This is a genomic window from Streptosporangium sp. NPDC048047, from assembly GCF_040653115.1.
GTDB lineage: Bacteria > Actinomycetota > Actinomycetes > Streptosporangiales > Streptosporangiaceae > Streptosporangium.
Genome location: NZ_JBEZNH010000023.1, coordinates 1 through 54,047 on the forward strand (window position 1 = coordinate 1; position 54,047 = coordinate 54,047).

General features: G+C 73.5%; 56 protein-coding genes and 1 pseudogene (1 of these 57 running past the window's edge). 25 read left to right on the forward strand and 32 right to left on the reverse strand.

The window, feature by feature from the left end; all coding sequences use genetic code 11:
* Positions 1–50: 50 nt before the first annotated feature.
* The 5 genes and pseudogenes from AB0D67_RS20600 to AB0D67_RS20620 all read right to left on the reverse strand — a co-directional run bounded on the left by AB0D67_RS20600 (position 51) and on the right by AB0D67_RS20620 (position 4,820).
* Positions 51–818 (reverse strand): NUDIX domain-containing protein, encoded by a 768-nt coding sequence (locus AB0D67_RS20600; protein ID WP_362937746.1) that lies wholly within the window; start codon positions 816–818, stop codon positions 51–53.
* A gap of 214 nt (positions 819–1,032) precedes the next feature.
* A complete protein-coding gene (locus tag AB0D67_RS20605) occupies positions 1,033–2,391 on the reverse strand; it encodes a serine hydrolase domain-containing protein (protein ID WP_362937749.1) in 1,359 nt (452 codons plus the stop codon).
* Positions 2,392–2,505: 114 nt separating this feature from the next.
* On the reverse strand, positions 2,506–3,486 hold the full coding sequence (locus AB0D67_RS20610) for a transcriptional regulator (protein WP_362937752.1): 981 nt from the start codon (positions 3,484–3,486) through the stop codon (positions 2,506–2,508).
* A 129-nt stretch (positions 3,487–3,615) separates the two neighbouring features.
* Positions 3,616–4,080: pseudogene (locus AB0D67_RS20615) on the reverse strand (helix-turn-helix domain-containing protein); the annotation flags it as partial.
* A gap of 170 nt (positions 4,081–4,250) precedes the next feature.
* Complete coding sequence (locus tag AB0D67_RS20620) at positions 4,251–4,820, reverse strand: TetR/AcrR family transcriptional regulator (RefSeq protein ID WP_362937755.1); 570 nt, start codon at positions 4,818–4,820, stop codon at positions 4,251–4,253.
* Between the two features lie 75 nt (positions 4,821–4,895).
* On the opposite strand from AB0D67_RS20620, the gene AB0D67_RS20625 reads away from it, so the two are divergent.
* Entirely contained in the window at positions 4,896–6,332 is a 1,437-nt protein-coding gene (locus AB0D67_RS20625) for a DHA2 family efflux MFS transporter permease subunit (RefSeq protein ID WP_362937758.1), read from the forward strand.
* Positions 6,333–6,438: 106 nt separating this feature from the next.
* Here the strand turns inward: AB0D67_RS20625 and AB0D67_RS20630 are convergent, their stop codons facing one another.
* Positions 6,439–8,736, reverse strand: a complete 2,298-nt coding sequence (locus AB0D67_RS20630) for an ATP-binding domain-containing protein (protein WP_362937761.1) — start codon at positions 8,734–8,736, stop codon at positions 6,439–6,441.
* Between the two features lie 309 nt (positions 8,737–9,045).
* Between AB0D67_RS20630 and AB0D67_RS20635 the strand changes: the two genes are divergently transcribed.
* Entirely contained in the window at positions 9,046–9,453 is a 408-nt protein-coding gene (locus tag AB0D67_RS20635; RefSeq protein ID WP_362937764.1) for a PPOX class F420-dependent oxidoreductase, read from the forward strand.
* A 54-nt stretch (positions 9,454–9,507) separates the two neighbouring features.
* On the opposite strand, the gene AB0D67_RS20640 is transcribed toward AB0D67_RS20635, so the two are convergent.
* A complete protein-coding gene (locus AB0D67_RS20640) occupies positions 9,508–9,750 on the reverse strand; it encodes a hypothetical protein (RefSeq protein ID WP_362937767.1) in 243 nt (80 codons plus the stop codon).
* A gap of 320 nt (positions 9,751–10,070) precedes the next feature.
* Between AB0D67_RS20640 and AB0D67_RS20645 the strand changes: the two genes are divergently transcribed.
* Together AB0D67_RS20645 and AB0D67_RS20650 are read left to right on the forward strand one after the other, a co-directional pair.
* Positions 10,071–10,895 carry an SDR family oxidoreductase gene (locus tag AB0D67_RS20645; protein ID WP_362937770.1) on the forward strand — a complete coding sequence of 275 codons (825 nt, stop codon included), beginning with the start codon at positions 10,071–10,073 and terminating at the stop codon, positions 10,893–10,895.
* A gap of 519 nt (positions 10,896–11,414) precedes the next feature.
* Positions 11,415–12,260 (forward strand): aldo/keto reductase, encoded by an 846-nt coding sequence (locus AB0D67_RS20650; RefSeq protein ID WP_362937772.1) that lies wholly within the window; start codon positions 11,415–11,417, stop codon positions 12,258–12,260.
* Between the two features lie 194 nt (positions 12,261–12,454).
* Here the strand turns inward: AB0D67_RS20650 and AB0D67_RS20655 are convergent, their stop codons facing one another.
* The 3 genes from AB0D67_RS20655 to AB0D67_RS20665 form a co-directional block, all read right to left on the reverse strand.
* Complete coding sequence (locus AB0D67_RS20655; protein ID WP_362937774.1) at positions 12,455–13,345, reverse strand: hypothetical protein; 891 nt, start codon at positions 13,343–13,345, stop codon at positions 12,455–12,457.
* 117 nt (positions 13,346–13,462) lie between these two features.
* The gene (locus AB0D67_RS20660) at positions 13,463–14,152 is read right to left on the reverse strand and encodes an AraC family transcriptional regulator (RefSeq protein ID WP_362937777.1); all 690 of its coding nucleotides are present in this window, start codon (positions 14,150–14,152) and stop codon (positions 13,463–13,465) included.
* A gap of 249 nt (positions 14,153–14,401) precedes the next feature.
* Positions 14,402–14,656: a hypothetical protein gene (locus tag AB0D67_RS20665; RefSeq protein ID WP_362937779.1), complete on the reverse strand. Its 255-nt coding sequence runs from the start codon at positions 14,654–14,656 to the stop codon at positions 14,402–14,404.
* A 150-nt stretch (positions 14,657–14,806) separates the two neighbouring features.
* Here AB0D67_RS20665 and AB0D67_RS20670 point away from each other — a divergent pair, with 150 nt between their 5' ends.
* On the forward strand, positions 14,807–15,718 hold the full coding sequence (locus tag AB0D67_RS20670) for an aldo/keto reductase (RefSeq protein WP_362937782.1): 912 nt from the start codon (positions 14,807–14,809) through the stop codon (positions 15,716–15,718).
* 103 nt (positions 15,719–15,821) lie between these two features.
* Here the strand turns inward: AB0D67_RS20670 and AB0D67_RS20675 are convergent, their stop codons facing one another.
* From AB0D67_RS20675 to AB0D67_RS20690, 4 genes are all read right to left on the reverse strand, one after another.
* Positions 15,822–16,382, reverse strand: a complete 561-nt coding sequence (locus AB0D67_RS20675; protein ID WP_362937785.1) for a hypothetical protein — start codon at positions 16,380–16,382, stop codon at positions 15,822–15,824.
* A 2-nt stretch (positions 16,383–16,384) separates the two neighbouring features.
* Positions 16,385–18,184, reverse strand: coding sequence for a DEAD/DEAH box helicase (locus AB0D67_RS20680; protein WP_362937788.1), 1,800 nt, complete (start codon positions 18,182–18,184; stop codon positions 16,385–16,387).
* Positions 18,185–18,188: 4 nt separating this feature from the next.
* Complete coding sequence (locus tag AB0D67_RS20685; RefSeq protein ID WP_362937791.1) at positions 18,189–18,350, reverse strand: hypothetical protein; 162 nt, start codon at positions 18,348–18,350, stop codon at positions 18,189–18,191.
* Positions 18,351–18,975: 625 nt separating this feature from the next.
* On the reverse strand, positions 18,976–19,269 hold the full coding sequence (locus AB0D67_RS20690; protein WP_362937794.1) for a DUF1330 domain-containing protein: 294 nt from the start codon (positions 19,267–19,269) through the stop codon (positions 18,976–18,978).
* A 188-nt stretch (positions 19,270–19,457) separates the two neighbouring features.
* Here AB0D67_RS20690 and AB0D67_RS20695 point away from each other — a divergent pair, with 188 nt between their 5' ends.
* Both AB0D67_RS20695 and AB0D67_RS20700 read left to right on the forward strand, forming a co-directional pair.
* Positions 19,458–20,360: a LysR family transcriptional regulator gene (locus AB0D67_RS20695; protein WP_362937797.1), complete on the forward strand. Its 903-nt coding sequence runs from the start codon at positions 19,458–19,460 to the stop codon at positions 20,358–20,360.
* Between the two features lie 545 nt (positions 20,361–20,905).
* Positions 20,906–21,340: a hypothetical protein gene (locus AB0D67_RS20700; RefSeq protein ID WP_362937800.1), complete on the forward strand. Its 435-nt coding sequence runs from the start codon at positions 20,906–20,908 to the stop codon at positions 21,338–21,340.
* Between the two features lie 241 nt (positions 21,341–21,581).
* Here the strand turns inward: AB0D67_RS20700 and AB0D67_RS20705 are convergent, their stop codons facing one another.
* Entirely contained in the window at positions 21,582–22,121 is a 540-nt protein-coding gene (locus AB0D67_RS20705) for a DUF1062 domain-containing protein (RefSeq protein WP_362937803.1), read from the reverse strand.
* A 307-nt stretch (positions 22,122–22,428) separates the two neighbouring features.
* Complete coding sequence (locus AB0D67_RS20710; protein WP_362937806.1) at positions 22,429–23,439, reverse strand: metalloregulator ArsR/SmtB family transcription factor; 1,011 nt, start codon at positions 23,437–23,439, stop codon at positions 22,429–22,431.
* 148 nt (positions 23,440–23,587) lie between these two features.
* Between AB0D67_RS20710 and AB0D67_RS20715 the strand changes: the two genes are divergently transcribed.
* Positions 23,588–23,971, forward strand: coding sequence for a nuclear transport factor 2 family protein (locus AB0D67_RS20715; protein ID WP_362937809.1), 384 nt, complete (start codon positions 23,588–23,590; stop codon positions 23,969–23,971).
* Positions 23,972–24,056: 85 nt separating this feature from the next.
* Here the strand turns inward: AB0D67_RS20715 and AB0D67_RS20720 are convergent, their stop codons facing one another.
* The gene (locus AB0D67_RS20720) at positions 24,057–24,614 is read right to left on the reverse strand and encodes a hypothetical protein (protein ID WP_362937812.1); all 558 of its coding nucleotides are present in this window, start codon (positions 24,612–24,614) and stop codon (positions 24,057–24,059) included.
* Between the two features lie 209 nt (positions 24,615–24,823).
* On the opposite strand from AB0D67_RS20720, the gene AB0D67_RS20725 reads away from it, so the two are divergent.
* Complete coding sequence (locus tag AB0D67_RS20725) at positions 24,824–25,234, forward strand: DUF1232 domain-containing protein (RefSeq protein ID WP_362937815.1); 411 nt, start codon at positions 24,824–24,826, stop codon at positions 25,232–25,234.
* 47 nt (positions 25,235–25,281) lie between these two features.
* Here the strand turns inward: AB0D67_RS20725 and AB0D67_RS20730 are convergent, their stop codons facing one another.
* Positions 25,282–25,791, reverse strand: a complete 510-nt coding sequence (locus AB0D67_RS20730; protein ID WP_362937818.1) for a helix-turn-helix domain-containing protein — start codon at positions 25,789–25,791, stop codon at positions 25,282–25,284.
* A 77-nt stretch (positions 25,792–25,868) separates the two neighbouring features.
* Here AB0D67_RS20730 and AB0D67_RS20735 point away from each other — a divergent pair, with 77 nt between their 5' ends.
* On the forward strand, positions 25,869–26,666 hold the full coding sequence (locus AB0D67_RS20735; protein ID WP_362937821.1) for an NAD(P)H-binding protein: 798 nt from the start codon (positions 25,869–25,871) through the stop codon (positions 26,664–26,666).
* Positions 26,667–26,768: 102 nt separating this feature from the next.
* Here the strand turns inward: AB0D67_RS20735 and AB0D67_RS20740 are convergent, their stop codons facing one another.
* Both AB0D67_RS20740 and AB0D67_RS20745 read right to left on the reverse strand, forming a co-directional pair.
* Positions 26,769–27,101, reverse strand: coding sequence for a multidrug efflux SMR transporter (locus tag AB0D67_RS20740; protein WP_362937824.1), 333 nt, complete (start codon positions 27,099–27,101; stop codon positions 26,769–26,771).
* A 189-nt stretch (positions 27,102–27,290) separates the two neighbouring features.
* Positions 27,291–27,977 carry an NAD(P)H-dependent oxidoreductase gene (locus tag AB0D67_RS20745; RefSeq protein WP_362937827.1) on the reverse strand — a complete coding sequence of 229 codons (687 nt, stop codon included), beginning with the start codon at positions 27,975–27,977 and terminating at the stop codon, positions 27,291–27,293.
* 88 nt (positions 27,978–28,065) lie between these two features.
* Between AB0D67_RS20745 and AB0D67_RS20750 the strand changes: the two genes are divergently transcribed.
* Entirely contained in the window at positions 28,066–28,701 is a 636-nt protein-coding gene (locus AB0D67_RS20750) for a helix-turn-helix domain-containing protein (RefSeq protein WP_362937830.1), read from the forward strand.
* Between the two features lie 70 nt (positions 28,702–28,771).
* Here AB0D67_RS20750 and AB0D67_RS20755 read toward each other — a convergent pair whose 3' ends face one another.
* The 3 genes from AB0D67_RS20755 to AB0D67_RS20765 all read right to left on the reverse strand — a co-directional run bounded on the left by AB0D67_RS20755 (position 28,772) and on the right by AB0D67_RS20765 (position 31,666).
* Positions 28,772–30,187, reverse strand: coding sequence for an MFS transporter (locus AB0D67_RS20755; protein ID WP_362937833.1), 1,416 nt, complete (start codon positions 30,185–30,187; stop codon positions 28,772–28,774).
* Positions 30,184–30,939, reverse strand: a complete 756-nt coding sequence (locus tag AB0D67_RS20760; RefSeq protein WP_362937836.1) for a TetR/AcrR family transcriptional regulator — start codon at positions 30,937–30,939, stop codon at positions 30,184–30,186. The genes AB0D67_RS20755 and AB0D67_RS20760 overlap by 4 nt, the downstream gene beginning before the upstream one ends.
* Before the next feature lie 331 nt (positions 30,940–31,270).
* On the reverse strand, positions 31,271–31,666 hold the full coding sequence (locus AB0D67_RS20765; protein ID WP_362938056.1) for a RidA family protein: 396 nt from the start codon (positions 31,664–31,666) through the stop codon (positions 31,271–31,273).
* A 150-nt stretch (positions 31,667–31,816) separates the two neighbouring features.
* Here AB0D67_RS20765 and AB0D67_RS20770 point away from each other — a divergent pair, with 150 nt between their 5' ends.
* Positions 31,817–32,791 carry a WYL domain-containing protein gene (locus AB0D67_RS20770; RefSeq protein ID WP_362937840.1) on the forward strand — a complete coding sequence of 325 codons (975 nt, stop codon included), beginning with the start codon at positions 31,817–31,819 and terminating at the stop codon, positions 32,789–32,791.
* A 151-nt stretch (positions 32,792–32,942) separates the two neighbouring features.
* Here AB0D67_RS20770 and AB0D67_RS20775 read toward each other — a convergent pair whose 3' ends face one another.
* The gene (locus AB0D67_RS20775; RefSeq protein ID WP_362937843.1) at positions 32,943–33,476 is read right to left on the reverse strand and encodes a helix-turn-helix domain-containing protein; all 534 of its coding nucleotides are present in this window, start codon (positions 33,474–33,476) and stop codon (positions 32,943–32,945) included.
* Between the two features lie 80 nt (positions 33,477–33,556).
* Between AB0D67_RS20775 and AB0D67_RS20780 the strand changes: the two genes are divergently transcribed.
* The gene (locus AB0D67_RS20780) at positions 33,557–34,792 is read left to right on the forward strand and encodes an FAD-dependent monooxygenase (protein WP_362937846.1); all 1,236 of its coding nucleotides are present in this window, start codon (positions 33,557–33,559) and stop codon (positions 34,790–34,792) included.
* A gap of 15 nt (positions 34,793–34,807) precedes the next feature.
* Here the strand turns inward: AB0D67_RS20780 and AB0D67_RS20785 are convergent, their stop codons facing one another.
* Both AB0D67_RS20785 and AB0D67_RS20790 read right to left on the reverse strand, forming a co-directional pair.
* The gene (locus AB0D67_RS20785) at positions 34,808–34,948 is read right to left on the reverse strand and encodes a hypothetical protein (protein ID WP_362937849.1); all 141 of its coding nucleotides are present in this window, start codon (positions 34,946–34,948) and stop codon (positions 34,808–34,810) included.
* A 141-nt stretch (positions 34,949–35,089) separates the two neighbouring features.
* Positions 35,090–35,896: an SDR family NAD(P)-dependent oxidoreductase gene (locus AB0D67_RS20790; RefSeq protein ID WP_362937852.1), complete on the reverse strand. Its 807-nt coding sequence runs from the start codon at positions 35,894–35,896 to the stop codon at positions 35,090–35,092.
* 354 nt (positions 35,897–36,250) lie between these two features.
* On the opposite strand from AB0D67_RS20790, the gene AB0D67_RS20795 reads away from it, so the two are divergent.
* Entirely contained in the window at positions 36,251–36,790 is a 540-nt protein-coding gene (locus tag AB0D67_RS20795; RefSeq protein ID WP_362937855.1) for a dihydrofolate reductase family protein, read from the forward strand.
* A gap of 118 nt (positions 36,791–36,908) precedes the next feature.
* Here the strand turns inward: AB0D67_RS20795 and AB0D67_RS20800 are convergent, their stop codons facing one another.
* Positions 36,909–37,217 (reverse strand): AzlD domain-containing protein, encoded by a 309-nt coding sequence (locus AB0D67_RS20800; protein ID WP_362937858.1) that lies wholly within the window; start codon positions 37,215–37,217, stop codon positions 36,909–36,911.
* A gap of 114 nt (positions 37,218–37,331) precedes the next feature.
* Positions 37,332–38,021, reverse strand: a complete 690-nt coding sequence (locus tag AB0D67_RS20805) for an AzlC family ABC transporter permease (RefSeq protein WP_362937861.1) — start codon at positions 38,019–38,021, stop codon at positions 37,332–37,334.
* A 68-nt stretch (positions 38,022–38,089) separates the two neighbouring features.
* Here AB0D67_RS20805 and AB0D67_RS20810 point away from each other — a divergent pair, with 68 nt between their 5' ends.
* Genes AB0D67_RS20810 through AB0D67_RS20820 form a run of 3 tightly spaced genes read left to right on the forward strand, consistent with a single transcriptional unit; the run spans position 38,090 to position 40,046 of the window.
* Entirely contained in the window at positions 38,090–38,674 is a 585-nt protein-coding gene (locus AB0D67_RS20810; RefSeq protein ID WP_362937864.1) for a helix-turn-helix domain-containing protein, read from the forward strand.
* Between the two features lie 60 nt (positions 38,675–38,734).
* Positions 38,735–39,223 (forward strand): hypothetical protein, encoded by a 489-nt coding sequence (locus AB0D67_RS20815; protein WP_362937867.1) that lies wholly within the window; start codon positions 38,735–38,737, stop codon positions 39,221–39,223.
* Entirely contained in the window at positions 39,198–40,046 is an 849-nt protein-coding gene (locus AB0D67_RS20820) for an alpha/beta hydrolase (protein ID WP_362937870.1), read from the forward strand. Before AB0D67_RS20815 ends, AB0D67_RS20820 begins: the two co-directional genes overlap by 26 nt.
* A gap of 24 nt (positions 40,047–40,070) precedes the next feature.
* Here the strand turns inward: AB0D67_RS20820 and AB0D67_RS20825 are convergent, their stop codons facing one another.
* The gene (locus AB0D67_RS20825; RefSeq protein WP_362937873.1) at positions 40,071–40,799 is read right to left on the reverse strand and encodes a helix-turn-helix transcriptional regulator; all 729 of its coding nucleotides are present in this window, start codon (positions 40,797–40,799) and stop codon (positions 40,071–40,073) included.
* A 72-nt stretch (positions 40,800–40,871) separates the two neighbouring features.
* Between AB0D67_RS20825 and AB0D67_RS20830 the strand changes: the two genes are divergently transcribed.
* From AB0D67_RS20830 to AB0D67_RS20840, 3 genes are all read left to right on the forward strand, one after another.
* Positions 40,872–42,101, forward strand: a complete 1,230-nt coding sequence (locus AB0D67_RS20830) for an MFS transporter (protein ID WP_362937876.1) — start codon at positions 40,872–40,874, stop codon at positions 42,099–42,101.
* A gap of 274 nt (positions 42,102–42,375) precedes the next feature.
* Positions 42,376–43,086 (forward strand): hypothetical protein, encoded by a 711-nt coding sequence (locus AB0D67_RS20835; protein ID WP_362937879.1) that lies wholly within the window; start codon positions 42,376–42,378, stop codon positions 43,084–43,086.
* A 468-nt stretch (positions 43,087–43,554) separates the two neighbouring features.
* Positions 43,555–44,301: a methyltransferase domain-containing protein gene (locus AB0D67_RS20840; RefSeq protein WP_362937882.1), complete on the forward strand. Its 747-nt coding sequence runs from the start codon at positions 43,555–43,557 to the stop codon at positions 44,299–44,301.
* A gap of 64 nt (positions 44,302–44,365) precedes the next feature.
* Here the strand turns inward: AB0D67_RS20840 and AB0D67_RS20845 are convergent, their stop codons facing one another.
* Positions 44,366–45,607, reverse strand: coding sequence for an MFS transporter (locus tag AB0D67_RS20845; RefSeq protein WP_362937884.1), 1,242 nt, complete (start codon positions 45,605–45,607; stop codon positions 44,366–44,368).
* 82 nt (positions 45,608–45,689) lie between these two features.
* Between AB0D67_RS20845 and AB0D67_RS20850 the strand changes: the two genes are divergently transcribed.
* The 3 genes from AB0D67_RS20850 to AB0D67_RS20860 all read left to right on the forward strand — a co-directional run bounded on the left by AB0D67_RS20850 (position 45,690) and on the right by AB0D67_RS20860 (position 49,811).
* A complete protein-coding gene (locus AB0D67_RS20850) occupies positions 45,690–46,160 on the forward strand; it encodes a helix-turn-helix domain-containing protein (RefSeq protein WP_362937887.1) in 471 nt (156 codons plus the stop codon).
* Between the two features lie 231 nt (positions 46,161–46,391).
* Entirely contained in the window at positions 46,392–47,555 is a 1,164-nt protein-coding gene (locus AB0D67_RS20855) for a serine/threonine protein phosphatase (RefSeq protein WP_362937890.1), read from the forward strand.
* 36 nt (positions 47,556–47,591) lie between these two features.
* Positions 47,592–49,811, forward strand: coding sequence for an ATP-dependent RecD-like DNA helicase (locus AB0D67_RS20860; RefSeq protein WP_362937893.1), 2,220 nt, complete (start codon positions 47,592–47,594; stop codon positions 49,809–49,811).
* A 9-nt stretch (positions 49,812–49,820) separates the two neighbouring features.
* Here the strand turns inward: AB0D67_RS20860 and AB0D67_RS20865 are convergent, their stop codons facing one another.
* On the reverse strand, positions 49,821–50,351 hold the full coding sequence (locus tag AB0D67_RS20865; protein WP_362937896.1) for a MarR family winged helix-turn-helix transcriptional regulator: 531 nt from the start codon (positions 50,349–50,351) through the stop codon (positions 49,821–49,823).
* Positions 50,352–50,459: 108 nt separating this feature from the next.
* Here AB0D67_RS20865 and AB0D67_RS20870 point away from each other — a divergent pair, with 108 nt between their 5' ends.
* Positions 50,460–51,686: an amidohydrolase family protein gene (locus AB0D67_RS20870; RefSeq protein ID WP_362937899.1), complete on the forward strand. Its 1,227-nt coding sequence runs from the start codon at positions 50,460–50,462 to the stop codon at positions 51,684–51,686.
* A gap of 160 nt (positions 51,687–51,846) precedes the next feature.
* On the opposite strand, the gene AB0D67_RS20875 is transcribed toward AB0D67_RS20870, so the two are convergent.
* The gene (locus AB0D67_RS20875) at positions 51,847–52,740 is read right to left on the reverse strand and encodes a LysR family transcriptional regulator (protein WP_362937902.1); all 894 of its coding nucleotides are present in this window, start codon (positions 52,738–52,740) and stop codon (positions 51,847–51,849) included.
* An 81-nt stretch (positions 52,741–52,821) separates the two neighbouring features.
* On the opposite strand from AB0D67_RS20875, the gene AB0D67_RS20880 reads away from it, so the two are divergent.
* Positions 52,822–54,047 carry the 5' portion of an MFS transporter gene (locus AB0D67_RS20880; RefSeq protein WP_362937905.1) on the forward strand. It continues 22 nt past the right edge of the window, so only the first 1,226 of its 1,248 coding nucleotides appear in the window; the start codon lies at positions 52,822–52,824; its stop codon lies beyond the right edge, outside the window.

Genomic DNA, 54,047 nt, shown 5'->3' on the forward strand with positions numbered 1-54,047 from the left:
AGCCGCGGCCTGACGACCACCCAACTCGGTGAACCTTTCCGGTCACAGCACTAGGCGGGATCACCGCCGCGCCGGGGCGTCGTCCCGGCGTACCGGCGGACGATCGGCTCCAGATAGTCCACCCGCGGCCCGCCGAGACCGGCCAGCTCGGCCGGGGAGCGGACCAGGGCGATGCGGTCCAGCTCCGGCACCCGGCCCAGCGCCCTCTCCGAGGCCACCACCGCCGCGAACCGCTCACGCAACAGCGGCTCCGGCCGGGGTGGCGCGAGGAACAGGACGCCGGCACCGCCGTCTCCGCTGCGGATGACGGACCACAGGGTCAGCTCGTCCGGCGCCGTGTCCAGGCCCGTCTCCTCGGCCAGCTCCCGGACGGCGTGCCGGGCGAGCGCGGCCAGGTCGAGGGGCTCGGCGTCCCCGGGCGGCTCGGCCGATCCGCCCGGCGGCTGCCAGCGGCCGGGCGCGGCGGTCGACGACGACATCCGCCCCACCAGCAGCCGGCCGTCGTCGGTCGGCTGCGCGATGGTGACGAAGAGGGGCGGCAGCCGTGCGGTGGCGCCCGGGACCCGGCGCAGGGCGTTGCGCCGGTAGGTGATCCTCGCCCAGGTCAGGACCACGCTGCGCGGCCCCTCCCACGCGAGCCCCGTCAGGGCTGCCACCGGCCCGTCGAAGAAACTCGGGTTGGCCCGGACCGCCTCGTCCCAGGCGCGGTCCATGGCCGCCCGCTCCCCGGGCGGCACCGGGGGCGCGGGGATCTCGACCAGACGGATACGGTGCACGTCCAGGAGCGCGGCGCCGCGCCGCGGCGATGACTCGGTCACCGCACAATGCTGGCACACGAGGTTTCACCTCTCCCGCGGCTCGGCGCGGGACGGGGCCGCCTTCCGAGGACGTCCCCGTCCTCGGAAGGCGGCCCCGTGGCGGAGCACGGCCCCGGGTCGTGATCGCCGCGGGGCGTGACCGGTCCGGCCCCGGCCCGGCGCGCCGGTCGCCCGTGGCGGTGACGACTCCGGCGGGCGAGGGCCCGCCCGGGTGTCAGGCGCGCCAGCCGCCCTCGTCCACCCCGCCCGGCACCCCGGCCGCCGGGTCGTAGGGGGTGCGGGTGAAGACGAAGGTGTTCAGATCGAGGTGGCTGACCGTGCCGTCCGCGCGGCGCACCAGCCGCAGCGTCTCCCCGGCGTAGTAGCCGTCCAGGCCGATCCAGGTGCCGTCGGCGCGGGCGGTGAACCGCGAGGCCCGGCCGGGGCCGCCGACCGGCGACAGCGACAGGTCCCGTCCGCCCAGCAGGCGCAGCGCGTAGGCGGCCGGCCCCCAGTACCACGGACCGGTCAGCTCCAGCAGGGCGGGATCGGCGGCCGCCGGCTCCCACTCGGCGGGCAGGCGCGGCTCGTGCTCGTCGAGGATGGCCAGCAGGTCCGTCGTCAGGGCCCGGCTGGCCCCGGAGGTCGCGTTGGTCAGGAACAGCACACCGGTCGCGTCACCGGGATCGGCCCACACCGAGGCCAGGAAGCCCGGCATGGAGCCGCCGTGACCGGCCAGGCGGCGGCCGCCCGCGCGGGCCAGCTGCAGGCCCAGGCCGAAGCCGCCGGTCCAGGCGTCGCCGTCGTCGACGGTCGCGGGCTCGCGCATCTCGGCCAGGGTGTCGGAACTCAGCACGTCGCCGGTGTCGCCGGCCAGGAACGCCGCCCACCGGGCGAGGTCGGCGGGGGAGGACCACATCTGCCCGGCCGGGGCCAGGGCCCCGGCGTCGTGCTCGGGCTCGGGCAGCAGCACGTCGGCCCACGGGTGGACGGCGAAGCCGGTCGCGTGCGGGGCGCGGGGCCGGGGTGTGGTGTCGCGCATGCCCAGTGGCTCCAGCACCTCCTCCCGCACGGCCCGCGCCCAGTCCGTCCCCCGGTGACGGGCGACCATCTCGCCCAGCAGGGCGAAGCCGAGGTTGGAGTAGTGGAAGCGGCGGCCGGGACGGTGCCGGGCGGTCTCCGGGCCGAGCAGGGCCAGCAGCTCCTCCACCGGCATTCCCGGGGTGCGCTCCCACCACTGACCCGGTGGCTCGGCGGTCAGCCCCGCGGTGTGCGACAGCAGCTGGGCGATGCTCACCTCGCCCACCGGCGTGCCGGGGACGTGCTTGCCGATCGGGTCGAGCAGGGCGATCCGGCCTTCGTCACGCAACCGCATGACGACGACGGCGACCATGCTCTTGGTGATGGAGCCGATGCGGTACTGGGTGGCCTCGGTGGGCGCGGCGCCGTCCACCCGGCCGCGGAAGCCGAACCAGGCCGGCCTCCCGTCGCGCACCACGGCGGCCGCCAGAGACGGCAGCCGCGAGTCGGCCTGCTCCTGCGCGATCCTGTGCAGCAGGGCGCGGGCCGTACCCTCCAGAACCGGTGCCACCATCTGCTCCCTTCCACGTCCTGACGCTGATGAGGTCCCAGGCTAGGCCATGCGCGCCCGCCTGAGCGGCCGGGATCTCCAGGCCGGGACGCGACGGGTGACGGCGTTTCCCGGATGTCACGCTTCGGCGAAGCGCCGGGCCAGGCGGGCGAAGGCGTCCTTGAGCTCGGCCGGGCCGACGACCTCGACGTCGGCGTCGAACCTGCCGATGGCGGAGGCCAGGGCGATCCACGACCACGACCCCAGGACGAGACGGCAGCGGCCGGGGCCGAGCTCCTCGACGACTCCGTCCCGGGTGTGGCGGGACACGGCGGCGGCGGGCAGATCGAGGATCACCTCACCGCGGCACGGCCAGTCGGCGGAGACGTCGTCCGAACCCCTGAACCTGGCGGTCACGAAGGCGGACACCGTGCCCCCGGGCAGCTCGCGGGGCGTGAAGCGGGGCCCGGCAGGGGTGCGCGGAGTGATCCGGTCGACGCGGAAGGTGCGCCAGTCCTCGCGGTCGAGGTCCCAGGCGACGAGGTACCAGCGCCCGCCCCGGGTGACGAGGTGATGGGGCTGCGTCCGCCGCGGCGGCGCCGGCGAGCCGCCGTCGTCGCCCGCTCCTGAGGCGTAGTCGAAGCGCAGCTCCTCGCGGGCGTGGACGGCGGCGCCGAGCGCCATGAGCACGTCGCCGCCGGCCTGCGGCTGCGGCCGGGGCTCCGGCCGCTCGGCGGCGGTGACCCGGAGGGCGTCGACGCGGTGGCGCAGCCGTGCGGGCATGAGCCGGCGGACGGTGTGCAGGGCGCGTGCCGCACCCTCCTCGATGCCGGCGCCGGCGCCGCCGGTGGCGGCGAGCCGGAGGGCGACGGCCAGGGCGACGGCCTGCTCGTCGTCGAACAGCATCGGGGGCAGCTCCGCGCCGGCGTCGAGCCGGTACCCGCCGTCGGGCCCCCGGAAGGTCGTGATGGGGTAGCCGAGCTCACGCAGACGGTCGACGTCACGGCGTACGGTGCGGGGGCTGACGTCCAGCCGCTCGGCCAGCAGCCCTCCCGGCCAGTCCCTGCGGGTCTGGAGCAGTGAGAGCAGCGTCAGCAGCCGCGCTGAGGTCTTCGGCACGTCATCCATCCTGCCGGACGAAGAGGACACGACCTGTCCGCTTCTCCCGCGAGCGTCTTGCCCGGCCGGAAAGGTCCGCGGCCGGTGGCGCCGATCCCGCGGCGGGGATGCGGTGCCCGCCGCTCCGGCTCAGGAGGTCAGCCCGAACCGCCTGCGGTAGGCGGTGGGGGTCAGTCCGGTGCGCCGCCGCAGCTGGGCCCGCAGGTTCGCCGCCGTCCCCAGGCCGCTGTCCCGCGCCACAGCCTCCATCCGCTGCTCGCCGCGTTCGATCAGCCTGCACGCCGGCGTGACGCGCTCGGCGGTGAGCCAGGCCAGGGGAGTGGTGCCGAGCTCGGCCTGGAACCGCCGGTGCAGGGTGGCCGGGCTGACCGCGGCGCGCCCGGCCAGATCGGTCACGGTCAGCGGCCGGTCCAGGCGCCGCCGCGCCCAGGCCAGCACCGGAGCCAGGGAGGCGTCCGGTACGGCGGGCACGGGCCGTTCGACGAACTACCGCTGGCCGCCGTCGCGGTGGGCGGCGAAGACCAACCGCCGGCTCACCGCGTTGGCCACCTCCGCGCCGTGGTCGCGGCGGATCAGGTGCAGGCCGAGTTCGAGCCGTCGGGCACCTCGAGCGTCGGGGACCGGCACGAGGAGGTTCCCGCCCACGTCGACGCCACCACCGGTCACGCTCTCGGCTGACGCCGCGCCGTTCGGGACGCCCTGGGCGCGCAGCCCGTCGGCGGCGAACGGCGGGCGGCGGCCGTCCCACGGCGCGAGGGACCGGATCAGGCGAGCAACCGGCCGACCAACCCGTCGAGGTAGTCAGGGGTGAGCGGGCCCAGTCCGAACAGGACGCGCATGTAGATCGGCGCCAGGAGGTGGTCCAGCACCTCCAGTGCGGCGGGCGGGTCCTCGCCGCGGTCGCGGGCGCGGTCGAGCATGGCCTGCAACTGCCTGGTGCGGTCGGCCAGGAGCTCGTCGCGCACCTGAAGGCCAGGCTGACCCTCGCCTGACAGCGCGATGGTCAGCCGCACCACCGCCAGGCCGTCGGGTCCGGTGACCTCGCGGGCCACGGCGGCGGCGTAGGTGCGCAGGTCGCCGGCCAGGCTGCCGGTGTCAGGCATCGGTGACCGCGCGTTGAGCCGGGTCAGCAGCACATCGCCGAGCAGGGCCTGGAGGTTGCCCCACCGGCGGTAGAGGCTGGTGTCGGCCACGCCGGCGCGGGCCGCGATGTCGCCGATGGTGAAGTTTCCGTAACCGCGCTCGCCGACCAGCTCGGTGACGGCCTGGTGCACCGCCGCGCGGACCCGGGCGCTGCGCCCGCCGGGCCGCCTGCCCCGCCCCTGCTCATCCATACCCTCACCCTAACGCAGTCCAGACTTGCGTTAGAGTCTCTACTAACGCAGCTAATGACTGCTTTTAGGAGAGACGTGCGGAAAGCTCTACTCACCCTGACCTGCGCGGGTCAGTTCATGGTGCTGCTCGACAACACGATCGTCGGCGCCGCCCTGCCCGACATGCAGCAGCGGCTCCACACCGGGCTGACCGGCCTGCAGTGGATCGTCGACGCCTACGTGCTGCTGGTGGCCATGCTGCTGCTGTCGGGCGGCGTCTTCGCCGACCGGTTCGGCCGTAGGCGGGTGTTCCTGACCGGGGTGGTGGTGTTCACGGCCGCGTCGGTGGTGTGTTCGCTCGCGCCCTCGATCGGCTGGCTGATCGCCGGACGGGTACTGCAGGGCGTCGGGGCCGCGGCGCTGAGCCCCGCCTCACTGGCGCTGCTCACCGCCGCGTATCCCGCCCCGAAGGAGCGCGTCAGAGCGATCGGGTCGTGGGCCGGGTTCAGCGGCATCGGCCTGGCCGCCGGACCGCTGGCGGGCGGGATCCTGGTGGAGGCCTTCGGCTGGCCCGCCATCTTCCTGGTCAACGTGCCCATCGGGGCGGTCCTGCTGCTGGCCGGGCTGCGCGTGCTGGGGGAGTCCCGCAACCCGGGCGCGCCTCCGATCGACGTCCCCGGCACGGTCCTGTCCGTCGCGGGCGTGGGCGCCGTGACCTACGGCCTGATCGAGGGCGGTTCCCGAGGGTGGACCTCGCCGGTGATCCTGGGCGGCTTCGCCGCCGGGCTGGTGCTCCTGGCCGCGTTCATCGTGGTCGAGAGTCGTGTGCCGACGCCGATGCTGCCGCTGCGGCTGTTCCGTCAGCGGCTGTTCACGGTGTCCAACACGGCGATGGTCGTGGTCGGGTTCGCCCTGATGGGGTCGTCGTTCTTCTTCTCCCAGTTCTTCGTCCACGTCCAGGGCACCTCGATCCTGGTCGCCGGGCTGCGGACCCTGCCCACCTCGCTGGCCATGGTGATCGTCAGCCCGTACGCGGGCCGGCTCGCGGCCAGGTACGGCTTCCGCGTCGTCGTCACCGCCGGCCTGGCGCTGGCCGGGCTGGGACTGCTGGCGCTGGGCTTCGTCCACGCCGATACCGGCTACGGAAACGTGTGGTGGCGGCTGGCGGTCGCCGGCATCGGGTTCGCTCTAACCATGTCGCCGCTGACCGGGGCCTCCATCCAGGCGGTCAGCCCGCAGGAGGGCGGCCTCGCCTCGGGTGTCAGCAGCACCACCCGGCAGATCGGCGCGGTGCTCGGCGTGGCGGTGCTCGGGGCGATCGTCCACACGCGGGAGTCCGGCGGCGCCTCCTTCGAATCCGACCTCGACAGCGCCTTCCTCACGGCGGGCGCCGTGACGCTGGCCTGCGCCGTGTTCACCGGCCTGTGGCTGACCGCGGCCCGGACGCCGGGGGACGTCCGGGCCGGACGGTCAGGAGGCCGAGCGGCCGGTGAGCCGCCGCTGACGGCTCCTGCCGGCCGGCTCACGTCCTGAACCGCTCGGCGTAGGCCCGCCGGGCCGGCTCCGCCCCGGTCCCGCAGCGCCATGGCGCGGCATTCCTTTCCCCAGCGGAAACCGGGGGCGGAGGCGAGGGCGGGCGTCAGGAGCGCAGGCGCGACAGCATCGGCGGCAGCTCGCCGCGGCAGGTGACGGCCAGGCGCCGGGTCGCCCGGGTGATCGCCACGTACAGGTCGTTGCCGCCCGTCGGGGACCGGGTGAGGATCTCACCGGGCTCGACGACCACCACGGCGTCGAACTCCAGCCCCTTGGCGGCGGTGACGGTCAGGACCGCGACGGGGGAGTCCAGGACGTCGCCCTCGCGGGGGAAGAGCCCGGCGAGGGCCTCCTGGCGGTCGTCGGGGACGATGACGGCCAGGCGGCCCTCACCGATCGCGGCGAGTTCCTCACGCACCAGGGCGGTCAGGGCGGCGCGACCGGCGGGAAGACCGGGGTCGAGGCGTACGGCGCGCGGAGGGGCGCCGCCGTCGCGCACCGACTCCGGCGGCTCGGCGCCGGGGGAGACCGCCGCGAGGACGTCGGCGGCCACCTCCATGATCTCCGCCGGGGTGCGGTAGTTGACCCGCAGCCGCTCGGTGCGCCGGCGACCCCGGAGGTAGGGGTCGAGCATCTCGCCCCACGAGCGGGCCCCGGCCGGTGAGCCGGTCTGGGCGAGGTCGCCCACGATGGTCAGCGAGCGGGCCGGGACGCGGCGCATCACGGTGCGCCAGGCCATCGCCGACAGCTCCTGCGCCTCGTCCACGATGACGTGGCCGTAGGCCCAGCGGCGGTCGGCGGCGGCCCGCTCGGCGGTGGTGGTCTCCGGGCCCGGCGCGCGGTGGCGGCCGGCCAGCGCGGCGGCCTCCATCATGCCGTCCTCGAACAGGCCGGTGTACTCCAGCACGCCCAGCGCGTACCGCTCGTCGTCCTCGCGTTCGGCCCGCTCGCGCTCGGCGCGGGAGAACGTCCCGGCGGCCTCGGCGTCGCCGACGTCCTCGCCCAGCAGCTCGGCCGCCTCATCCAGCAGCGGGACGTCGTCCGTCGTCCACGGCGCGCCGTACGGCCGCAGCAGCGCGGCGCGCTCGGCCGGGGTCAGGCCGGGCGCGGCCGACTCCAGCGCGGCCGGGTCGGACAGCAGGCCGGCGACCAGCTCCTCGGGGGTCAGCGGCGGCCACAGCGCGTCCAGTGCCCGGCGGACCGGTTCCTGGGCCCACAGCGCCCGGCGGGCGTGGCGCAGATCCTCCTCGTCCTCCGGGGCGTCCAGCCGCCGGGCCTCGTCCAGGGCCAGCGCCCTGAGCATGTCCATCACGAACAGCTTGCGGGCGGCGTTGTGCGGCAGGCGGGCGCGGGAGGCCCGGTCGCGGGCGCGCACGCAGACGTCGTGGCCGGCCCGCAGCGTCATCCACTGCACGACCACCTCCACGCCACCGCGCAGCGAGGTGCGCACCGGGACGTCCACCTCCAGGTCACCGTCCGGGACGCGCCGGCGGTCGCGCAGCGCCGCGGCGAGCACCTCCACCATGCCCAGGCCGCCCTTGAGCGCGGCGGCCGCCGGGGGGTCGGCGGCGACGGCGTGCACGCCCGGGTACAGCTGCCCGACCGACGACAGCACCACGTCGGTCTCACCCAGCGACGGCAGCACCTGGCCGATGTAGCGGGAGAAGACGGCGTTGGGACCCACGATGAGGATGCCGCGCCGTTCCAGCACGTCGCGGTGGGTGTAGAGCAGGAAGGCCGCCCGGTGCAGGGCGGCGACGGTCTTGCCGGTCCCGGGCCCGCCCTGCACCACCAGCGCACCCGCCAGGCCGGAGCGGATCACCCGGTCCTGCTCGCGCTGGATGGTGGCGACCACCTCGCCCATCCGCCCGGTACGGCCGCGCCGCAGGGCCGCCAGCAGCGCCGCCTCGCCGACGAGCGTACGGCGCTCGCCCTCGCCGAGGTGTTCCAGGTCGAACACCTCGTCGTCGAGACCGACCACGACGCGGTCACGGGTGTGCAGGTGACGGCGGCGCACGAGCGCGCCGGGATCGCCGGGGGTGGCGGTGTAGAAGGGGCGGGCGGCCGGGGCCCGCCAGTCGGTCAGGATGATCTCGCCGTCGGCGTCGCGCAGCCCGGCGCGGCCGATGTAGCGGGTGTCGCCGTCGGTGTCGTCGATCCGGCCGAAGCACAGGCCGCGTTCGACCGCCTCCAGGCGGGCCAGGCGGCGGGCGTGCTCGTCCGCGCTGACCTCGCGTTCGTAGCGGGCCTGGTGCAGGCCGCCGGTCTCGCGCCCGTAGGCCTCCTCCAGCGCGGCGCGGGTGTGCCGCCGGACGGCGTCCAGCCGCTCGTAGGTCCGGGTGACGTGGGCCTGCTCGACGCGCAGTGCGGCGGCGAGAGCGGATTCGTGTTGACGGAGTTCCATCTCTCTGATAAACTCCTATTGAGGAATTCTGATATTTTCTGAAGAGAAGGATCGAGCATAACGCTCTCGTTCTCCTGTGTCATCCTCTGTCCTTCTTTTCTGCCGCCCTCTGGATCGCCCGCTCCCCGACGTGTCCTTGACGGGCCACTGACAGGCCGCTGCGCCGGGCGCCGATGGATCATCGGCCACCGCACCACGGACGTCACCGAGACCGGCGGCACCTGATCGACGCCCTTGTCACCACGGTGGGCGACCGCTGAGTCCGGCGCTCAGGTGGACGAACATTCCGGGGCCCGTAAGCTTTCGATCATGGACGTTACCCTCAGCGACTCCGCACGGCGGATCCTCGACGCCCCCAACGTCGGCGTCCTCGCCACCCTCAACCCCGACGGCGGCCCGCAGACCTCGGTCGTCTGGGTCGGCACCGACGGTGACGACGTGGTGATCTCCTCCCAGGCCGGAAGGCGCAAGGTCCTGAACCTGGAACGGGATCCGCGCGCCAGCCTCAGCGTGTTCGACCTTTCGGATCCCGAGAGGTATGTCGAGATCCGCGGGCTCGCGACGGTCGCCGAGGACGAGGGAAGGCGACTGGCGGTGGAGCTGGCGGAGAAGTACGAGGGCGCCGGCGCCGGGGAGGAGTATCTGCGGCTCCCCCCGGAGAACGTGCGGGTGGTGATCCGGATCACGCCGGGACGCGTGCTGGGCAACGCGGCGTGACGGGCCCGCAGGGCCGAGGCCGAGTGTGAGGGAAGGCGAGGCGGGACGGGGTTCTCAGGGGCGCAGCGCCAGCTTGCCGACGGTCGCCCGGCTCTCCAGTTCGGCCAGCGCCTTCGGGCCGTCGGCCAGGTCGTACACCGCGGGCCGGCCGGGGTGGAGCACCCCGGCGGCGATCGTGCCCAGGCTGTCCACGGTCGGTGCGCCCGCCAAGGTCGTGACGGCCGGGCTCAGCGATGGTGCGCCGCAGCGCCGCGTGGGGTACGTGACCACGCCGGAGCCGGCCGGATCGGCGATCATCCGCGATCTGCTCGGCGAGTTGCGGGCGATGAAGGGCGTGCCCTGCCCCGCCGGCGGTTGAACCGGCGGGCGGCCGCAGGAGTGAGCGTCATCTCGCGGCAGAGTGGGCAGCTCGATCCAGAGCGTGCCCGGCCGGTGAACGGCCGGCATCGGGACGTTGGGCGTCTTGGCGAGCGCGGCACGAGACGCAAACGGGCGGCATGGCGCTGGAGGCCCTCCACTCAGGTACTGCGATACGGGGAAATATAACTGATGGTTACGTATGGATCGCTACGTGGTGGGCCTTGGCATACGTTATCCATGCGAATATTGTTATCCAAATGGATAACAAACTCGCCGGCCGTGGTGCCGGTCCTGGTGAGTCGCCAGTAATCGCCGGGCGGACATACGTCGTCACCGGCTCGGCATCCGGCATCGGCGCCGCCACCGCGGCGCTGCTCCGCGAACGCGGCGCCAAGGTCATCGGCTGCGACCTCGGCGACGCCGACATCCACGCCGATCTGTCCACCCCTGACGAACGACGGTCGCTGGTCGACCAGGTGACCGAATACGGGCCCATCGACGCGGTGCTCGCCATCGCGGGAGGCGGCAAGACCGGCCTCCTCGAGACCAACTACTTCGGCACCGTCGCGACCCTTGAAGGGCTGCGGCCGCTGCTGGCGCAGAGCGAGGCGCCCCGCGCCGTGGCCGTGTCGTCGACCTCCTCTCTCGCCCTCGCGGACGAGCGCGTGCTGCAGGCATGCCTCGACGGCGACGAAGCCGCCGCCGTCGCCTACATCAACGCGGATCCGTCCCTGGCCGGTGCCGCGGGTGCGTACGGCGTCGCCAAGCGGGCGCTGAATCGATGGGCCCGCAGAGTCGCCCCGACCCCCGAATGGGCCGGAGCCGGCATCGCCCTCAACGTCGTCGCACCCGGCATCGTCGACACCCCCGCAGCCTCGTGGATCTTCGCGAGCGAAGACGTACGCACCGCCGTCGAGAGCGCCTCGCCCCAACCCTTCGGCGGATTTCCAGGACGGCCCGAGTGGATCGCCGAACTCATCTGCTGGCTCGGCGGCACGGACAACCGCTTCGTCACCGGTCAGGTCATCTTCGCCGACGGAGGCGCGGAAGCCGCGACGATCGGAGATCTTCACTGGCGCTGAGGACCGCTGACACACGGCCGGGCTTTCGAAGCGGTGTGTCCCCTGATCAGCTCGGACGGCCAGTGCCGGAAACCCGGCGGGTCTCCGGCCCGCCGACGCCACCGGCCGTTCCGTTGCCGCTCAAGGCCCGCGGCGCTCGCGGGAGGCCGATCAGCGGCCATCCCCCCCCGCGACCCGGTGGACGCCGGTCACTGAGGGGTGGCGCCCCTTGTCCTTGCCTTCGGGGATGACCGGCTTGCGGGCGACCTCGGGCACCGGCACGCCCCGGGCGCGGAGCGTTCGGGGCGTAGGCCGCCATGTCGTCGTCGAACACCTTGGGCCGTCCGCCGTGCCGGCCGCGTTCGCGAGCCGAGGCATGCCCTTCGAGGATTTCTCCCGGATGTAGCAGGAGGTTCTGAGGATGACGGGGCCGGGGCGAAACCCTCCGGCCCGCACGGCCTCGCCCGCCGTACACGTCCGAGCATGGGCCGGCACCGCCGGGGCCCCGTTCACCTGGTATTTCGTGGGTACGTTGAAGGAATGGTTCCAACGATCACCCTCAATGACAAGACACGGATCCCGCAGCTGGGATTCGGCACCTATCTCATCCCGCCCGAGGAGACCGCCGGCATCGTCGGCCAGGCCCTGCAGGTCGGCTACCGCCACATCGACACCGCCCAGATGTACGGCAACGAGGAGGGCGTCGGCGCGGCCATCGCGGCCTCCGGCGTTCCCCGCGAGGAGCTGTACGTCACCAGCAAGCTCAACAACGGCAACCACCGCCCCGACGACGTGCGTCGCTCCTTCGACGAGACGATGAACCGGCTCGGCCTGGAGCGGCTCGACCTGTTCCTGATGCACTGGCCGCTGCCCACCCTCTACGACGGCGACTACGTCTCGACCTGGAAGGCCATCACCGGCCTGGTCGCCGACGGCAGGCTGCGCACCGCGGGCGTGTCGAACTTCCAGCCGGACCACCTCGACCGGATCATCACCGAGACGGGGGTGGTGCCCGCGGTGAACCAGATCGAGGCTCATCCCTACTTCGCCAACGACGCCGCGCGCGAGGCCTCCCACCGTCACGGCATCGCCGTGGAGGCGTGGAGCCCGCTCGGTCAGGGCGGCGCCGTCCTTGAGGACGAGAAGATCACCGAGATCGCCGCCGCCCACGGCAGGACCACCTCGCAGGTCATCCTGCGCTGGCACATCCAGCGCGGCGACATCGTCTTCCCCAAGACGACGCGGCGCGAGCGGATGGTGGAGAACTTCGGCCTGTTCGACTTCTCCCTCACCCCGCAGCAGGTCGAAGCCATCAGCGCGCTCGACAAGGGTGAGCGGGGACGGGTCGGACCGCACCCGGACACCTTCGACTACGTACCGGACTGACCTCGGCCCATCCGGCCCCGCGCGGGCCGGTCAGCCCCGGGTGGCGCTGCCGCAACAAATCCGGCGCTTGCTGCGGCGAACCTCGGGAAATGCGGGCGTCACAGATCGCAGCGGCGATCACCGACAGCTACTTGTGAAGACCGCCGCTGGAGGACAGAGCCGAATCGCGCTCTGTGGCCCAGAGCGAGCCGGGGTCAGCGTCCGTTCATACGCAGCACAGTGACGGCGCCGACCGTCGCATAGCCCCGCCATTCGAGTGATGCGGCGGTCGAATGGCTGGTGAAGTCAACCACCCACCCGCCGTCCTGTCGCTGCCCGAGTTCCAGGCGGTCGAGGTCGTCCGACACAGCTTTGGGGTCGAGTAGGCCGCGGATCGATCGCCCGGGCTCGGGCGCGTAGTCGAGAGGATGAAGCGTCTCGCCCTCGGCCCCGCCGGCCACGGCGAGTGCCCCGTTCTTCGGGACGAACCGTCCGAGGTGGTCGAGCAGGTCACGCGCCTCCGGGTGGGTGTCGGCTGCGATGTCGAGGAACTGGAGCGCGAAGGACAGCACGTACGCGAAGGGCGCTTCGTCGATCTCACGGATCGCGTCGAAGCAGTACCGCGTCGCCGTTGCCAGCCATGGATGGTCTCGTACGGCTTCATCCCAACGCGCGGCGCGATACGCCTGCGTCGCCACCGCGGCCGTGATCTGCAGCGATGACTCCGAGGGATCCGCCTGCACCCAGAACGGGGCGCACGCCGAGGGGTCGCTGATCGGAAGCGCGAACGGCAGCCCGCCATCGGGAAGAGTCACGGAGCCCAGCCAGTCGAGGAGGGCCGCGGTGTGCGGCGAGGTCGCAGGGCCGGCGTCAGCGAGCGCCTCTAGCGCGTGCTGGGCGCCTCCCGGCTGGCTCTCCGGTGCACGAAGGTCCGGTTCGAGTCCCCACCCGTAGCCGCCGTCGGGGTTTCGGTAGGCGTCGAGTCCGTGGATGATGGCCTGACGAGCAGCGTCGCTGCCGGTGGTGATGGCCTCGAAGCGCTGCCGATCGAGAACTCGCGCGTGCGAGGCCATGAACGCTCTCGCGCGACCCAGGTTGATGCTCATACGAGAACGCTGTCATCCGTCGGCTACGTCAGGCTTGGACGAAACGGCCAGCCGGGGGAAACGAACTCGAAGCAAGAACGGACGAGCATTTGAGAGAGTGTCATCCTGGTGAAAAAGCTAAGCGACGCGTGTGAGCGTGGCGGGTGTCTGGCCGGTGAGCCGTTTACTCTCCCTGTTGAAGTGGGCTTGGTCGGCGTAGCCGGCTGTCGCCGCGGCATCACTCAACGGCAGGCCTGCTCGCGCCAGGTGGAGTGCATGCTGGAAACGGTGAATCCGCATGAGCGTCTTGGGGCCGTAGCCGAAGAGCCGGTTGCTGAGCCGACGCAATGATCGCTCCGACAGGTCGTGGAGCTCTGCTGTCTCACGCACGCTCAGACCTTCGCGAGCGGCGCGGTCGAGAGAGGCCGCCATACGAAGGACGAAGCGTTCCGGGTCCGCCCGCGTCCATAGGGCGATGAAAACCCGTTCGAGCGCGTCGATCGCGTCGTCCTCGAACGACCAGCCGTCATGCCTGGGGAGCGCGACGAGTTCCGACAACTCGACGCGCCGCTCCGTCAGTTCGTGTGCGGGCACACCGAGAAGTGTGTACGCCACGCCCGGAGCGAGTTGGAGACCCCAGGTCACCTTGCCGGCATGTGTCGGCACGATGACCGTCCGAGTGTCGGGGCCTGCCACGACGAGACGGTCCTGGAACCACATCAGATCCATCACGCCGTCGGGGGCGATGCGCTTCTCGGGGCCATCCGAGAGCGCCCGCCACATCGTCGCGCCGGTTCGGACGCCTCGTCGTGTCGCATAGCTCCCCATGTATCGTCCACCCCCGCACCACGCACACAACTGCGGCCGACTGTAGTGCCGACGACTTCGGAATATACGAGGTTCGCAGGCCCGGACCCCGCTACCGCTGTCCGCTGCACCGCCGACCCTCATGGCGACCGCCCAACATGACGTCACGGAGCGGTACACGTCACCTGGCTATGGCCAAGTCATCCGGGACCAGAATTTCGGACGCCAGTTCGACTCCCCCGACACGCTCGGCGTGCGCTGGTGGGCCGGTCAGGCGACCCGGCCGAAGCCCGCTGCGGTCGGGTCCTCCTCGCGGAGCGGAACAATCGAGAAGTGCCGGTTCGCCGTGTACGAAAGCTCATGTCCGCGCACTCCGGGGATGTGCCGAGCGGCCTCGTACGGGCCGATGTCGGTGCCCTTCACGAAGGTCGTGATGACGTAGCGGCCGAACGGGTCCTCCAGTTCCGGCTCGTTGCCGGACCGCCCGGAACGGGCCCGGACCTGCGATATGATCTCCATTGACATCTGAGCCCCCCCGGTACGGACCCCGGTCCACCGAGGAGGCTCTTTTGCGTGCCCGGGGGCGGTCACGTCCCCGCTACGGCCGGCCGCCGCGCCTGGCCGACGGCCCGGACGCAGGGCCCCCGCCGTCCACCGTCCTCACCAAGGAGACTCATGTCGGATTCGTACGCACCCACCGTCACCGCGGCGGCCGCGGGCACCTGGAAGCTCGGTGACCTCACGGTCAACCGCGTCGGGCTCGGCGCGATGCGCCTGACCGGCAGCGCCGCCTTCGACCTGGGCGTGCCGAGCAACCGGGAGCGGTCGATCACCGTGCTGCGGCGCGCGGTCGAGCTGGGGGTGAACCACATCGACACCGCCGCGTTCTACTTCTCCTCGCTGCGCTCGGCCAACGAGCTGATCAACCGGGCGCTGGCCCCGTACCCGGACGACCTGGTCATCACCACCAAGGTCTGGCCGGGCCGGGACTCCTCGGGGGAGTGGTGGTGGGCCACGCCGCGGCAGTTGCGCGGCCAGGTGGAGGAGAACCTGCGCCAGCTGGGCCGTGATCACCTGGACGTGGTGAACCTCCGCGTCCCGCCGCACGACGGGGTCGGCTCGATCGCCGAGCACTTCGGCGCGCTGGCCGAGCTGCGCGACGCCGGGCTCATCCGTCACCTGGGCGTGTCCAACGTCACGCCCGGCCAGCTGGCCGAGGCCCAGGCCATCGCGCCGGTGGTGTGCGTGCAGAACCCCTACGGCCTCGGCGCGCCGGCCGCCAAGCGGGAGTTCCTGCGGGCCTGCGGCGCGCAGGGCGTCGCCTTCGTGCCGTTCTTCGCGATCGCCGGCGCCGGCCGCGAGGCGGGCGCGGTCGGGACCGACGACGAGACGGTGCTCGCCGTGGCGCGCGCGCACGACGCGACGCCCGCGCAGGTACGGCTGGCGTGGACCCTCCAGCAGGGGCCGCATGTGCTGGCCATCCCGGGAACCGGTGACCCCGGCCACCTGGCCGCCAACGTGGCCGCCAGCGCGCTGCGGCTCTCCGCGGAGGAGATGACGGCCCTCTCGGCCGTCGGCGGCGAGTAGGACGGATCCGCGCGAGGACCCCGGCGGGGCCTGGCGGGGCCTCCGCCGGGACACGCCGGGGTCCTCGCGCCGGACGGGCGCGGGGCCCGTCAGGCCGGCCGTGTCACCCGGCCGCGGTGAAGTAGGCGGCCGGATCAAGGGAGTTGAGCGCGATCCAGCGCTGCGCCGTCGCTTCGGCGGGTGCTCGGCCGTCGCCCGCCGAGGCGCGGAAGAAGCCCTGCACGTCGAGGGCGATGCGGGGATCGTCGTCGATGCGCCGCGCCATGTCGTAGTAGACGGCCAGTTCGTGGGCGCACCGCGGGGCGCCGGCCGGGCAGGAGCAGTCGACGCTGTCGAGGACCGGCGCGAGCGGATGGCCCGCGTCGGCGATCGCGCGGTACAGATCGTCGGTGAGCAGGGGCTGGACGCCGCTCAGCCGACGGGAGATCCCGGCCGTCACCTCCGGGGACATCGGCGCGACCTCGATCGTGACCGTCGAGGTGCCGCGACCTCGGTGCACGACGGCGCGCACGGTCCGGCCGTCGAACGTGATCTGCACCTTCCCGTCGCGCGCCATGCGCCGCGCACTCGGCAGCCGGGGATCGGGACGGGTCTGGCGCAACGACTCGGCGAACCGGACCCAGTCCCTGCCCCACGCCGTGTAACCGTAGTCGTGGTCGGCCATGGTCAGTTGACTCGCTTCCGGCGCAGGACCTCGATGAGACGGTCGTCGTCCAGGCGGGTCAGCTCGGCGACGCTTGACATGTCGGTGATGTCCGACAGTGCGGACTTGCGGTCGTGCATGGCCGCGATGTGCTCCTCGACGGTGGTCCCGGTGGTCAGGGTGGTGACGGTGACCGTGCGGGTCTGACCGATCCGGTGGACCCGGTCGGACGCCTGGGCCTCCACGGCCGGGTTCCACCACCGGTCGAAGTGGATGACGTCGGCCGCGCGCGTGAGCGTGAGCCCGGTGCCCCCGGCCTTCAGGCTGAGGACGAGGACCTTCGGGCCGTCGCCGGACTGGAACCGGCGGACGATGCCGGCCCGCTGCTCCTGGTTCAGGCCGCCGTGGAAGAACGGCGTACTCACCCCGAACCGTTCGGCGAAGTGCCGGACCAGCAGCTCACCGGTCCGCCGGTACTGGGTGAAGACGAGGGTCGGAGCGTCGTTCTCCAGGTTGCCGGACACGATGTCGGTGCACAGGTCGAGCTTTCCCGACCTGCCCGACAGCTCACCGAGGTCGTCCGTGATCAGGCCCGGATGGTTGCAGACCTGCTTGAGCGAGGTCAGGACGGCGAGCACCCTGGTCTGCCGCTGGGCTCCACTGCCGAAGCCGTCGTCGATGACCTGCTCCAGCAGCCGGTCGTACAGCCGCTCCTGCTCCTCGGTGAGGTCGCAGATGAGATCGGCGTGGATCTTGGGCGGGAGCGACGCCGCGACCTGCGCCTTCTTCCGCATCAGCACGACCGGTTCGATGGCCCCGCGCAGCCGGGCGGAAGCGGCCGGGGAGCCGGCCGCGATCTGCCGTACGAAACGACGGCGGAACTGCGTCCGGTTCCCGAACAGGTGCGGTGCGACCAGATTGAGCAGGGTCCACAGCTCGTCGAGGTGATTCTCGACGGGCGTCCCGGTCAGGGCGATCCGCGCGTCGGCCGCGATGGTGCGCGCGGCCTTCGACACCTGCGTACGGGGGTTCTTCAGGGCCTGTGCCTCGTCGAAGACCGCGGTGCTCCACCGGATCCCCGCCAGGGCCGGGCCGTGCGTGCGCAGCGTGGGATAGCCGGTGAGCACCACCGTGCCGCCGTCCACCGGGGACAGCGGCCCGCCGCGCCAGATCACGGTCCGCAGGCCGGGTGCGAACCGTGCGATCTCGTGTGCCCAGTTCCCCACCAACGACGTGGGACAGACCACCAGCTGCGGCCCCTTCCCGGCGCGTCCGGCGACACAGCCGATGGTCTGCAGGGTCTTGCCGAGTCCCATCTCGTCGGCCAGCACCGCGCCGCCGTGCGTGTCGACGGTCTCGCGCAGCCAGCCCACCCCGCGCACCTGATACGGGCGCAGCTCGGCGGTGAGCGCCGTGCGCATCTCGGCCCCCACCGCGGTGGTGCGGCGGAAGACGCCGCTCGCGTGTTCCGCCGTCGTGACGGCGACACCCGTGGCGTCGGGGACCGCGTGCGCGGCGATCGGCAGAGCCGGCTCGCCGCCCGCGCTCCACGACCGCCAGACGTCCACCGACCGGCCGGGCGAGTCGAGGGGTACGGCCACGAGCCGGTCCGGCTCGATCAGCGCGCAGTCGACGTCGGACACCTTGAGCCCGCCGAGGTCCGGCGTCGGGACGACCAGGGGGACGGTCTGGACGTCACCGACCGGCGGGGGCGCCCCCACGGCGCCGTCGGCCCAGGTCCACAGGGCGAACATGTGCCGGTCGGGCAGGTATGTGGCCTGACCGCCCGGCCGCGTCTCGAGGAGTTCCTTCCTGGTTCCCATGGCGTCAGCGGGCACCCGCGCCGGCGCCCTCGCGGACGGTCGGACCCTCCGCACCGGCCCGGGGGGTCCCCAGGACGGTGTCCTCCAGCCGGGCCGGCAGCGAACACGCCATGAGAACGGCAGGAACCGGCTGCTGCCCGGACTTCGGCGACGTGGATTCAGTCATGAATACCTTCGGATGCGATCTGGAAAAGCAACAAGCGGACCATAGGCAACCACCGGGCGTGTGTCAATTCCTGGGCGGCCGACAAAGGGCGGCGATTTTTCGGCGTCCCCGAGGGCATGCCGCCAAGGGTTCTGTCAATTCTTGAAGACGCGAGCGGACCGGCGGTTCGGCGCGCTTCCACGGGCATACCGCCAAGCATCCTGTCAATCTCTGATCCCGCTGTTCGACCTGGCGCGGACTCCGCTCCCCGCCCGGTACGGACGGTCCTGCCGGCCCTGTAGGACGGCCATTCTTCCCGGCGCATTCTTAGAATGGTGGAATCTGAATCCGGCCGGGCCGGTGGAGTGGAAATAATCGGAGCATTCACGGGGGGGCGGCGGATTGCCCTGAATGGCTATTTGCGAAGCGATAGCGGCAGTCATTGACCGGGTATTCTCTCGGTTCTCTCATTGAGGCGATCCCACCCGCCTCGAACACGGCCGTCTTGCATGGAAGCCGCTGAGACCACCTCGCCGGATCTCCGTTCTCCATTTCCGGGCGACTCTTCCATGCGGATCGGGAGGGCAGCCGCACCAGCGAGAACCAAGATGGCCGGATCTTCAGTGAAGATCCGGCCGGACCTCGGTCAGTCGATGCCTTCGACGATGCGGAAGTCGCGCTCGACACCGTCGGGGAGGGCGGCCAGCGCCTTCTGGTACGCCTCGCTCTCGTATGCCGCGACGGCCTGTTCAAAGCTGTCGAACTCAATCAGAACGACGCGTTGCGTGATTCCGGCCTCGTGGGCGACGACTCGACCGTCACGGGACAGGACGCGCCCGCCTCCGGCCTGGACAGCCGGCCGGGCCAGCCTGCCGTAGGCAGTCAGCCTCTCAGGGTCGGAAATGGCGGGGTAGACACTGACCCAGTAGCCCTTGGCCATGGAAACCTCCTGTGTTCGGCCGGACACGTCCGACTTCGAATCGACACTCGGATCGATCGATCCCGGCGACGGGTACTGCGGTCGGTTGAATCGTCATATGCGCAGGTTAGGGCTTGATGTGCGGCCGAGGGAAAGATCGGTACGGGATAGACTCAGAACGGATCCTTATCAATCGGCAGGGAGGGCACGTGGCGCCGGATACGGTGAGCCTGCGGTACTTCCTGGTGCTGGCGCAGGAGTTGAACTTCACCCGCGCGGCCGCACGGATCGGTATCGCACAGCCCGCACTCAGCGCCCGGATGCGCCGATTGGAGGCGGAACTCGGTACGGTCCTGCTGGTCCGCAACACGCGTAGCGTCGTATTGACCACGGCCGGTACGGCTCTGGCGGAGTCCGCGCCGCCCGCGCTGGCGGCGCTGGACCGGGCATGGGACACCGCCCGGAACGCGGCGGCCGGTGAACTGGGCACGCTGCGCATCGGATACAGCCTCAGCACCGGAGCCGAGACGACACCGGCCCTGGTGGACAGGCTGATTCGCGGCAACAGCGGACTCGAGGTCGGCGCGGTCCCGATGGCGACACCGGAGATCTCCCCCGCGGTCGCCGACGGCCGCATCGACGCCGGGATCACCCGCGGTGAACAGCCGGGCCGTGGCGTGCGCCGGTTCCTGCTGCGGCGTGCGCGCATCGGGGTCCAGCTGGCGCAGCACCATCCGCTGGCCGGACACCCGGAGATCGAGATCGCCGACGCGGCCGCGTATCCGTTGCGACTCCCGGACCGTGCGGCCAACCCCGTGATCCACGATCAGCTGTCCGCACTGTTCCGAGACACCCGGCCACACCCCCGATTCCACACCGCCGCGGTCTCTTTCGACATGTCTCAGCGCGACCTGCGCGACGGGGTCACCCTCGCCCCGGCCGGAGAAGCCGCGGCCACGGCACAACCGGCCGGTCTCATCTGGCGACCGCTGCGGGGCGCGCCCAGCCTGACGATCCACCTGGTCCTCCCACGCGAGCAGTCGCCACTACACCGGCGCATCCGTGCCGTCGCCAAAACCCTGGCGCACGAGCTGCACTGGCTGCCGGACTGACGCACAAGAGGTCAAGCGAGACGGACGCCTGCGGGGTCGAGGCCGAAGACCTCGCGCCCGGCGGACTTCGCGGTGATGACGACGACGGCGGTCTCGCTGAATGTCCGACAGGACCTCGCTACGCCGGCGGATCAGCATCCGATGATGACCCCGGGTCCGGTCCGAGTCGTACACCGCGGCGACGTCCTCGCCCAGCCCGAGATCTCAGCGGATACCGCGCCTTCGCCGACGCCGGACCGGACAAGCATGGATAGCCGGCGGGAACGCCCGCCGACTTGAGGAAACCCACCCGGGCCGAGGGCGAGGCGCTCTATGGCGAACCCCAGACCGCCGCCTCATGATCAAGAACTGCAACTACACAGAGTTACTTTGGGACTGGTCACACGGACCCGGGCGAAAGGCCGCCCTGAGGGTGAGTTCCTGTCGCCACCCCGGCCTCTCGACCCGGTCACGGTGTGATCTGAAACACATCCGGCTCGTGTCGAAGCACGCGGGCGGGCTCCGAGGTATCGGCGAGCAGTCACCGAGACCACAAGGAGAATGAGATGTCCGAGACGACGGATACCTGCCTGCCGAGCGCCGATCTGAAGGCCCTGGACCGCCTGACCGGCACCTGGGCGGTCACCGGCGGCGCAGAGGGAACCGTGCGGTACGAGTGGATGCCCGGCGGCTTCTTCCTGCTCCAGCACGTCGAGCTCACCCAGTTCGGCCAGCCCGTCACCGGCCTGGAGGTGATCGGCAACCTGCGTCCGTTCGGTGAACCGGCCGGCGCCGACGTGGTGTCACGCTTCTACGACTCGACCGGCAACACGCTCGACTACGTGTACGAGCTGACCGGCGACAAGCTGATCATCTGGGGCGGCGCCAAGGGCGGCCCCGCCTACTACGAGGGCACGTTCAGCGCCGACGGCACCACCGTCGCCGGCGCCTGGGTCTACCCCGGAGGCGGCGGCTATGAGTCCACCATGACCCGGACCTGACCTCGGCTCATCCCGCCTGCCGGGGTCCTCGGCGGGCGGGGCGGGCGGGTTCTCCGGCCCCGGCCGGGAGCCGCGCGATCACACGCTGGGCCCGCCATCGGGGATGACCCGATGGCGGGCTCAGCGTGTGGTGATCATCGCACCGGTTCCAGGACGGGAGGCGGTCCGCCGGGGCGACGGCCCCGGGCGGCGCCGAGCCCGCTGGGTTCCGTACGGATCGCGTGCGGCGGCCGCATCCCGGCTAGTCCCCGGCCATCACGGTGAAGGCGAACCCGGAGCTCGTCGAACGGCCCAGTGGAATGTCGCACTTGATCCGGCGCAGCACCTCGTTCCTGCTGAGGCCGAGCCCCCGCGCGATGAGCCGATCCACGCGCACCGGCACCGGATCGGCGAAGACGACCTCCACCCGGGCCGGCCACGCCTCGTCGGGGCATGGCGGAGGGGCGTCCAGCCGCCAGGCGCCTCTCCAGTCCAGAGCGAAGCGGTTGCGCCGGGCGAGCAGCGGATCCAGCAGTGTGGACGCCACCAGTTCCGGATCGTTGGCGTGGTAGCCGTCGAGCTCGGCCGGATCGAAGGATCTGACCGGCGCCCGCTCGTGCACGGTGAGCTTGCTCGTCCGGCCGCAGGACGTGCAGCGGACCAGCAGCCACACGTCCAGCAGTTTGCCGTTGGCGTTGACGCGGAACCTGCCCTCGCCCGTGGTGGCCGACTCCGAGCGGCAGTCCACGCACCGCAACGACAGCAGAGGCAGCCTGGTCCGGCGAACGACCCAGGGCAGCACGATATGAGGTTGTGAAGACATGATCTCTCTAGACCTGACACGAGGCCGATTGCGCGCGGCCTCAAACGCCGTATGACCGGGCGCACGCGGGCAGCCCGGCGGAACCGACGGCAGCGTCGGCTACAGGTGAGCGGAAGAAGGTGTCAGGTCAGAAAGCAGGCGGGGTCACGCGGTTTTGTCCTCTGTCTTCACTGTGGCGGGGCTGTCTTCACTGTGGCGGGGCCGCGAGCACCCTACGGAGGACATGGGGGAAGGCTCAAGCGGTTTTCCGGCGAGGGTCCCCGGAGCCCGGCGACCGCGCGCACGATCACCACGGGGCGGACCGGGCCGGTCGGGGCTCCGGTTGCGGGCCGGCCAGCCGGTCGCCGAGACGGCTGCGCCGGTACAGCACCCGCCGCCCGTCGCGGGCCCGGGTGACCAGGCCCGTGCCGTACAGCACGCGCAGGTGCTGGGAGACCGCGCTCGGGGTCACCCCGAGGCGGCGGGCGAGCTCGGCCGTGGGCAGCGGCTCGGCCAGGAGGGTGAGCAGCCTGGCCCGGGGCGCGCCGATGAGGGACACGAGCGCCGCCGAGCCGGCGGCCGGCGCCGGGCTCCACAGCGTCGCCGTCCCGCGGCTCGGGTAGATCAGCAGCGGCGGCTCCTCCGGCCGGAGCGGGGGAGTGGGCCGGTGGGCGAACACCGACGGCACCAGCAGCAGCCCCCGGCCGGAGGCCTCGACGCGGTGCCGGCCGACGATCCTGTCGATGTGCAGCACGCCGTCGCGCCATCGCAGGTCGGGGTGCATGTCAGCGAACAGCAGGCGGGCGCCGCCCACGGCCAGCCGCCGCGCGCGGTAGGTCATGTCGGCCTCCAGCAGCAGCCGTATCCGGGGCCACATCGGCCTGATCGCGACATCCCAGTAGCGCCGCAGGGCCTCGCAGGCGGCGTCACGGAAGGCGGCGGCGGAGTCGTCGCCGGCGACGGCGGCGCGCAGGGCCTCCGGGAGCCGCCCCGGGGCGTGGGCGGCCCGCAGGTCACGCCGGACCAGTGCGGGCGCGGTCCGGCCGACCGTGGCCAGCTCCTCCTCGAAGGCCGGGGCGAAGCCGGCGGGCCGGGGGGTGAGGAAGTCGGGGATGGCCAGGCCCGTCCCGACCAGGGAGCCCAGCAGGACGGCGTCGGGGGCGGCGAGCCGGGGGAGGGCGGAGGCGCGCCAGGCCGGATGCGGCTGCGGCAGCCGCGGATCGCGCAGCACCCGCAGGCTGACCACGGTCTCGTGCAGGGGCGAGAGCGCGAACCGGGTGTCGGCGAGATCCTCGACGCCGAGCACGAAGCTGGTCATCGCCCCGTACGCTACCCCAGGTCGCGCCGGGCCCGGGTGATGCGGCTCCGCTCCCCGGCGGAGGGGGAGGCACGAACAGCCGCCTTGCGTGTGCGCGGGTCCCGGGCCGGCGCCACCGCGCCGGACGGGACCGGACATAATCACGCGTATGGATCATGTCGCGGTGCGGAAGTTCGTGGACGGCTGGGCGGCGGCGTGGAACGCCCATGACCTGGACGCGTTGCTGGCTCATTTCGCGGAGGACGTGACGTTCCGTTCGCCGGTCGCGGCGCAGCTCCTCGGCGGCGACGGGGTCATCCGGGGCAAGGCGGCGCTGCGCGCCTACTGGGCCGAGGGGCTGAGGCGCATCCCCGACCTGCGCTTCGAGGTCGTCGGCTCCTACATCGGCGTCGACTGCCTGGTCATCAACTACCGCAACCAGAAGGGCGCCCTCGTCAACGAGGTACTGATCTTCGACGGTCCGCTGGTGACCGAAGGGTACGGGACGTATCCCGCCGGCGACGCGAACCCCGCCGGTGCGACAGCGGGCTGAACGCACCGGCGATCAGGTCCTCGAACGACCCGCGCCCATCGGCACCCGGCCCGCGCGGGCCCGGCCGTACCCGGCGCCGCGGCGCCTAGTTGGTGCAGTCCTGGTCGTTGAGGGCCAGCGCCACCTGGTAGACCTTCCCGTGGTTCAGCAGGAAGTAGTAGGTGGCCCTCCGGTTGCCGGGGACGGCGGCGACGGGGTAGTCGCCCTCCTCCCGCAGCCCGGGGTATGCCTTGCGCAGCTGCCGATGGGTGGAGCCGATCCCGATCCCCTGCGGGGTCCTGACCCCCTTCGGGGCGACGACCAACGCCACCCCCTTCCGCTTGGAGATGTACAGGCCCACGCTGTCGCGGCCCGTCGGATGGGCCTTGAGGTCCCATCCGGAGCACGGGGAGAGCCGGCCGGCACGGGTCTTCAGGACGATCTTCCCGGTGGCCTCGGCCTGCCTGGCGCTCATCCCCAGCTTCACCCCGCCGTAGCCGTACGGTCCCAGCACTCCGGGGCGGACCGCATGGGCCGGGCGGGCCGGGTGCGCGGGGGAGCCGGCGGAAGCGTTCGCGGCCGCCGCACCGGTCAGCGCCACACCGGCGGCGAGGGCGACCGCCATCGCCGGACGTGCCACCCATCGGCCAGTCGAAAGTCTCATCTTTCGTCCATCCTGTTCTCTTCGTGATCGTGTGTCCTGTCTCTTCGACTGACGAACGGCGGCGAAAGTTCATCGCCGGATCCGGCGATGCGGGCGGTTCCCGAGCGGGACACGCCGGCCGGGCAGGCGGCGCCCGATGGTACGTTCGCCTCACCGGACGGCACCGGACCCGGGAAGAGACGCCGTGGCCCGGCCTGCGAAGGAGCGTCATGATCGGCTCGTGGGGATGGGACCTGCTGCTGGGCCTCGCCGCCGCGCTGGTGCTGACGTGGGCGGCGCTTGTGGCGGTGCTGGTCGTGGTACGGCCGCGCGGCGATCTGCTGCGCGAGGCGCTGCGACTGCTGCCGGACGTACTGCGTCTGGTGCGCCGGCTGGCCGCCGACCCGGACCTGCCCCGCGGCGTGCGGATCAGGCTCGCCCTCCTCCTGGCCTATCTGGCCTTCCCTCTGGACCTGGTGCCGGACTTCATCCCGGTCCTGGGGTACGCCGACGACGCCGTCGTCGTCACCGCGACGCTGCGTTCGGTGGTGCGCCGCGCGGGACTGCCCGCGGTGCGCCGCCACTGGCCCGGCACCGAGGACGGCTTCGCCGTACTGTGCCGGCTGACGGGGATGACGTAGAGAGCGTCACGAGATCGTCGTCCGGCGCCTCCTGAGGGGCGGTGAGGTCAACGCCGGCCGAGGCCGTCGAGGACGAGGGGGAGGAAGCGCTCCGGAATCACCCCCGGATGGCAGGCGAACGCGCCGAGCAGGTCCATGAGATCGCCGACGCCGGCGTCCGGACGCATCGCACCGTCCGCCTGCGCCTGCCGTACCAACTCGTCGAGCCGCCGCACCAGTGCCTGCCTCGCCTCGGGCGCGGAGGTCCCGGCCATCGCGGCCGCGATGGCGCCGCGGCCCTTGTCCACGCTGTGAGCGACGAAGGCGCGAACAGCCGCCCACGCGTCGGGCTCGGCCGTCACGGCACGGTCCAGGGCGTCCAGGAGCTCGTGGACGTACTGCTCGGCCAGGGCGGCTAGCAGCACGTCGCGGTCGGGAAAGCGGCGGTAGAGCGTGCCGACGCCGACGCCGGCCCGGCGGGCGATCAGTTCCATCGGCGCGTCCGCGCCGCGCTCGGCCACCGCGTCGCGTGCCGCCTCCAGGATCCTGTCCCGATTGCGACGGGCATCGGCGCGCATTGAACTCCCCCTTAACCGGAAGGCCATCTTCCGCTTATTGTAAAGGCGGAAGGTGACATTCCGCTTAGGGGGTTACGATGATCGTGGTGACGGGCGCGACGGGCACGATCGGGCGCGCACTGGTCGAGGAACTCGGCGGTGCGGCCCGAGCCGTGGTACGGCGCGCGGAACAGGGCGAGGAACTGGGATGCGACTACGTGGTCGGCGACCTGGAGCGACCGGAGAGCATCCCACTCGCGCCGGGTGACAGGCTCTTTCTCAACAGCGCGCTGTGGCCCGGTTTCGTACAGGCGCACAAGGCGGTCATCGATCGCGCCGCGACCGCCGGGGTGGCGCAGGTGATGACCGTCTCCGTGCGCGGTGTGACATCGAGCGGCCTGCTCGGGTTCGGCATGCACGGGCAGGTCGATGAGCACCTCAGAGCCTCAGGGCTGCCGTGGTCGATCCTGGCGCCCGTCGGCTTCATGCAGAACCTCGCGGGCGACGTCGACGAGGAGGGGCGGATCCTCGGCTCGTACGGCAGAGGCCGCGTCGGCTACATCGACGCGCGTGACATCGCGGCGGTCGCGGCCGCGCTGCTCACCCGCCCCGTCGAAGCCGACGCCGTCTACGAGCTCACCGGGCCGACGGCGCCGACGCATGACGAGATCGCCGCCGAACTGACCCGTTCGCTCGGCCGGACCGCGCGTTACGTGGACCTGCCGGTCGAGGAGGCCGCCGTTCACCTGGAGAAGCGCGGCATGCCCGCCCAGGCCGCCCATGACCTGGCCCGCCTTATGGCGCAGATCGGAGACGGGCGCTGGGCGAGCACGACCACGACCGTGGCCGACATCCTGGGCCGCCGGCCCCGCTCGCTGCGGGAGTTCCTCGGGTAGATCGGATGGACCAGCGGCACGGCGGAGGATCCCGGTCTCCGGGACCGGGATCCGGCCGGACCCGGGCTCGGAGCACGACTCGGCCGAGGGCCGTACCGGGCCTCAACCGGCGTCGGGGGAGGTGAGGCGGGCGAGGACGACACCGCCGATGATGAGGGACAGCGCGGCCAGGCGACCGGCCGTGACGGGGTCGCGGTGGACCACGACGCCGAGGACGATCGCGCCGGCCGCGCCGATGCCGGTGAAGACGGCGTAGGCGGTGCCGACGGGCAGGGTCTCCATCGCCCGCGACAACAGGTACACCGCGACGGCGGCCAGCGCCAGGCACAGCAGCGTCGGCAGCGGCCGGGTGAAGTTCTCGGTCGGCTTGATGCTCTGCGACCAGGCGATCTCCACCAGCCCGGCCGCCACCAGCAGAATCCAGCTTATGTTCATGTTGCATCCATGGTTACGCTGCGTGTCGCGGCTCGGGGTTGTGTTGATTGCGACGCTGGCGTGTCGCGGCTCGGGGGCTGGTGACCGGTGTCTTCCCTCGTCACTCCGTCGCTTCGCTCCTGCGTTCCTCAGTCCAGATACCGGCGTCCCCTCGCGGGTCCAGATACCGGCGTCCCCTCGCGGGTCCAGTCAGCGGCGTCCCCTCGCGGGTCCGGTCAGCGGTGCTCCCTCGCGGGCCAGTTGGCGGGCCAGAGGGCGGATGGCGGCCTCGGCTGTGTCGCGGGAGGAGGCGTGCTCTTCACGTAGGTGTTCCAGTGCCGGATCGACCAGCGAGTTGGTCAGTTCGGTGCTGACGAACACCGCGTCGTCGACGCCGAAGTGCCCGGTGAAGAAGTCGCGCAGGTAGCGCTCCTGGTGGTCGTACGGCTCACGGGGCGCGCCGGGTCCGTAGGCGCCGCCGCGTGCGCAGGCCACGACGAAGCGCCGCCCGGCCAGGGACATGCGCGGAAAGGTGATCTGGTCGATCCACGCCTTGAGCGCGGCGGGGATCGAGAAGTTGTACATCGGGGTGCCGATCAGCACGACGTCGGCGGCCACCACCTCATCCAGAAGCGGCCGCACGACGGCCCAGGCGGCGGCCTGTTCGGGGGTGCGGACCGCTTCTCCGTAACGGCCGATGTCGGTGATGGCGTGGCGCAGGACGTGGTCGCACAGTTCGGTCCATGCCTGGCCGATCGGCGGTACGGGGTCGGCGGCCAGGTCGCGGTAGGTGACCTCGCCGCCCGCGGCCCGCCATTCCTCGGCGAAGGCGGCGCTCAGCACGCGGGAGAAGGACGCGCGGCGAGCGCTGGCGTCCAGGTGCAGCAGTCGGGGCATCGTGGAGTCCTCTCAGGCGGACAGAGTGTCCGGTTGGAAGGACTGTAGCATAAGCGGACATCATGTCCACTTGGCTAGAATCGGAGACGTGACGCCACGGACCGATCTGCCGAACGACATCGCCGCGCGACCGCGCGAACGGACCGACCTGCTGGCCGGCGCTTCCGCGCGTCCGCGTGAGCGCGCCGACGCCGCGCGAAACCGGGAGAAGGTGCTCGCCGCCGCCGAGCGGCTGTTCGCCGAGCGCCGCCCGGTGACCATGGAGGAGATCGCCCGGGTCGCCGGGGTGGGGCGGGGCACGCTCTACCGCCGCTACCCCGACCCGGCGTCGATCGCGCTGGCCCTGCTCGACGAGCACGAGCGCGAGCTGCAGGAAAAGCTGCTGCGCGGTGATCCGCCGCTCGGGCCGGGCGCGCCGCCGGCCGAGCGGCTGGCCGCGTTCTACGACGCGATGACGGAGCTGCTGGAGCGCCACGGGCATCTGGTGCTCGGCGCCGAGACCGGTGCCTCACGCTTCGCCGCCGGCGCCTACGGCTTCTGGCGCGCGCACGTGCGATCCCTGGTCGTGGCGGCCGGGGTGCCCGGGCCGGGAGCACTCGCCGACGCGCTCCTGGCCCCGCTGGCACCGGAGGTCTACGACGTGCAGCGACGCAACGGCATACCGCGCGAGGAGGTCGCGGACGCCCTGTCCAGGATCGCCCGCGCCGTCCTGGCACCGTCCTGACCGGCTCCGAAGGGAAGGCGCCGGGTCAAGAGCCTCCGAGCCGCGACGCGCGGCGTCGCGATGAACACGATCACCGGGCGGAGGCCGTACGGTCACCGTGCTTCGTCTCCCGGGTCGACGGCCGCGAGGCGGGCATGAGGGTCGCGGGGAGGACCGCGAGGGCGGTGAGTGCCGCCAGCCAGAACATGCCGGAGTCCATGGCCGGGCCGGGGGCCGCCGCGGGTGTCGCGGTCGCGGCGGCGGGCATGAGGCCCGCGGCCACGGCGATGCCGAGGGCGGTGCCGATGTTGACGGCGGTCTGCTTGAGGCCGCCGACGACCCCGGCGTACCCGGCGGGTGCGTCACCGACGACGGTGCCGGTGGCGGTGACCATCACGGCGGAGAAGCCCGCACCGAGGACGGCGAAGCCCACGCCGGCCGTCCACCCGTCGAGCGGGAAGGACAGCGCCGCGATGCCCGACGCCGCCAGGAGCACGCCGGTGACGGCGGTGCGGCGCGCCCCGTACCGGCCGAGCGCGGCACCGGCGGCGGGGGCGCCGGCGACCATGAACGCGGTCAGCGGCAGGGCTCGCAGGCCGCCGGTCAGCGCGTCGAGCCCGAGCAGGTCCTGAAGCCGGAACGTGGCCGAGAACAGCGCGCCGAACATGCCGGCCGCGGTGACCAGCAGCATCGCCATCGACGCGGTCACCGGCGTCGACCGGATCACGGCGCCGGGCACGATCGGGTGGCCGGCCCGGCGTTCGTGCGCGGCGAACGCGGCCGCGGCCGCCGTGGCCGTGAGGAGCCCGAGCAGTGTCGGCGCGGTGATCCAGCCGCGGTCCGGCGCCTGTGACAGCGTGCCGGTCAGCGCGGCGAGGGCGAGTGCGATCAGGGCCGCGCCGCCGGCGTCCAGCCTTCCCGCCGCCGACCGCGGCGCGGACGGCGCGGGCGGGGTGCGCACGGACAGGGCGAGCGCCGCGGTGGCGAGCGCGAGGGGGACGTTGAGGGCGAACACCGATCGCCACCCCAGGTGCGCGACGAGGAATCCGCCGAGGACCGGGCCCGCCGCGGCGGCGACGCCGATGGCGGCGGTGCGGACGGCGACCGGGCGGGCGAGCCGGTCGCCGGGGTAGGCCAGACGCAGCAGCGCGAGCGTCGCCGGCTGCAGCAGCGCGGCGAACACGCCCTGGACGGCGCGCAGGCCGATCAGCCAGCCGACGGTGGGTGCGAAGGTGATGGCGGCGGAGGCCGCCCCGAAACCGAGCGTGCCGGTGACCAGCAGCCGGACGTGCCCGTGGCGGTCGCCGAGGCGTCCGGCGAGGACCAGCAGCGCGGCCACCGCGACCAGGTAGGCGGTGCCGGCCCACTGAACCTGTGCCAGGCCGGCGCCCAGCTCGCGCCGCAGGCTGGGCTGCGCGGCCAGCAGCACGGTGCCGTCCAGTGCGACGATCGCCGCGCCGGCCACGCTCGCCGTCAGCGCCAGGCGGCGTCGTACGGCTCCGCTCACCGGTGCGCCGGTCCGAGGTGGGCGGTCAGGGCCGCCTCGACGAGCCGGTCGAGACGGCCGGTGTCGGCGGGCACGGTGCCGAGCATCAGCGGCAGGCTTCCCCAGATCCACAGCTGGGCGAGGCCGTGCAGGCCGGCCCACAGGGCGGCGGCCGTCACCTCCGGCGGCTCCCCGGCGTCCCCCGGGGTCGCGGAGCCGGCCGCGGCCCCCTGCTGTTCCGCCCGGTGCCGGGCGATGAGCCGGGCGAGGTCGCGGAACAGGGGCCGCGTCGTCTCCCGCAGCCGGGGCCGCTCCGGGGTGGGGCCGCCCGCCTCGCCGGTCTCGTGGCCGGGCGTGCGGCCATCCGTACGGTCGCCCGGGTCATCGTCGGCCCGGTCGCCGGTCCCGTCGCCCGCCGGGCCGTCGGCCGGGCCGTCGCTGTCGAGCAGGTCGTGGCGGAACATCAGCTCGAACATGCCGCGGTTCTCGACGGCGTAGGCGACGTAGGCCGTAGCGATCGCCCGCAGCCGTTCGCGCGACGTGGCCGCCCCCTCGCCCGCGGCGGTGAAGCGGGCGGCGAGGTCGGCGAACCCGCGATGGGCGATCGCCGACAGCAGCGCGTGGTGGGTGGGAAAGTACCGGCGTGGCGCGCCGTGTGACACCCCGGCCCGGCGGGCGATCTCCCGCAGTCCCACCGAGGCGCCGCCTCCGGCCGTCACGAGTTCCACGCCGGCGTCGACCAGCCGCTCCCGCAGGGAGCCCCCAGATTCCATAGACAGTGTCTACCACCCCTTGGTAGACACTGTCTATCAAGGGGTGGATCCTGCGGTAGCCGTGGTGATCGGCCGATCGGTCGGCAAGATCACGTCGATGGGAGGACGCTCCGCTTTCCTCGCCCTGGCGCTGGTGACGGCGACCGGCGTGGTGCCGTCGGACAGGACCGGCACGGCGGGTTCCACCGTGGCGACGCTGCTCGGTGTGCCTTTCGCCGCCGTCCGGCAGCCTTCCGCAGTGGCGGCGGGCCTGACCCTGACCTACCTCGTCCTGCCCCGTGGTCTCCCCGTGCCGCCTCCGGCGGTCCCACCGGAGGCGGCACGGGGCGCGTCACGCCACGGCGGTCCCCTCGAGCTCGACCATCAGGCCCGGGAGTGCCAGCCGGGTCACCCCGAGCATCGTGGTGGGCGGCGCCACCCCGGCGGCGCCCAGCCGCGACGCCAGCACGCCGTAGTGCTCGAAGAGCCGGTCGACGTCGGTGGTGTGGACGTTGAGCCGGACGAGGTTCGCCAGGGACATGCCGGCCTCGCCGAGTACGGCCTCCAGGTTGTCGAGGCTCAGCGCCAGCTGCGCCGCCATGTCGTCGGCGTGCCGGGGTGTGCCGTCGCCTCCCATCGCGGCCTGCCCGGAGCAGTACAGGGTCCGGGTGTGTCCTGAGACGGTCTCACCCTGGTTGTATCCCAGCTCCATCGACCACGCCCACGGGTTGACCGCGGTTCGCTCCATCACCACATCGGCTCCATTCGATTCATCGAGGACGACTCATTGAGGACAGGGACGGCCGGCGGCTCGGCGACCGCCGGCTGCGACGTCGCGATGACAAGCCTCCCGGCGAATCACGACATCCTTTGTCGTGTATCTCGGTAGGGTTCTCGCATGCGCGCCGACCGGCTGGTCTCGCTGGTTCTGCTGCTGCGGCGGCACGGCCGGCTGTCCGCGGCCACGCTCGCCCGTGAGCTGGAGGTGTCGACCCGCACCGTGCTGCGCGACATCGAGGCGCTGTCCGCGGCCGGCGTCCCGGTCTACGCCGAGCGCGGCCGGCACGGCGGTTTCGCGTTGCTGCCCGGTTTCCGGACCGAGCTCACCGGCCTGAACCCCGACGAGGCCCTCGCCCTGCTGGTCGCCGGATCGCGGCGCGGCACGCAGGCGTTCGGCCTCGGCTCGGCGCTCGCCTCGGCGATGCTCAAGGTGGTCGACGCGCTGCCCGAGAGCTATCGGGACACCGCGGCCGCCGCGGCCGGGCGGCTGCTCATCGACCCGGAGACCGACCTGCTCTCGCGCCGGATCGCCGCCGAGGAGGCACCCGACACCGTGGCGGCCGGGGTGCTGCGCGCGGTGTTCGCCGGGCGCCGGCTGCGGATCCACTACGCGGCCGCGGACCAGGCCCCGAGATGGCGCACGGTGGACCCGATCGGGCTGGTCACCGTACGGGACCGGGGGTATCTGCTGGCCACGAGGTCCGGCGCGGAGCGCACCTACCGGCTGTCGCGCGTCCTGGCCGCCGAGGAGCTCGCCGAACCCGCGCGGCGGCCGGAACGGGTCGATCTGGAGCGGGCCTGGCGGGAACGCGGCACGCGGTTCCGGGCCGGCGGCGACCAGGTCACCGTGGTGGCGTGGGTGGATCCGGCGCGGCGGGAGGAGCTGGTGGGCACCGCGCTGGCCGTCCTCGCCGAGGAAGCGGGCCCGGACGGCCGGCTGCGGATGGAGGTGACCTTCCAGGACCCGAGACACGCCGAATGGGCGCTGTGGCAGCTCGCCACGGACGCCGAGGCCCTGTCCCCGCGGTGGCTGCGTGACTCCCTGCGCGACCGCGGCGCCGCGGTCGCCGCCCGCTACGAAGCGCCGTCCTGACGATCGCCGCCCGCTACAGGACGTCGTCCTGACGGTTGCCGTCCGCCACGCGCGGCCGTCCTGACGGTCACCGCCTCCCGCGGGCCGTCGCCGGCGCGCCGGGACCCGCGCGGCCTCGGACGACCTCGAGTGACCTCGGGCGGGGGAGCCGTCAGGCGGCGCCGAGGGCCGCGCGGGCGGAGGCGACGGCCGCCGGGCGGACCTCCTCGGCGGCGAGATGGGCGAACTGCACGGCGCAGTCGGCGAGCCCGCCGAGCGCCACGGTCGCGCCGATCTGCCGCTCCAGGGCGGGGGAGGGGCCGACCAGCAGTACGGCCAGCCGCTCGCGCCACTGGAAGATCATGTCGACCATCCCCAGGTCGGCCAGGGCGGGCAGCTCCCTGATCATGAGCGTCACCACCTCGCGGTGGCGGTAGTGCAGGTCGAAGTAGGCGGCCAGCAGTTCGGCGGGGTCGGCCGGGCCGGCCGCCTCCTGCTCGGCGATGAACGCCTCGCCCTCCCGCATCATCGGCTCGACGATGCTGCGGACCAGCTCCTCGCGTGAGGCGAAGTGGTAGTACAGCGCGGGCTTGGTGATCCCCAGCCGGTCGGCGATGTCCTGCAGGCTGGTCTGCTGCACACCCTGGGCGATGAACAGCTCGCGGGCGACCCGCTGGATCCGGGTCTTGGTATCGCTCCTGGCCACCGGATGAGGATAGCGCCCCTGCTTAACGTCTGGTAAGTTCATCGCCGCCGACTTACCTATCGTTAAGTAAGGGAGTTGCCGTGCGCATCCTCATCTCCGGGGCCAGCGTCGCCGGCCCCGTCCTGGCCTACTGGCTGCACCGCCACGGCTTCACGCCCACCGTGGTGGAGCGGGCGCCGGCCCCGCGCAAGACCGGCGGTCACGCCGTCGACCTGTTCACCCCCGCCATGGAGATCGCCGAGCGGATGGGCGTGCTGGAGCGCGTCCAGGCGAAGGCCACCGGCACCGAGCACCTCACCTTCCACCGGGAGGGGATCGCGCGACCCGTCGAGGTCGGGATCGGCAGGTTCCTGCGCTCCGTCTCCGACCGGCACGCCGAGATCATGCGCGACGACCTCGCCGAGATCCTCCATGACGCCACCCGCGACGACGTCGAGTACGTCTTCGGCGACTCCATCGCCTCCATCGCCGAACGCGACGACGGCCTGGACGTCGCCTTCGACACGGGCGCCCCCCGCCGCTTCGACCTGGTGATCGGCGCCGACGGCCTGCACTCCAACGTGCGGCGGCTGACCTTCGGCGAGGAGTCGCGCTTCACCCACTGGATCGGCGCCTACCTGGCCGTGCTGTCGATGCCCAACGACCTGGGCCTGGACGGCCGCATGGTCACCTACAGCGGCCCCGGCCGGATGGCGGGCGTCTACGGGGCGCGTCACATGGACGACGCCCGGGCGGTCTTCCTCTTCCGCACCGACCGGCCGCTGGACTACCACCACCGCGACACCGAGCGGCAGAAGGACCTGCTGCGGCAGGCGTTCGCCGAGGCCTCGCCGCAGGTCGGGCGCATGCTGGACGAGCTCGACCGCACCCCGGCCTTCTACTTCGACTCCATCACCCAGCTGCGCATGGACACCTGGTCACGCGGCCGCGTCACCCTCGCCGGAGACGCCGGCTACGGCCCCGGGCCCGCCGTCGGCGGCGGCACCAGCCTGGCCGTCGTCGGCGCCTACGTCCTGGCGGGGGAACTGGCCGCGGCCGGTGGCGACCACACGCGCGCCTTCCCCGCCTACGAGCGCGAGATCGGCGACTACGTCCGGCGCAGCCGGGCCTTCGCCCTGGGCGCGGCCCGCGGTCTCATCCCGGGCAGCCACGCCCGGCTGCGGATCCTGGCCGCCGCGGCCCGGCTGGTCACCGTACTGCCCGAGGGGACGGTCCGCGCGCTGGCGAAGCTCAACCGCTCGGGGGTGCGGCTGCACGACACCGTCACGCTCAAGGACTACCGGCCCGAGGGACCCGTACGGGCTCAGAGCCGGTAGCGGGGAACGCGTGGGTCACGCCGACGTGCGCACCGACGTCGTCGCCGCGCGCAGCTCCCCCCAGCTCCGCTCGCGCCCGTCCGCCGGCACCCGCACCAGGCCGAGCCGCAGCCGGCCGCTGCCAAGCCGGAGAAGCCCGGCCCCGTCTACGCTCACAAGCTCCAGGAACCGCTCGGACGAGGGCCGTACGGCGGGCCCCGGCCGGGCGGCGGGGACGCGGGCGCCGGTCCCGCGTCCCCGCCGCGCCGTACTGTCCGGGTTCCTCCGTACGGCGCGGCGGGCCGTCCCCCGGGGGCCTCAGACGGCCTTGGAGAAGCCGGCGTCGACCGCGAAGTCGGCGCCGGTGGTGCTGGCCGAGCGCGGCGAGGCCAGCAGGGCGATCACGTCGGCGGCCTCCTGCGGGTCCACCAGGCGCCCGGTGGTGAGGTTCATCATCTGCGGCGCCACGGTGTCGAGCACGCTGTCGCGGTCGGTGCCGGCCTGGGCGGCGATGATGTCGGCCGCGCCGCCCTCCTCGGTCCACCACGCCGTGCGCACCGCGCCCAGGGAGACGGTGTTGACGCGGATGCCCTGCGGCGCGTACTCCTCCGACAACGTCTGGGTCAGGGTGTTCAGGGCGGCCTTGGCGGCGTTGTAGTCGACGTTCATCGGAGCGGGCTGGCGGGCGAGACCGGAGGAGACGTTGACGATCGAGCCTCCGCCGCGCGCCAGCATCAGCGGGATTGCGGCCCGGGTCGCCCGGACGGCGGAGAAGAGGTTGAACTCGAACATCCGCAGCCAGTCGTCGTCGGTGGGCGCCATGAACGAGAACCGCGGCAGGCTGACCCCCGGCGGGGGACCGCCGGCGTTGTTGACCAGGATGTCCAGGCCGCCGAACTCCTCCTCGGCGCGGGCCACGACCCGGGCCGGGGCGTCGGGGTCCATCAGGTCGGCCGAAACGTGGACGAGGTCGCTCCCGGCCAGGGCGTCGAGGTCCGGGCTGGTCTTGCGGGAGGCGGCCACCACCCGGGCCCCCTCGGCCAGCAGGGTGCGCACGACGGCCAGTCCCACGCCCTTGGAGGCGCCGGTGACGACGGCCACCCGTCCGGACAGCTGCAGATCCATCGAAAATCTCCGTTCCTTGTGGCGGTCTTGTGCCGCCTGCCGCGCTCTGCCGCGGCCGTTCCTTACGGTGTGGCGGCCCGCCGCGCCTCCCGGGCCGGGCGGCGGGCCGTGACCTCGACGGTAGGGCGGCGGCGGAGGCGGCGTCCGGCGGTGGCCGGACGTGCAATTCCGGCGAGGATCGGACCCGCAATCCCGGCTCCCGGCGGGCCCTTCGCGGCCTCGTCGCTCCCCGGCGGGGGCTTCCCGTTCTCCGTGAACACCGCTCTTGGGGAGATGGCCCCCGCCGGGCGGGCGCGGGAGCATCTCCCCAGAAGACGATCCCGCGCGGAGCGGGTGAGCCACCGAGGAGATGTCATGCGAAAGATCGTCGCCGGTTTCTTCCTGTCCCTGGACGGCGTCATGGAGTCGCCGGAGAAGTGGCACTTCCCCTACTTCGACGAGGAGATGGGCCAGGCCGTGGCGGCGCAGGCGGAGGGGGCCGACGCCATGCTGCTGGGCCGGGCCACCTACCAGGAGTTCGCCGGCTACTGGCCCACCGCGGACGACGACCCGATGGCGGCGCAGATGAACGAGACGCCCAAGTACGTCGTCTCCTCCACCCTGAAGACGCTGGAGTGGCAGAACTCGACGCTGATCAGCGGGAACGTCACCGAGGAGATCGCCAGACTCAAGCAGGGGCCGGGCAGGGACATCTCGATCAGCGGCAGCGCCACCCTCGTGCGGTCGCTGCTGCGCGAGGGGCTGCTGGACGAGCTGCGGCTGCTGGTCCACCCGATCGTCGTGGGAAGCGGCCGGCGGCTGTTCCCCGAGGGCGGCGAGCAGACGCCCCTGAAGCTGGTGGAGTCGCAGACCTTCGGCACCGGTGTGGTGCACCTGGTCTACCACCCGGCCTGAGGGCTCCGGAGCGCGGAGGGACGCGGGGTCGCGCGGGCACGGGAACCGTACGGGACGGCCGTACGGTCGCTCAGAAGCTCAGAAGCTCAGAAGCCCAAGGGCCCAAGGGCTCAGGGGCTCAGGGCACCCCGCACAGCCGCAGCGCGGCGGTGACGGCGGCGGCCGCGACGACGACCAGCGGGAACGGCGCGCGGCGCAGCACCAGGATCCCGGCGGTCAGCACGCCGGCCGGTCTGGCCCAGCCGGCGAAGCCGCCGCCCTCGGTGAGCGCGGCGGTGGCCGCCAGTGCGGTCAGCAGCACCGCGGTGGCGGCGGGCAGCAGCGACCGCAGGCGGCCGGGGAGCTCCATCCGGCCGCGCAGCAGCGGCCCGGCCAGCCGGAACGCGTACGTTCCCGCGGCCAGTACGGCGATGGCGAGCAGGGGCATCGGTGCGTCTCCTTCGTCGGGAGGGTCAGGCGGGAGGGTCAGGCGGGAGGAGCTCGCCCGTGGCGGGCCGGACGCGGGCGGGCGGCGCCGGCCCGCGGGCCGGGCCCGGCCGTCTCACGCCGGGTCCCCGCCGTCCGCCGGGCGGGCGGCGGGCAGCGCCAGGCCGCCCAGGGACAGCAGCACCGGCAGGCCGGCGGGCAGGAACGGCGTGGCGGCGACGGCGGCGGCCGCGCCGTACAGGGCGGCCCGGCGGGTGGCGCGCTCGCGCAGCGCGGGCAGCGCCAGGGCCAGCAGCACGGCGGGGAAGGCCGCGTCCAGCCCGAGGGCTCCGACGTCGCCGATGGCCCGGCCGGCCAGCGCGCCGCCCGCCACGGCCAGGTTCCAGGAGGCGAACAGCGCGAGCCCGCAGGTCCAGAAGGTGACGCGGCGCGCCCGCGGCCCGCTTCCGGCCAGCACGAAGGCCACCACCTCGTCGGTGATCAGGTGGGCGCCCGCCAGCCTGGCGGCGAGCCGCCCGCCGGGGGCGTCGGCGACGGCGAAGCCGAAGGGCAGCAGGCGGGCGTTGAGGATGAGCCCGGAGACGACGGCGGCGAGCGGGCCGCCGCCGGCCAGCACCACGCCGAGCGCGGCGAACTGGGCGCCGCCGGCGAAGACCAGCAGCGACATGAGGACCGGCACCTGCGGCGGCAGGCCGCCGGAGACGGCGATCGCGCCGAAGGAGGCGCCGACGAGCGCGTCGGCCAGACAGACCAGGGCGATGTCACGGAGGGTGCCGCGCCCGATTGTTCGCCGCAATGAACGCATGGACGATATACTGAACACTCTGCCAGTGGTTCGTCAAACCGAACGAAACGATCCGATGGAGTGAACGCATGGCCGACGGCGCCCCCGCACCCGCCGACCCCTCGCCCTCGCGCCTGATCGCGTCGATCGCGGCGTCGATCCGCCGGGAGCGCGAGCGCGCAGGCCTGTCGCTGAGCGAGCTGTCCCGCCGCGCCGGCCTGGCCAAGTCCACCCTGTCGCAGCTGGAGGCCGGCACCGGCAACCCCAGCGTGGAGACGCTGTGGGCGCTCGGCGTCGCCCTCGGCGTGCCGTTCGGGCACCTGGTCGACCCGCCGCGGCCGGCCGTGCGGATCCTGCGCGCCGGCGAGGGGGAGGCCACCCGCTCCGAGTACTCCGACTACGCCGCCACGCTGCTGGCCTCCTGCCCGCCGGGCGCCCGGCGCGACATCTACCGCATCGAGGCCGAGCCGGGCGAGCCGCGCCTGTCGGAGGCGCACCTGCCCCACACCGTCGAGCACCTGGTGATCGGCGCGGGCCGGGCACTGGCCGGCCCGGCCGGCGAACCGGTCGAGCTCGGCCCGGGCGACTACCTGACCTATCCCGGCGACGCCCCGCACGTCTTCCGGGCCCTGGAGTCCGGCACCAGCGCGGTGATCGTCATGGAGCACCGGTGACCCGGTCGCGAGACACAACTGCTTGACACCAAATAGCAAGTACTTGCTATCGTTCGTCAAGTGAGTACGGCGGAACACGTCGCGCTGGCCGGTGAGCTGGCCGCGCTGACCCAACGAAGGATCACCGACCCGCTGGAGATCCTGCTCGGCTCCGGCGAGCAGGCCGGGCCGGTCAGGGAACGGCTGCGCATCGAGGCCGAGGTGTGGGCCGCGCAGCTGCTGGGAGGCGACGAGCGGCTCGCGGTCCGCACCGCGGCGCGGCTCATCGCCGCGCTCTTCCCCTCCGACGGCCCGTTCGACCCGCCCGACGAGTGGTGGCGCACGGCCTTCGGCCGGGCGGTGGCCCGCCGTGCCGGCCACCCCGGCAGGCAGGCGGTGCCGTTCTCCACGGCCGGGGCGATGCTCGGCATCACCCGCCAGGGCGTCCACGACCTCGTCAAACGCGCCAAACTCGACCGCCACCCCGACGGCGGGGTGAGCACCGACTCCATACGCCGACGCCTCAACCAGCCCCAGGAGCGCCATGCCGCACGACACGACCGTCACTGACCACGACATCCCCCTGGCCGTGCGCGACTCCGGCGGGCCCGGAGACCCCGTCCTGCTGCTGCACGGCCTCGGCGGCACCCTGGAGGCCTGGGACGCCCTCGACCTCACCGGTCACCGCACCGTCGCCGTCGACCTGCGCGGCCACGGCCACTCCGGCGACGGCCCGTGGAGCTGGGAGGCGGCCCTGGACGACCTGGAGGCCGTGGTCAGGTGCCTCGGCCTGGGCGAGCCCGCCGTCGTCGGCCACTCGCTGGGCGGCATGCTCGCCGTGCAGTGGGCCCTGCGCCACCCCGGCTGCCCCGCCGTCGTCGACCTCGACGGCCTGCGCTCGGCGGAAAGCGACCCGGGCAACTACCCGGGGATGGACCCGGCCGAACGGGACCGCGACCTGGCCTCCCTCAAAGCCACCTTCGACGCCCAGGCCGCGAGCATGGGCCGGCCGCTGCCGCCCGAGGCTCAGGCGATGTTCCCTCCCAGGGCTCTGACGACGAGGGACGACGGCCAGGTCCACGCCCGGCCCGACGCCGAACTCCTCGCCGCGGTGCGCCACACCCCGCCGTTCCGCGACACGATCCCGCTGCTGCGCCGCCTCACCTGTCCCACGCTGGTGGTGATCGCCGCCCAGGACCCGCCGGGCATGTCCGGCGGGGAGCTGATGGCGGCGTTCCGCAGGGGAGTGCGCCGCGACCTGACCGGCCTGCCGTCCAACGTCCGCGTCGAGGAACTGGACGCCGGCCACGACATGCTCGCTGAACGGCCCAAGGAGGTCGCCGAGCTCATCGCGGCCTTCCTGGCGGCGAACCGCGGCGCCTCACCGGCCTGAGGCCCGCGGCGAACCCGGCCCCCTTCAGGCCGACCCCCGGTAGGCCCCCGGGGTGCACCCGAAGACGCGGCGGAAGACGGTGATGAAGGCACTGGCCGACGACCAGCCGCACCGGTGCGCCACGACGGTCACCGGCGTTCCCTCGGCCAGCAGGACCAGCGCGTGGTGAAGACGCACCTGGGTGCGCCACTGCGGGAAGGTCATGCCCAGGTCGGCTTTGAACAGGCGTGACAGGGTCCGGCTGCTCGCGCCGACCTGCCCGCCCAGCGCGGCCAGGGTGCGGTCGTCGGCCGGATCGGCCCGCAGGATCTCCCACAGCCGCACGAGCTGGGGGGCGGTGGGCACGGGCGGGTGCGAAGGCCGCTGCGGCGCGACCCGCAACCGGTCCAGCAGCACGGCACGCAGCCGCCCGCGCTCGGGACCGCCGTCATGCGGGGCGCTGGTGTAGGCGAGGATCAGCTCCCGCAGCAGGGGGCCGACCGCCAGCACGGCCGGCTCCCGCAGGCCGAGCGGGTCGTCGCCGGCGGGCAGGCCGACCAGGTGCAGCTCCAGCTCGCCGTGGGCCCGGTGGGCGTGCACCGTACCGGCCGGCACCCACACGGCGCGGGTGGCCGGCGCGATCCACGAGCCCGAGCCGGCGCTGACGCCCAGCACCCCGCGGCCGGCGTAGACGATCTGGTGGTCGTCGTGGCGGTGCGCGCCGATCCCGGCCCCGGAGGCCAGCCGCTGGGCGCGGGTCGGCGCGACCGACATATGGCGGAATTTCATCATCAGTCGGCAGATTATCGAAAGCGCGTTCACGCCTCCGGCGGTGATCATGGCGAAATGCCAAGGAACAGAGCCATCGTCCTGCTGTCGGCCGGGCACGCCTGCGTGGACGTCTACCAGGGCGCCGTGGCGGCGCTCGTCCCGTTCTTCGTCGCCGAACGCGCCTACACCTACGCCGCCGCCTCGGGTGTCGTGCTCGCCGCGTCGCTGCTGTCGTCGGTGGCTCAGCCGCTGTTCGGGGCGCTCACCGACCGGCGGGCGATGCCGTGGCTGCTGCCGGTGGGCACGCTCCTGGGCGGGCTCGGGATCGCGCTGAGCGGCCTGACCGGCTCCTACGCGCTGACACTGGCGTTCGTGGCGGTCTCCGGGGTCGGGGTCGCCGCCTATCACCCGGAGTCGGCCCGCGTCGCGCGGCGTGTCGCCGGGGGCGGCCACGGCGCGATGGGCTGGTTCTCCCTCGGCGGCAATCTCGGCTTCGCGGCCGCTCCCGTTCTGGTCACCGCCGTCGTCGCCACCGGCGGCCTGCGGCTCTCGCCGTTGCTGGCGGCACCGGCCCTGGCCGGCGTGGTGCTGTGCCTGCCCGTCCTGCGCGCGCTGGAGAGGACGGCGCCCACGGGTCCGGGCGCCGCGGCCCCGGTGGGGACCGACGACGGGGTCTCCATGGCGAAGCTGTCGCTGGCCGCGGTCTGCCGGTCGATCACCTTCGTCGGCCTGAGCACCTTCGTCTCCTTCCACGCCGTTCAGCAGACGGCGGGCGGCACGGCGGCGGGCACCACCGCGTTGCTCGTCCTCTATCTCGGCGGCGCGGCGGGCACCGTGCTGGGCGGCCGCCTGGCCGGCCGGTGGCCGCGGGTGAAGGTCGTGCGGGTGGCGTACCCGGCCACGGCCGCCGCCGTCGCGGGCGTCGTGTTCGTCCCGGGCCCGGCGATCCACCTGTTCGTGGCGCTGACCTCCGTCGGCCTGTACGTCCCGTTCTCCTTGCAGGTCACCCTCGCCCAGGACTACCTGCCCCGGCGCGTCGGCACGGCGAGCGGGATCACCCTGGGGCTGACGGTCGGCATCGGCGGCCTGGCCGGTCCCCTCATCGGCCGCCTGGCCGACGTCACCTCCCTGCGCACGGCCCTGACTCCGCTGATCCTGATGCCCGTCCTGAGCTGGCTGCTGTTCCGCACCCTGCCGGAGCCGGCAGCCCCGTCTCCGCCGGAGACGCCGGAGACGCCGAAGACGCCGGAGACGGGGGAGACGCCGGCGGCCGCCCCCGCCGCCGTGTCCGGCGGGCCCGCCTAGACCGTCGCCCGCCGGTCCTCGCCCCCGGCCGGGCGCGGTACGGCGCGGCGGCACACCCGGCGCACCGCGCCGACACGCCCCGCCGACACACCGCGCCGGAAACCGCCGCCGCCGCCGCGCGCCGCTTAACCTGCGGGAAAGGGGCCGCGCCGACCAGAGCCGGCCCGGCCCGCACCCGCGTGGTCCTTTCCACACGGGTGCGGACCACGCGGGTGCGGAGCCGGCGGGAACGCCACCGGAGCCCGCCCGGGGAAGCGGGGGAGAGGAGGAGGATGTGAGGCGTCACCGCCGCCGCGCCGCCGCGGCCGCGCCGTGCCTGGCAGCGGTCCTCGCCGGCGCGGCCTGCGCCGGCGGCCCCGCGGGCACCGCCCCGGACGCCGCCCGCGGCCCGGCCGCCCCGTCCGGGAACGCGGCGGCCCCACCCCCGGACGGCGCCGCGGGAGACGGCCTGCCGCGGGGCTTCACCCGGGCCGGCGGGCCCGGAAGCGGCCTGACCTTCGGCGTGCCGCGCTCCTGGGTCGCCCTGGATGCCACAGGCCATGGCCTGGAGCGGCGCCTGACCCGGGCGGGCCTGACGGACAAGCAGATCCACCGGGCCGAGACCGGGCTGGAGCCCGTGACCGCCCGCGACGGGATCTGGGCGTTCGACCCCGGCTCCATGAGCCGTTCCCCGCACCGCTTCACCACCGGCCTCACCGCCGGCTGCCGGTCCGGCGCCGCCTCCGCCGGGCAGTTGCTCGCCTCCGCCGTACGGCGGCTGGAGCCGCTGCGGGGTCGCGTCGTGCGGGCCGGCACGGTGCAGGTCGCCGGGGGCGCCGCGGCGCGCGTCGGATACGTCTTCACCGTCGGCGGCGTGCGGCTGCACGGGCTGCGCCTGCTGCTGCCCGCGCCCGGCGACCGGACCTGCGTGCTGACGCTGAGCACCGACGACGCCGCCCGGCGGGGACTGCTGGAGCGGATCGGCCGGACGCTGCGGCCCCTGTGAGCCGGCCGTACCCGCCTGCCGGGGAGGACCGGATTCCCGGCGGCGGATTCCCGGCGGCGGGGGAGACGGTTCGGTGACGGCGGGCCGTACCCCGGCGGTGGACTCCGCGGCCGGCCGGGGCTGCGCCGGCGTCCACGGCGGTGCTACGGTGTCCGGTAGCGACGACCGGTTCGCCCTACGGAGATCGAAGGAGGTGGGTTGATGACCGTCGTGGAGATCACCGCTGTGCGCGGTGCCCGGATCATCCTCACCTTCCGGGCCTCGTCCTGACCTTCGCCTGCCCCTCTCCCTGACGGGAGCGGTCCCGGCACGGCTGCCGTCCGGCGGGGCCCCCTTGTCGAAAAGGGTCTCCACGTTGTCTTCTCATCGGCATCCTTCGCATCACCATGCCCTCCCCTCCGCCACGCGCGCCCCGGCCCCGGCCGGCCACCCCTCCCACCGCACGGCATGACGGAAAGGAACCCGGTCATGGACCTTCCCCGCATCTTCACCATCCGCGAGAGCAGCCACCGGATCCACAACCCGCTGACCGAGGCCAAGCTCGCGGCCCTGGGCGAAGCGCTCCGCCTCGCCCCCGGGACACGGGCGCTCGACCTCGCCAGCGGCTCGGGCGAGCTGCTGTGCACCTGGGCGCGTGAGCACGGGATCACCGGCACCGGGGTGGACATCAGCACGGCCTTCACCGAGCGGGCCCGCGCCCGCGCCGCCGAACTCGGCGTCGCCGGGCAGGTCGGGTTCGTCCACGGCGACGCCGGCGGCCACGTCGCCGACCAGCCGGTCGATCTGGCCGCCTGCGTCGGCGCCACCTGGATCGGCGGCGGCGTCGCCGGGACGACCGAGCTGCTCGGCCGCAGCCTGCGTCCCGGAGGCCTGATGCTGATCGGCGAGCCGTACTGGCGGCGGACCCCTCCGGACGAGGAGACCGCCAAGGGCTGCCACGCCGGCGGGATCGCCGACTTCCTGCCGCTGCCGGACCTGATCGGGCGCTTCCAGGACCTCGGGTACGACGTCGTGGAGATGATGCTGGCCGACCAGGACAGCTGGGACCGCTACGCCGCGGCCCAGTGGCTCAACCTGCGCCGCTGGCTCGACCTCAACCCGGACGACGAACTGGCGCCCGCGGTGCGGGAGGAGCTCATCGAGGAGCCCGCCCGCTACGCGCGCTGCACGCGTGAGCATCTCGGCTGGGGGGTCTTCGCCCTCATGAGGCGCTGACGCCCCCGGTCCCGTGCGGGGCGGCGGACGGTGCGACGTCCGCCGCCCCACGCGGGACGTGCCGTCACCCGCGGCACGGCGCCGGCGGCGTGAGCGGGCCGGCATCCGCCGCCTCCTCCTTCGGCGGCGCGCCCGCGGGCGGGTGCGGGCCGGCCGCCGCGCGGCGGCCGAAGGCCCAGACCGCGAGCGCGCAGCCGGCGAAGGCCGCGCCGAGGACGCTGGAGCCCGTCCATCCGGCGCCGGCGAACGCGAGGGTCGTGGTGGTGGCGCCCAGGGCGGAACCCAGGGAGTAGAAGATCATGTAGCCGCCGACGACGCTGCCGGTGCGGTCCGGGTGGGCCGTGGTGAGCAGGTGCTGGCTGCTCACGTGCACGGCCTGGACGGCGAAGTCGAGCACGACCACGCCGATGACGACGAGCCACAGCGACCACGACGCCTGCCCGACGGCGAGCCAGGAGACGGCGAGCAGGAGGAGCGCCCCGCCGGTCACGGCGTCCGCGGCCCCGGAGTCGGCCCGGCGACCCGCCCGGCCGGCGCCGAGGGCGCCGGCCAGCCCGGCAAGGCCGAACAGCCCGATCTGCGCCGTGCTCAGATGCCACGGGGCGGCCGCGAGCGGCAGCGCCAGGCCGCTCCACAGCGTCCCGAAGGAGGCGAACAGGAAGAACGCGATCAGCCCGCGCGAGAGGAACAGGCGCTCGCGGAACAGCCCGCCCAGCGACCTCAGCACCTGCCGGTAGGCGGGGCGGGCGGCGCGCGTGTCCGGCGGCAGGACTCTCACCGCGAGCAACGCCAGCGTCGCCAGGAGCACGGCGAGCACGGCGTACACGCCGCGCCAGCCCCACACCGCGGCCAGCGCGCCGGCCGCGACCCGCGCCCCGAGGATGCCGATGACGACGCCGGAGGTCACCGCGCCGAGGTCGCGGCCGCGTTCCCCGGGCGCGGACAGGGCGGCGGTGTAGGCGACCGCCGTCTGCACGACGACCGCGAACAGGCCCGCGGCCACCAGGGCGGCGAGCAGCGTCCAGACGCCGGTGGCCGTCGCGGCCAGCGCCGCGCCCGCCGCGGTCAGCAGGAGGTGCCATGCGATGAGCCTGCGCCGGTCGGCGACGTCGCCCAGCGGGACGAGGACGGCCAGCCCCGCCAGGTAGCCGAGCTGCCCGGCGGCGACGATCCATCCCAGGCGGGCCTGCGGCACGCCCAGGTCGTCCCCGATCCGGGCGAGAACCGGCTGCGCGGCGTAGACGCTCGCCACGGCGGCCGCGCAGAGCACGGCGAGCAGCGTCCTTCGGCCGACGGTCAGGCTCATCCGCCCCACGCTCCATAAGTAGCAAATTGCAACCAATGGAGCGTAGGGCAGAATGGTTTCAATCAGCAACTCTCCGGGAGCCATGATGACCCAGCCCGCGATCGGCGCCGTCAGCACCGAGGAGGTGACCTGGACCGACCCTGCCTGCCCGGTGGCGCGGACCCTCGACCTGGTCGGCGACCGCTGGAGCCTGCTCATCGTCCGCGACGCCATGGACGGCGCGCGGGCGTTCACCGACTTCCAGCAGCGCACCGGCATCGCCCGCAACATCCTCACCGACCGGCTCCGCCGGCTCGTCGAGCGAGGCGTCCTGGACCGGCGGGCCGCGCCGTCGGGCAGGCGGCGGCTCTACACGCTCACCCCCGCCGGGCGCGACCTGTTCACCGTCATCGTGGCCCTGCGCCAGTGGGGCGAGCGCCACGCCTTCGCCCCCGGCGAGAGTCACTCCGTCCTCGTCGGCGCGGACGGCCTGCCGCTCGCCGAGCTCCGGCCGGCCGGTCCGGGCGGCGAGCCCGCCGACGCCGGCACGACCTGCGTGCGCCGGGACCGCTGAGGCCGCCGGCCACGGCCAGGCCCCCGGCGAAGACCCCCCGATCCGGAAGCCGCAGGCCGGCGGCGGGAGGCGGCGGCATCGCCGCCCCGGCGGATCCGCGCCCGCCCGCCGCGGCCTCATCCGCCGCGGCCCCGTCATCCGGCGCCGGTCCCCGATGACAGGACCGCGGCCGTGACGGTAACGTCCTCACCGGCAACGGAAAGATCACGATCGCACCAGGAGGCGGGCGCCATGGCGACCCCGGACGATGATGACGGCGCCTTCCGCGACGAGCGGCTGCGCCGCCACGGCGAGGTGACCGCCGCGCTGGCGCCGCTCAGCGGCCGGCGGCTCGGCGAACTGCTGGAAGGCGCCGGCCCCCTGGGCGCGGGCGTCGGCGGCGCCGCACTGCTGCTGGACGTCGGCGGCGTGCCGGTGTTCGTCAAACGCGTCCCTTTGACCGACGCCGAGTGCCGCCCGGAAAACGTCATGTCCACCGCCGACCTCTTCGGCCTGCCCGCGTTCTGCCAGTACGGCCTCGGCGCGCCCGGCTTCCCGGGACCGGGCTTCGGCGCCTGGCGCGAACTGGCCGCGCACACCATGGCGACCGGCCGGGTCGTCGCCGGCCACACCGGGGCGTTCCCCCTGCTGCACCACTGGCGGGTGCTGCCCGGAGCGCCGCCGCCGACCGCCGAGCACGACGACATCGACGCCGTCGTGGCCTACTGGCACGGCTCGCAGGCCGTGCGTGAGCGGCTGGAGGCGCTGAAACGCGCCCCGGCGAGCCTGGTGCTGTTCACCGAGTTCGTCCCGCACACCCTCGACGCCTGGCTCGCCGCCCAGGTCGCCGCCGGCCCCGAGGCCACCGCCGCGGCGTGCGCGATGCTGGAGTCGCAGATGCTCGGCGAGGTGGCCTCCATGAACGCCGCCGGCCTGATGCACTTCGACGCCCACTTCGCCAACCTCCTCACCGACGGCCGGCGCCTGTACCTCGCCGACTTCGGCCTGGCCACCAGCGCCCGGTTCGACCTGTCGCCCCAGGAGACGGCCTTCCTGGAGCGCAACCGCACCCACGACGCCGGCTACGCCAGGATGCGCCTGGTCAACTGGCTGGTCAGCGACGTGTGCCAGGTGAGGGGGGAGCCGGGCAGGCCGCCGGAGCGGCGCAACGCCTTCATCCGGGCCTGCGCCGCCGACGGCGCCCTGCCCGCCCTGCCGGACGGCGCCGCCACGACGCTCCCGGACGGCGTCGCCGAGACGATCCTGCGCCACGCGCCCGTCGCCGCCGTCATGAACGACCTCTACTGGGAGCTGTTCGGCACCAGCAGGGCCACGCCCTACCCGGCCGAGCAGGTCGAGCGCGCGCTGCGCGCCGTACCCGTGCCGGGCACGGCGGGCACGGGGCCGCGGCCCTAAACTGGCGCGCGACGATCCAGCGCTGGAGGTGAGGCCGTGCAACCGGAGAAGAACGGTGCCCCCGGTACATCGATCTCGGCGGTGCTGGAGCGCATCACCTACGCCAACGAGGAGACCGGCTACACCATCGCCCGGGTCGCCACCGAACGCTCCGGCAGCGACCTGCTCACCGTGGTCGGGCCGCTGCTGGGCGCCCAGCCGGGCGAATCGCTGCGCCTGACCGGCCGCTGGACCTCCCACCCCCGCTACGGCAGGCAGTTCGAGGTGTGGTCGTACGCCACCGTGCTGCCGGCCACCGTCCAGGGCATCCGCCGCTACCTGGGCTCCGGCCTCATCAAGGGCATCGGCCCGAAGATGGCCGAGCGCATCGTCGACCACTTCGGCACCGAGACCCTCACCGTCATCGAGACCACCCCCGAACGCCTGGTCGAGGTCCCGGGCCTGGGCCCCAAGCGCACCAAGATGATCGGCGCCGCCTGGGAGGAACAGAAGATCATCAAAGAGGTGATGATCTTCCTGCAGGGCGTCGGGGTGTCCACCTCCATCGCGGTGCGCATCTTCAAGCAGTACGGCGAGGCCTCCATCTCCGTCGTCAGGAGCGAGCCCTACCGGCTGGCCGACGACGTGTGGGGGATCGGCTTCAAGACCGCCGACACCATCGCCCAGGCCGTCGGCATCCCGCACGACAGCCCCGAACGCGTCAAGGCGGGCCTGCGCTACACCCTGTCGCAGGCCGCCGACGACGGCCACTGCTACCTGCCGGCGCCCAACCTCGTCGCCGACGCCGTCAAGATCCTTTCGGTGCCGGCCGAGCTGACCGCCTCCTGCCTGGAGGAACTCATCAGCGAGGAGGGCGTGGTCCGCGAGGAGGTGCCCGCCGGCGACGGCGTCGTCCCGGCGGTCTACCTGCTGCCCTTCCACCGCGCCGAGCTGTCGCTGGCCTCCTCGCTGCGCTCCCTGCTGAACTCCTCCGCCGACCGGCTCGGCGCCTTCACCGGCGTCGACTGGGACGTCGCCCTGGAGTGGCTGGGAAGGCGCACCGGCGCCGACCTGGCCCCCGAGCAGGCCCACGCCGTACGGCTGGCCCTGACCAACAAGGTCGCGGTGCTGACCGGCGGGCCCGGCTGCGGCAAGAGCTTCACCGTGCGCTCCATCGTCACCCTGGCCCGCGCCAAGAAGGCGAAGGTCGTCCTGGCCGCGCCCACCGGCCGGGCCGCCAAACGACTGTCGGAGCTGACCGGGCACGAGGCCACCACCGTGCACCGGCTGCTGCAGCTGCGCCCCGGAGGCGACGCCACCTTCGACCGCGACAACCCCCTGGACGCCGACCTCGTCGTCGTCGACGAGGCCTCCATGCTGGACCTGCTGCTGGCCAACAAGCTCGTCAAGGCCGTCGCCCCCGGCACCCACCTTCTGTTCGTCGGCGACGTCGACCAGCTGCCCTCCGTCGGCGCCGGCGAGGTATTGCGCGACCTGCTGGCCGCCGCCGAGGACGTCGTGCCCCGGGTGCGCCTGACCCACATCTTCCGCCAGGCCCAGGAGTCGGGCGTGGTCACCAACGCCCACCGGGTCAACTCCGGCCTGATGCCGGCCCTGGAGGGCATGGCCGACTTCTTCCTGTTCCCCTGCGAGGAGGCCGAGGAGATCGCGGCGCTGACCGTGGACGTGGTGGCCAACCGCATCCGGCGCCGCTTCGGCCTGGACCCGCGCCGCGACGTGCAGGTGCTGGTGCCCATGCACCGCGGCGCCGCCGGCGCCGGCAACCTCAACACCCTCCTGCAGGAGGCCCTGACCCCCTCCCGCGAGGGCATGCCCGAGCGCCGCTACGGCGGCCGCGTCTTCCGCGTCGGCGACAAGGTCACCCAGCTGCGCAACAACTACGACAAGGGCGCCGCGGGGGTGTTCAACGGCACCGTCGGCACGGTCGTCGACATCCGCCCCGACGACCACGGACTGACCGTGCTGACCGATGAGGACGAGCACGTCGAGTACGCCTTCGACGAGCTCGACGAGCTCGCCCACGCCTACGCCGTCTCCATCCACCGCTCCCAGGGCAGCGAGTACCCGGCCGTGGTCATCCCGCTGGCCACCAGCGCCTGGATGATGCTGCAGCGCAACCTCCTCTACACCGCCATCACCCGCGCCAAGAGGCTCGTCGTCATCGTCGGCTCGCGCCGCGCCCTGGGCCAGGCGGTGCGCACCCGCGGCGCCGGCCGCCGCCACACCAGCCTCACCCACCGGCTGCGCCCGGCCTGAGCGGAAGGCTCAGTCCCGCTCGGGCCGGACGCCCGTACCGTCCTCGACGCCCTCGCCGTCCGTGTCGCCTTCGCCGCCTTCGCCGCGGTCGCGCCGCCCGGCGGACCAGGCTCCGGCGTCCCGGCTGTAGCGGATCAGCGACCGGGCGAACCGCAGGCGCTCGGCCGGCTCCCACGCCGCGGTGATGTGTTCGAAGACCTCACGCTGCGCGGAGGCGAAGCGGCGGCGCTCGGCCTCGCCGGCGGCGGTGAGCTCCAGCACGGTGCGCCGCCCGTCGGCCTGGGAGGCGGCCCGCCGCAGCAGCCCGTCGGCGATGCAGGCGGCGACCGTACGGCTGGCGACGGGCTGGGTGACCCCCATCTCCCCGGCCAGGCCGCCGACCGTCATCTCCCCGGCCGCGTCGGCGACCACGTTCAGGACGAGGTTGCGCGTGAGATCCGCGCGCCCGCCCGCGGTGCGCCGCCGCAGCCGCGACAGCGCGGGCCCGACCTGGTCGAAAAGGGCGCCTTCGGCCTCCGGGGACGGTGCGGAGCTGCTCATGCGGCCATCCTAAGGAACATCGGCCGCCACGCATACCCATACCGCGAAGAATGCACATAGCTTTAGGTATATATTTGGGGTGTCCGTGCTCAAGGATCGAGGTAGACGATGTCCATGACCGCCATCACCGGCGCCCGGGTCTTCGACGGCGACAAGACGCTCGGCGTGACCACCGTGCTCATCGAGGACGGGCGGATCGCCCGCGTCGGCGGGCAGGCCCCGCCCGGCGCCGAGATCGTCGACGGCCGCGGGGCGACGCTGCTGCCCGGCCTGATCGACGCCCACGTCCACACCGGCCCGGGCACCCTGGCGCTGGCCCTGCGGTTCGGCGTGACCACCGAACTGGAGATGCAGGGCACCCACACCCGCGGCAACCGGGCCCGCATCAGCGACGACGACACCGTCGCCGACGTGCGCTCCAGCGGCTTCGCCATCACCCCGCCGGGCGGCCACCCCAGCGAGCTGTTCCCCGAGGGCTTCCGCCCCGGCCCGCCCGCGGGCACGAAACCGGCCGGGCCGCCCCCGCTCATGCCCTTCTCCACCACCCCGCAGGAAGCCGCCGCGTTCGTCCCCCGGCTCATCGAAAACGGCTCCGACTACATCAAGTTCATGGTCGACGACGGCAGCATCGAAGGCCACCCCGGCCTTCCCATGCTGGACCAGGCCACCCTGAACGCCGGCGTCGCCGAGGCAAGGAGGCACGGCGTGCTCACCGTCGCCCACACCCTGACCGCCGAGACCACCCGCATGGCCCTCGAGGCGGGCATCGACGGCCTGGCCCACCTGTTCATGGACCGCCCCCACACCGAGGAGATCATCGGCCTCATCAGGGACGCCGGAGTGTTCGTCGTGCCCTGCGTCGTGCTGAACGCCTCCATGATGGGCATCACCGGCGCCGCCCTCGCCGACGACCCGCGCGTCGCCTCCCGCCTGGACGCCGGCTGGGAGGAGACCCTGCGCTCCTGCTACGGCCACCACCCCCAGGGCAGGATCGACGACGTCCTGGCCACCGTCAAAGCCCTCGCTGAGGCCGGCGTGGACCTGCTGACCGGCACCGACGCCGCCCTGCCCCTGCCCTTCCTCGGCGGCGTCGCCCACGGCGCCAGCCTCCACCACGAACTGCAGTACCTGGTCCGCGCCGGCCTCAGCCCCGTCCAGGCCCTGCGCGCGGCCACAGCCACCCCCGCCCGCCGCTTCGGCCTCGACGACCGCGGACGCGTCGCCGAGGGCCTGCGCGCCGACCTCCTCCTCGTCGACGGCGACCCGGCCACCACCATCTCCGACACCCTCAACACCCGGGCCGTCTGGCGCCGCGGCTCCCGCCTGGCGGCCTGACCCCGCCCGCCGTCCCCTCCGGCCGGGCGGCCCCCGCCGCACCAGGCGGCAAAGGAGCCGCCCCCGCCCCCGGCCTCACCACGCCGCAGGAGGCCCGTGCCCTGCGCGCCGCCCTCGCCGCGGCCGCGCCGCCCGGCGGAGCGGGCTCCGGCGTCCCGGCTCAGCGGCCCTGAGCACCCTCCGCCGCCGCGGGATCGGCGCCGGCCAGCTCCAGGAACGCCGCGGCCGCCGGCGACGGCCGAAAGTCCCAGATCAGGTACTCGGCCCGCGTGGGGGCGTCGCGGAGCCGGACGACGCCCAGATCGGGAAACCGCGGCGCGTACGCGGCCGGCAGCATGCCCACCCCCAGGCCCTGCCGTACCAGATCCACCATGAACTCCGCCGAGGACACCTCGAACGGCACCTCGCGCCGCACCCCCGCGGCCGCGAACGCCTCATCCGACTGCAGCCGCCCGGCGTGGCCGGCGCGGAAGTCGACGAACGGCTCATCGGCCAGGCCGCGCAGGTCCGCCTCACCGCCCGCCAGCGGGTGCTCCGGCGCCACCACCGCGACCAGCTCACCCGTGCCCAGCCGCAGGCTGCGCACCCCCCGGGGCCGCGCGCGCGGCGGCAGCCCGAGGAACGCCGCATCGAGACCGCCCCTGCGGACCTGCTCGACGAGTTCCTCGCTGCCCGCCGAGACGAGCGTGATGTGCACCCGCGGGTGGCGCCGGCGGTAGTCCCGCAGCGCGGCCGGCAGGTCGACGGCCGCGACCGTGGGGATCGCGCCGACGGCCAGGCGCCCGCGGATCTCCCCGCTCGCGGCCGCCACGTCGGCCCGCGCCCGCGCCGCGGCCTCCAGGCACGCCCGCGCCGCGGGCAGGAACGCCTCCCCGGCCGGCGTCAGCCGCACCCGCCGGCTGGTCCGCTCGAACAACCGGGCGCCCAGCTCCCGCTCCAGGGCGGCGACCTGGTGACTGAGCGCCGACTGCACCACATGGCAGCGCTCGGCCGCCCGGGTGAAGTTGCCGATCTCGGCGACCGCCACGACATACCTCAGCTGCTGCAACTCCATCCAGCCATCATGAACCACGATCGATCACGATGAAAACCATGTGTTGGACTCATCGATCTGGTGTCGCGCACCCTTGACCCCATGACGCACACCCCGCGGCACGCCCCCGCTCCCGTCCCCGCTGTCGCGGCCCCCGCCCGGCTGCCCCGCTCCCTGCTGCTGCTGATGTCGGCGGCCACCGGCCTCGCGGTCGCCGGCAACCACTTCGCCCAGCCGCTGCTTGAGGTCATCGGCCGCCAGCTCGGGCTGAGCACCACCATGGCCGCGCTGATCGTGACCGCCGCCCAGGGCGGCTACGCCCTCGGCCTGATCCTCCTGGTCCCCCTGGGCGACCTGGCCGAACGCCGCCGCCTCAGCGTCGGCCTGCTCGCGGCCACCTCGGTGTTCCTCCTGGTGTCGGCCTGCGCGCCCAGCGGCGCGCTGCTGCTGGCCGGCACCGCGCTGACCGCGCTCACCTCGGTGGCCGCGCAGGTCGTCGTCCCCTACGCCGCCACCCTCGCCGCACCCGGCGAACGCGGCCGCGTCGTGGGCACCGTCATGACGGGACTGCTGCTCGGCGGCCTGCTGGCCCGCACCGCGGCCGGCACGGTCTCCGCGCTCGGCGGCTGGCGGACGATCTACTGGCTCAACGCGGTCCTCGTCGCGATCGCCGCCGCCCTGCTGTGGCGGTTCCTGCCCCGCCTGCACACCCCCCTCGGGCTGTCGTATCCGGCGCTGCTGCGCTCGACGCTGGCGATGTTCCGCCACGAGCCGCTGCTGCGGTGGCGGGCCGGAATCGGCGCACTGTCGTTCGCCGCGTTCAGCGCGCTGTGGACGGCGCTGACCTTCCTGCTGACCGGCCCGCCGTACGGCTGGCACGAGGCGGCCGTCGGCGCCCTGGGCCTGGCCGGCATCGCCGGGGCGATCGCCACGCCGATCGCGGGCCGGCTGGCCGACCGCGGACGGGTGCAGCAGGTCAGCGGCATCGCCGCCGCGCTGCTGACGCTGTCGTGGCCACTGATCGCCGCCGGGGCCCTGTCACCCGTCCCGCTCGTCGCAGGGCTCGTGCTGTTCACCGCGGCCCAGCAGGCGCTGCTGAACGCCGGCCAGAACGTCATCTACGCCCTCGCCCCCGAAAACCGCAACCGGCTCAACTCCGCCCTCATGACCGCGTTCTTCCTCGGCGGCGCCGCCGGCCCGCCCCTGGCCTCATTCGCCTGGACCCACGCCGGCTGGAGCGGCGTCAGCCTGCTCGGCGCCACCCTGTCGGCCGCGGCCCTCACACTGTGGGCCCTGGAACGCCTCCGGGCGGCCGCCGGGCGGACGGG

What these genes read in the sequence shown, in the direction of transcription:
- AB0D67_RS20675 (WP_362937785.1), bottom strand. Translation starts at nt 16,382, where the DNA reads ATGGCCGACCACGACTACGGTTACACGGCGTGGGGCAGGGACTGGGTC.
- AB0D67_RS20710 (WP_362937806.1), bottom strand. Translation starts at nt 23,439, where the DNA reads ATGACCAGCTTCGTGCTCGGCGTCGAGGATCTCGCCGACACCCGGTTC.
- AB0D67_RS20765 (WP_362938056.1), bottom strand. Translation starts at nt 31,666, where the DNA reads ATGGAGCGAACCGCGGTCAACCCGTGGGCGTGGTCGATGGAGCTGGGA.
- AB0D67_RS20850 (WP_362937887.1), top strand. Translation starts at nt 45,690, where the DNA reads ATGATGACCCAGCCCGCGATCGGCGCCGTCAGCACCGAGGAGGTGACC.
- AB0D67_RS20605 (WP_362937749.1), bottom strand. Translation starts at nt 2,391, where the DNA reads ATGGTGGCACCGGTTCTGGAGGGTACGGCCCGCGCCCTGCTGCACAGG.
- AB0D67_RS20870 (WP_362937899.1), top strand. Translation starts at nt 50,460, where the DNA reads ATGTCCATGACCGCCATCACCGGCGCCCGGGTCTTCGACGGCGACAAG.
- AB0D67_RS20720 (WP_362937812.1), bottom strand. Translation starts at nt 24,614, where the DNA reads ATGAGACTTTCGACTGGCCGATGGGTGGCACGTCCGGCGATGGCGGTC.
- AB0D67_RS20730 (WP_362937818.1), bottom strand. Translation starts at nt 25,791, where the DNA reads ATGCGCGCCGATGCCCGTCGCAATCGGGACAGGATCCTGGAGGCGGCA.
- AB0D67_RS20715 (WP_362937809.1), top strand. Translation starts at nt 23,588, where the DNA reads ATGGATCATGTCGCGGTGCGGAAGTTCGTGGACGGCTGGGCGGCGGCG.
- AB0D67_RS20790 (WP_362937852.1), bottom strand. Translation starts at nt 35,896, where the DNA reads ATGGATCTGCAGCTGTCCGGACGGGTGGCCGTCGTCACCGGCGCCTCC.
- AB0D67_RS20640 (WP_362937767.1), bottom strand. Translation starts at nt 9,750, where the DNA reads ATGATCGCCGATCCGGCCGGCTCCGGCGTGGTCACGTACCCCACGCGG.
- AB0D67_RS20865 (WP_362937896.1), bottom strand. Translation starts at nt 50,351, where the DNA reads ATGAGCAGCTCCGCACCGTCCCCGGAGGCCGAAGGCGCCCTTTTCGAC.
- AB0D67_RS20650 (WP_362937772.1), top strand. Translation starts at nt 11,415, where the DNA reads ATGGTTCCAACGATCACCCTCAATGACAAGACACGGATCCCGCAGCTG.
- AB0D67_RS20770 (WP_362937840.1), top strand. Translation starts at nt 31,817, where the DNA reads ATGCGCGCCGACCGGCTGGTCTCGCTGGTTCTGCTGCTGCGGCGGCAC.
- AB0D67_RS20840 (WP_362937882.1), top strand. Translation starts at nt 43,555, where the DNA reads ATGGACCTTCCCCGCATCTTCACCATCCGCGAGAGCAGCCACCGGATC.
- AB0D67_RS20825 (WP_362937873.1), bottom strand. Translation starts at nt 40,799, where the DNA reads ATGTCGGTCGCGCCGACCCGCGCCCAGCGGCTGGCCTCCGGGGCCGGG.
- AB0D67_RS20680 (WP_362937788.1), bottom strand. Translation starts at nt 18,184, where the DNA reads ATGGGAACCAGGAAGGAACTCCTCGAGACGCGGCCGGGCGGTCAGGCC.
- AB0D67_RS20875 (WP_362937902.1), bottom strand. Translation starts at nt 52,740, where the DNA reads ATGGAGTTGCAGCAGCTGAGGTATGTCGTGGCGGTCGCCGAGATCGGC.
- AB0D67_RS20700 (WP_362937800.1), top strand. Translation starts at nt 20,906, where the DNA reads ATGTCCGAGACGACGGATACCTGCCTGCCGAGCGCCGATCTGAAGGCC.
- AB0D67_RS20655 (WP_362937774.1), bottom strand. Translation starts at nt 13,345, where the DNA reads ATGAGCATCAACCTGGGTCGCGCGAGAGCGTTCATGGCCTCGCACGCG.
- AB0D67_RS20795 (WP_362937855.1), top strand. Translation starts at nt 36,251, where the DNA reads ATGCGAAAGATCGTCGCCGGTTTCTTCCTGTCCCTGGACGGCGTCATG.
- AB0D67_RS20630 (WP_362937761.1), bottom strand. Translation starts at nt 8,736, where the DNA reads ATGGAACTCCGTCAACACGAATCCGCTCTCGCCGCCGCACTGCGCGTC.
- AB0D67_RS20690 (WP_362937794.1), bottom strand. Translation starts at nt 19,269, where the DNA reads ATGGCCAAGGGCTACTGGGTCAGTGTCTACCCCGCCATTTCCGACCCT.
- AB0D67_RS20745 (WP_362937827.1), bottom strand. Translation starts at nt 27,977, where the DNA reads ATGCCCCGACTGCTGCACCTGGACGCCAGCGCTCGCCGCGCGTCCTTC.
- AB0D67_RS20855 (WP_362937890.1), top strand. Translation starts at nt 46,392, where the DNA reads ATGGCGACCCCGGACGATGATGACGGCGCCTTCCGCGACGAGCGGCTG.
- AB0D67_RS20740 (WP_362937824.1), bottom strand. Translation starts at nt 27,101, where the DNA reads ATGAACATAAGCTGGATTCTGCTGGTGGCGGCCGGGCTGGTGGAGATC.
- AB0D67_RS20760 (WP_362937836.1), bottom strand. Translation starts at nt 30,939, where the DNA reads ATGGAATCTGGGGGCTCCCTGCGGGAGCGGCTGGTCGACGCCGGCGTG.
- AB0D67_RS20645 (WP_362937770.1), top strand. Translation starts at nt 10,071, where the DNA reads ATGGATAACAAACTCGCCGGCCGTGGTGCCGGTCCTGGTGAGTCGCCA.
- AB0D67_RS20725 (WP_362937815.1), top strand. Translation starts at nt 24,824, where the DNA reads ATGATCGGCTCGTGGGGATGGGACCTGCTGCTGGGCCTCGCCGCCGCG.
- AB0D67_RS20665 (WP_362937779.1), bottom strand. Translation starts at nt 14,656, where the DNA reads ATGTCAATGGAGATCATATCGCAGGTCCGGGCCCGTTCCGGGCGGTCC.
- AB0D67_RS20845 (WP_362937884.1), bottom strand. Translation starts at nt 45,607, where the DNA reads ATGAGCCTGACCGTCGGCCGAAGGACGCTGCTCGCCGTGCTCTGCGCG.
- AB0D67_RS20685 (WP_362937791.1), bottom strand. Translation starts at nt 18,350, where the DNA reads ATGACTGAATCCACGTCGCCGAAGTCCGGGCAGCAGCCGGTTCCTGCC.
- AB0D67_RS20635 (WP_362937764.1), top strand. Translation starts at nt 9,046, where the DNA reads ATGGACGTTACCCTCAGCGACTCCGCACGGCGGATCCTCGACGCCCCC.
- AB0D67_RS20735 (WP_362937821.1), top strand. Translation starts at nt 25,869, where the DNA reads ATGATCGTGGTGACGGGCGCGACGGGCACGATCGGGCGCGCACTGGTC.
- AB0D67_RS20670 (WP_362937782.1), top strand. Translation starts at nt 14,807, where the DNA reads ATGTCGGATTCGTACGCACCCACCGTCACCGCGGCGGCCGCGGGCACC.
- AB0D67_RS20820 (WP_362937870.1), top strand. Translation starts at nt 39,198, where the DNA reads ATGCCGCACGACACGACCGTCACTGACCACGACATCCCCCTGGCCGTG.
- AB0D67_RS20660 (WP_362937777.1), bottom strand. Translation starts at nt 14,152, where the DNA reads ATGGGGAGCTATGCGACACGACGAGGCGTCCGAACCGGCGCGACGATG.
- AB0D67_RS20830 (WP_362937876.1), top strand. Translation starts at nt 40,872, where the DNA reads ATGCCAAGGAACAGAGCCATCGTCCTGCTGTCGGCCGGGCACGCCTGC.
- AB0D67_RS20805 (WP_362937861.1), bottom strand. Translation starts at nt 38,021, where the DNA reads ATGCGTTCATTGCGGCGAACAATCGGGCGCGGCACCCTCCGTGACATC.
- AB0D67_RS20800 (WP_362937858.1), bottom strand. Translation starts at nt 37,217, where the DNA reads ATGCCCCTGCTCGCCATCGCCGTACTGGCCGCGGGAACGTACGCGTTC.
- AB0D67_RS20620 (WP_362937755.1), bottom strand. Translation starts at nt 4,820, where the DNA reads ATGGATGAGCAGGGGCGGGGCAGGCGGCCCGGCGGGCGCAGCGCCCGG.
- AB0D67_RS20810 (WP_362937864.1), top strand. Translation starts at nt 38,090, where the DNA reads ATGGCCGACGGCGCCCCCGCACCCGCCGACCCCTCGCCCTCGCGCCTG.